Below are 57671 nucleotides of genomic sequence, written 5' to 3' on the forward strand. Positions count from 1 at the left end.
CACTTCCGCGGCAGCACGTCAGGGCGAGCTGTCGCGACCGTGCGGACCAGGGGGAGACGTTCGCGCAGCCGATCGCCCCAAGCTGGGTCAGGGACGAGCCGTCGCGACCGTGCGGAGCCGGGCTCCACCAGCCGGCCTCAGCAGAGCAGAGGTGCGCCCGGGCCACGGGAGACGTTCGCCAAGCCCAGCGCGGCCGACCGACCAGGGCGGGGTCAGCCGCCGGTCGACCGGAGCGGGACTTGACCAGCCCGGCCTGAGCTGCCGCGACCGTGCGTCAAGCCGGCCGATCCGAGCGGGGTCAGGGGCGAGCCGCCGCGCGGGCCGCCGCGGGGTCGGACGTTTCCAGGACCGCCGTCGCCAAGGCCTCGCATTCCGCCAGCGTTGCGCTTGCCAGGCTCGCGCCGACCGCACGGATCGCCGGCGCGTTCATCGAAAGGCTCGTCAGCCCCAGGCCCGCCAGGACCAGCGCCAGCCGGGGGTCCGCGGCCGCTTCGCCGCAGACGCCTGCCGGTTTGCCCGTGGCCTTGGCCGCGTCGCCGATCAGCTTCAGCAGGCGCAGCAGGCCCGGCTGCCACGGGTCGTTGAGCTGGGCTACCGCGCCCAGCTGGCGGTCGGCCGCGAACGTGTACTGCGCCAGGTCGTTCGTGCCGACCGAGACGAAGTCGACGACGTCCAGGATCTCGCGGGCACTCAGCGCCGCCGCCGGGATCTCGATCATCACGCCCGCCCTGGCGATGCCCGCCGCGCGGACGCGGGCGGCGAACCAGGCCGCTTCCTCGACCGTCGCGACCATCGGAGCCATCACCGAGACCTCGGCCCCTGAATCGGCCGCCGCGCCCGCGATGGCTTCGAGCTGGCGGTCCAGCACCTCGGGCCGGTCGAACGCCACGCGCAGCCCGCGGACACCCAGCGCCGGGTTCGGCTCGGCCTCCGGCGAGAGAAAGGCGAGCGGCTTGTCGGCGCCCGCGTCCAGCGTCCGCACGATCACCGGCTTGCCGCGGAACGGCGAAAGCACCGCCGTGTACGCCGCGCGCTGGCCGGCGACCGACGGCTCGTCCGCGGCGTCGAGGTAGCAGAACTCGGTGCGGAACAGCCCGACGCCCTCGGCGCCCGCGTCGGCCGCCGCCCGGGCGTCGGCCGGGGAGCCGACGTTGCCGTAGACCTTGACGCGGTGGCCGTCGGCCGTCGCGCCCGTGCCGTTCCACTCCGCGAGCTGGGCGACCGTCGCCGTGACGACCGGGGCCGCCGGGTCCGCGACCTCGACCGTGCCCGTGTCGCCGTCCACCGCAAGCGCTTGCGCGTCCAGGGCCAGCAGGCCGCGGACCGCGACGACGGCCGGGATGCCGAGCGCGCGGGCCAGGATCGCGGTGTGGCTGGTCGGGCCGCCCTCCTCGGTGACGAGGGCGAGGACCTTGGCGGGGTCGAGGCCCGCGGTGTCGGCCGGGGCGAGGTCGCGGGCGACCAGCACGCTCGGCGACGCCAGCTCGGGGACCCCCGGCGGCGCGATGCCGAGCAGCTCGGCGATCAGCCGGTCGCGCACGTCCCGGACGTCGCGGACGCGTTCGGCCATGTAACCACCCGCCGCGGCCAGTGCTTCGGCGAAGCCCTCGGCGGCCTGGTAGACGGCACGCGCGGCAGGCAGCCCCTGCGTCTTGACCAGCTGCTCGGCCTGCGAGGCGAGCGCCGGGTCGGCAGCCATCGCGGCGGTCGTGATCAGGATCGTCGCCGCCTCGCCGGTCGCGGTCTCGGCCTGTTTCTCCAGCCGGCCGGCGACGATCGCGGCCGCGGGCGCGATCCGGGCGGCTTCGGCGGCGGGATCGGCCGGGGCGGGAGTCGCGGCGGGCTCGCCCAGCGGCTCGGCAACGCGGACGACGGGACCACTCGCGCGGCCGGGGCTGACGGCGACCCCGGACAGTGACGACTCAGACATGGTCTAGACCATAGCTCAGATAGGCCTGGATATCTCGTGGTGGCGGGCACAAACCGCGTTGCCGTACCTGTTCGAGCACCGGCCGGACCTCCTCGTGCCACCAGGCTTCGGCCAGCTCGTCACGGCTGCGCACCGGCCGTCCGGCCAGCATACGGCGGAATCCCCAGGCCTCGGCCGAGTCGGCGAGCCGGAACCAGTCGGCGGGATCGTCGAGCCACAGCCCGAGGCGGACGTCGTCCGGCAGCGGGACGCGCTCCAGGAACATCCGCTCGGCGGTCTTGGACGGCAGGTCGGCCAGCGTGAGGCAGCGCAGCGCGCAGGCGACCGTGCTGATCCAGCGCACCCGCGCGCGGATGACCCGGGCCCCGCGGGCGCGGGCGATGCCGACGCGGTGATGGCCGTCCTCGACGAAGAACATGTCGGACAGGCGCACGAGCCGCACCGGCGGCAGGTCCGCCGACGTCCGTGTCAGGGACTCCCAGCGCTCGCGCAGCGCCCGGTTGCGCGGCCGGAACTCGCGGTCGAAGTCCCCGGCGCGGGCCACCGTGCCGACGATGCCCTCCACCGGCACGTCGTAGACGCCTTCGTCGACCTCGGTCTGCTTGCCCAGCGCCTGGAGCGTGTCGTCGAGCGGCATGATCGCGAGGTGGTCGGGGCGCCGCGCCTCGGCGATCGCCCGCAGCTGGGCGGCGTAGCCGCGCCACCAGGCCGAACCGAACGAATCGCCCATGTGACGGGCAACACGCGCGGCCCGGTGATCATTCCCCGAGGTCGGCGGCGGTCGGGTAGGACGGCTGGGCCCCGGGCCGCGTCACGCTGAAGGCCGCGACGCGCACGGCCCGCTTCGCGGCGGTGACCAGGTCGGCGCCGTCGGCGAGCGAAGCGGCGAGCGCGCCCGCGAAGGCGTCCCCGGCCCCGGTGGTGTCCACGGCGTCGACCTTCGGCGACGCGACCTCGGTGCTGCCCCCGGCCTCGACGACGACCGCCCCGGCGGCGCCCAGCGTGACGACGGCCGCGCGCGGCCCCAGGTCGAGCAGCTTCCGGAAGTCCGCGCCGGGCCCGGTGAGCCAGGCGGCCTCGTGCTCGTTGACCAGCAGGACGTCGATCCTGCCCAGCGTTTCCGGCGACAGCTTCGCGGCAGGCGAGAGGTTCAGCAGCACCTTGACGCCGTTTTCGGCCGCCCGCGCGACGGCGTGCTCGACGGTCGGCAGCGGCACCTCGAGCGAGACGACCATGACCTCGACGCCGTCGAAGACGGCCTCGACGTCGGCGGGTTCCAGGCTGGAGTTGGCGCCGGGGGAGACGAGGATGGCGTTCTCGCCGTCCGGGGTGACGGTGATGTAGGCGATTCCGGTCGGCCGGTCGCTGGTGCGCACGAGCCCGGTGTCGACCCCGGCGGCACGCAGGGAGTCGAGCAGCAGCCGTCCGTAGGGATCGTCGCCGACGGCGCCGAGCAGCGCGACGTCCGCGCCGAGCCGTCCGGCCGCCACGGCCGTGTTGGCCCCCTTCCCGCCGGGCGAGAGGACGGTGTCACCACCCAGCACCGTCTCCCCGCCACCCGGCCGCCGGTCCACCGCGACGACGAGGTCGGCGTTGGCCGATCCCACAACGAGCACGTCAGAGTTCATGCCCGAACTGTGTCACGAACGGGCTTGGACCAGGTCAGCGAGGATGGGCAAGGGGAAAGTGAAGGTTTTTGTAACTTATCCGGTGCCGGGTGCGACAATCATGCGTGCAGCGGCTACCCGTCACTCGATCGGGGGATGTCCGTCCCCCGGCCGTCACTTCGTGACCCCGGTCCCGCTCTCCAGGTGCGTCATCACGCCGGTCGTGATGACGTTGCCCCATCCGGCGCGAGCCGGGCAGGGCATCGGGTCGCCGGCGCCGATCACGTAGCCCCCCGAGTGATCGACGCCGGCGGCGCCCCTGCGGTTTTCCCCACCCGGCCTTACGGACAACCGGCTGTCCGAGCCGCTCGGCGGCTCCTAGCGTCGGGTTCATGAGCATTTCCGACTGGAAAAGGACGTTGTACGCGGTTCTCGCGCTGCCCGCGTACCTCGCGGGGCCGGGCGCGAGACGGTGGCTGGCGCGACGCTGCCTGGACGCGGAACCGCGAGGCGGGAAGGCGTTTTTCGCGTGCCTCGCCGGCTTCCCGCTCGGGCTGCTGATCTGGTACCTCGTCGGCCGGATCACGACCTTCGGGTTCTTCTGGACGGAGGAGGGCGCGGCCGGGTCGTGGGGCGGTCCCTCGCTGATCGGCGCGTGGACCGTGCACTTCTTCGGCGCGCTCGGCATGGCCGTGGTGTGCATGTGGGTGCTGCGGCCGCTGACGCGCCGGCAGGTGCGAACGGCTGACCTGGGCCGATTCCGCACACGGCCGGTGAGCGATGAGGTATCGTCCGTGACGGAGGGGTGATCGAACGCGAGGGGAGCGCGGTTCGGTGGGGTTGTTCGGAGACATGCTCGACGCTGCGAAGCACGTCGGGTCGGAGATCGCACACGCAGTCGAGTCGGGTGGCGAGGGGATCGGCAAGGTCCTCGGCGGCGCGGGCGTCGGCTTGCTCGCGGGCGGGCCTCTCGGCGCGGTCGCCGGCGCGTATGTCGGATCGCAGACCGGGACCGGGGCGAACAATCCGCAGGCGGCCGGGTTGTCCCCGGCGCAGCTGGTCCAGGCCGTCCTGAGCGGGCCGGGCACCGAGTCGCTGCAGCACGTGCACCGCGCGGGCCTGGAGCAGGCGGAATACCAGCGCCGGCTGGAGCAGGGCACGCGCGAGCTGACCGCCGGCCTGGAGTCGGCGTGGACCGGCAGTGCTTCGGACGCGGCCAGGGAGCGTCTCAAGCCGTTGACGGCGTCGGCGACCTCGGCGTCGGCGACCCTGGAGCGGAACTCGACGCTGTCGCAGGCGCAGATCGACCAGTTCCACCAGATGAAGAACTCGCTGCACCCCGACGTCACCGGCCGGCCGCCGACGCGCAGCGCCTGGGACGTCGTGACGCCGTGGGACACCGACACCGAAGACCAGATCAACCAGTACAACCGGAAGGCCGCCGAGAACGTCGAGCGGTACAACGCCTACGCGCAGCAGTCCAGCTCGAACACCGCGGCGCGGACAATCGACTACGGCCAGCTCCGCGAGTACACCGGCGGCGACTTCCAGGTGAAGGACCCGGCCGAGCGGCCGAAGCAGCGGTCGCGTTCGGACGTCGGCAGGGATGACCGGCCGATCGGATCGCAGGTGCAGCCGCCACCGGCGGTTCACCCTGCGGTGCATCCGCCCGTTCAGCCGCCGCCTCCTGGGCAGGTCGTGCCGCCGGGTTCGCACACCGGGACACCAGGAGTGGACGACAGTGTGCGGGCGCAGGGGTACGTCCCGCCGTCCCCTGGCTATCGGCCGGACGTGCCGTCGCCGTACTTGCCCGGCGGATCCGGACCCGGCTTCGGCCCGGACGGCGGGTTCGGCCCAGGTGGCGGGTTCGGCCCCGGCTCGGGTCCTGGTTCGCGTTTCGGCTCGGGTTCCGGCTCGGGTTCCGGTTCCGGGGCGTCCGCGGGTACCGGCCCGGGTGGCCGGGCGACCGGAGCCCTGCCCGGAGGCGGCCGGGGCAGCGGAGCAGGAATGCCCGGCGAAGGCCGTCCCGGTGCGGTCCGCGGCGGTGGTGCCGCCGGGAAGCCGGGCGCGCCGGGCATGGGTGCCATGGGCGCCGGGGCAGGCAAGGGCAAGCAGGAGGACGAGGAGCACCAGCGGGCGTCGTACCTGGTGGAACCGGATCCGGAGAGCGTCTTCGGCGGGTCCGACGAGCGGACGGTGCCCCCGGTGATCGGGCTGTGAACACGCTCTTCTTGCCGAAGACGGCGTTGCTGACGGCCTGGGAGTGGGAACGCCACGGCCCACCGCCCGCGGTCCTCGGCCCGGACAACCTGTGGCTCGGCGACGAGACCCGAAAGAGGCTCGAGGAGAAGGTGCTGGACGTCCTCGCCTCGCTCCGGCTCGCCACGGGCGGCACGCTGACGCGCGAATTCCGTGACGTCCTGCGTGTCCTGGCGAGGGGCCCCCGCCGGTTGACGGCGTGGCTGGGCGACATCGAGGCGGACGAGTCGGGCACGGTCCTGGTGGCGGCGGACGGCCCGGACGCGCTGCGGCTGATCCGGAAGGACGACACGGTCCGGATCGACGCCGTGGACCGGATCGCGGAATCCCTGGTGGACGTGCTGCCCCCGGTCCCGCCGGCCCGCATCGAAGCGGTGTCGATCCCGCAAGCACGGTTCTCGGCAAGCGCGGCAGAGGAGTCGTACGACCTCGAAGACCCAACAACCGACGACGGCGGCCACGACCCACTGCCCTGGGCCCGCCGGCTGATGTCGGCCCGGCGGACGGGCCTCCACCAGTGCTACGCGGTGAGCCACGGATCTCGCAGCGCCCCGATCACGGCCGTGGACATCGCCGGAACCGGCCGGGTACTGACGTACGTGCAGCCCGGGCGGCTGGTGAGGTTCGAGCCGGGGACTCGCGCTGCGCTGGCCGAAGTGCTGTACGCAACGCTGGACGGGCTCGGCGGAGGAGCACGATGACGGAACCGAGAAGCGCGATCTTCAGCGGGGTCGGGTTTTGGGCCACCGACGCGCCGGGCGCTTCGCGACCGGCTGGTGGACAGGGGTTCGCGATGAGCTCCGAGGAGATGCGGGCGATGCTCGAGAAGGCCAAGACTCAACGCGAAGCACTCGTCCAGCAAATGCGAGCGGCCGATCACTTGTCGCAGGCGAGGCCACCGGCCGAAGAACCGGTCAGTCAAGCCGCAGTGAACGGGCCGAACGGAATCAATGAGGCCGGCGCGTACTACCAGGGTCATCTCCGGTACCAGTTCAGCTACTTCACGGAGCTGATCCGCAGGTTGCAGCAGGCCCTCGGCATCACGGAGGCCGCGGACCAGCAAGCAGCAGACTCGACCAAGACGATCAAGGGGTCGCTCCAATGAGCCGTCAAGTTCTCCTGGCCGCTGTCGCAGTCACGTTGGGAGCGGCTTTGTTGACGTCATGCACCGGCAAGAAGCCGACGAACGGCACAGCCGTCCCCGTGCCGACCAATACCGCGGCACTGCCGAACAGCGGCGCCCCGAAAGTCGACAACCCTCTCCCGGCGGCGGCTTTGGCCGGCAGTCCCTGTGATTCCGCTCTGACAGCCGAACAACTCATGGGCTACCTCGGGCCAACCACCACGCCGAAGGCGAGCGACACCGAACTGGGACCCACGTGCGACTGGGCCAGCGCCTCCGGAACGGCAGCTGGAATCCTGGTCGGATACGACACCAAGACAGGGCAAGGGCTGAGCCTCACCTACAAGAACGAGAAGCCGAAAGCCAAACGGTGGGTCGACACACTGGAGCCGATCCAGGGCTATCCGGCGGTCGGTTATGTGGACACCGGAACCACCGACAACCGCACCTGCGTGATCGTTGTCGGAGTCTCGGACGAGCTGGCCTATTCCGTCTCGCTGAGCATCGGTGACTCCGCGGTCCAGGCCGGCAAGGACGCCTGCCAGCTCGGACGCGGCGTCGCCGATACGGTCATGACCAACCTCAAGGCCCGGGCCTGAGCGGATTCGAATGAACAGGCGAGGAATCACTGCTGTCACCGTCGCCGCCGCTTGCGCGATCTTGCTCGCGGGCTGCGCGGGCAAGCGGGGCACGGCCAGTCCAGCTCCCTCGACAGCCGAATCCACTGCCGCGACTCTTCCGCACACCGGAGCACCCACGGTCGACTCGCCGCTCTCGCCGGCGGTACTCGACGGCAGCCCGTGCGACAGCGCCCTCACCAGCAGCCAAGTCGATCACCTCCTCGGGCAGCCCACCCCGGCCAAACCCAGTGACACACAGCTCGGCCCGATGTGTCAGTGGAGCAGCGCTTCCGGCTCAGGAGCAGGCATCACCGTCGCCTACCAGACCAAGTCCGACCAGGGAATCAGCCTGGCCTACCAGAACGTGCAGCCGACAGCCGCGCGATGGAAGTCGCTCGCACCGATCCGGGGATTCCCCGCCGTGGCCTACACCAACTCCGCCGACAAGCGCGCCTGCGTCATCGTCGTCGGAGTGACCGACAAGCTGGCGTTTTCGACGGGGTTGACGCTCGGCGACAAGGCCGCGGGCGAAGGCAAAGACTGCTTCGACCTCGCTCCCGAAGTGGCCGGCACCGTGCTGACCAACCTCAAGGCGCGGGCCTGAGCTGCACCTTTCGTTACGGCCGACATCGCGTTAATGCGAAAATTGTCGTAGTAAGCACCTAGACTGTCCGGATGAGCCACCCCACCCGGAGGGGTCGCGCGCGTGCGGCTACCGAACAGGACATCCGGCGGACCGCCCGGAAGCTGCTGGTCGAGCAGGGGCCCGAGGCGGTCACGCTGCGGGCCATCGCTCGGGAGCTGGGGATCACCGCGCCCGCGCTCTACCGGTACTACGAGTCTCGGGATGACCTCGTCGAGAACCTGCGGCTGGACGTCTGTGCCGATCTGGCGGACGAACTCGCCGAGGAGATCGCCGAGCTGCCCGACGACGGGATGCTGCAGCTCTTCGCCATCTGCAAGGGCTTCCGGCGGTGGGCGCTCACCCACACGAAGGAATTCACGCTGGTCTTCGCGTCGCCGACCGGGGGTGTGGGCTCGGCGGCCGGAAGTGCGCTGAGCCGGGTGGATGAGCCTTTCGGGCGGATCTTCCTCGCCGCCGCGGGGCGGGTTCTCGCGCGCCACGACATCGTGCTGCCCTCGGCCAGCGGGGTGCCCGACGAGCTGCGGGACGACCTGCAGACCTTCCAGGAATCGCTGGTCGCCGTGCTCGTCGAGTCCGACCAGGACGTGCCCGTGGAGAAGATCGACCTCGGCGTGACGTACCTGATGATCCAGTTCTGGGCCCGGCTCTACGGGCACGTCACGCTCGAGGTCTTCGGCAACTACCCGATCCCCATGTCCAAACCGGACGTCCTGTTCGAGGCCATGCTCATCGACCTCGCCCGGGAGATCGGGCTCTACTCCGGCTAGGCCGCGTGGCCGCCGTCCACGGCCAGCACCGTTCCCGTCACGTAGCCGGCGCCCGGCGAGGCCAGGTAGGCGACCGCGGCCGCCACCTCGGCCGGTGAGCCGTAGCGGTCGAACGCCGTCATGGCCGCCTGGTCCGCCGCGTACGGGCCGTCGGCCGGGTTCATGTCCGTGTCCGTCGGGCCCGGGTGGACCAGGTTGACCGTGATGCCGCGCGGCCCCAGCTCGCGGGCCAGTGCCTTGGTCAGGCCGAGCATCGCCGCCTTGCTCGTCGCGTACAGGGCCATGCCCGGGCCCGGCACGCGGTCGGTCACGCAGCTGCCGATCGTGATGATGCGGCCGCCTTCGCCCAGGACTCCGGCCGCGGCCTGGGTGGCCGCGAACACGCCGCGGACGTTCACCGCCAGCACGCGGTCGACGTCGTCGAGGGACGTCTCGGCCAGCGGTGCGACGAAGCCGACGCCCGCGTTGTTCACCAGCACGTCCAGGCGGCCGAACTCCGCCACCGCGGCCGAAACGGCGGCCGAAACCGCGGCAGCGTCCGCCGAGTCCGCCTGGATCGCCAGCGCGCGGCGGCCGAGGTTCTTGATCTGCTCGACCACCTCGGCCGCCTGCGCGGCGTTGTGCACGTACGTCAGTGCGACGTCCGCGCCGTCCTCGGCGAGCCGCAGTGCCGTGGCCGCGCCGATGCCTCGGCTGCCGCCGGTCACCAGCGCCACCTTGCCGTCGAGGGTCATGCCCGGTTCTCCTTCGATCGAACGTGTTTCCTTGACCGCTCAATCAAATCGGGAACGCGGCGACGGCACCGGCGTATTTCCGACAGGGCGCTACAGCACGATGTTGACCAGCCGGCCCGGGACCACGATCACCTTGCGCGGCGAGCCGTCGCCGACCATCGCCGCGACCTTCTCGTCCGCCAGCGCCGCCGCCTGGACCTCGTCCTGGGACGCCGAAGCCGCGACCGTCACCCGGGAGCGGACCTTGCCGTTGACCTGGATCGGGTACTCGACGGAGTCCTCGACCAGGTACTTCTCGTCCACCACCGGGAACGGGCCCTGCACCAGCGAGTCCGCGTGGCCCAGCCGGTGCCACAGCTCCTCGGCCATGTGCGGGGCCAGCGGCGCCAGCATCAGCACCAGCGGCTCGGCCAGCTCGCGCGGCGTCGCCGCCGCCCCGCCGTAGACCTTGGTGACGTGGTTGTTCAGCTCGATCAGCTTCGCGCCCGCCGTGTTGAACCGCATCTCCGCGTAGTCCTCGCGGACGCCGGCGATGGTCTTGTGCAGCACCTTGCGGTCCGCCTCGGAAGCGTCCTCATTGGACACCCGCAGCTCGCCGGTCTCCTCGTCGACGACCAGCCGCCACAGCCGCTGCAGGAACCGGTGCGCGCCCACGACGTCCTTCGTCGCCCAGGGACGCGACATCGCCAGCGGGCCCATCGCCATCTCGTAGAACCGGAACGTGTCGGCGCCGTAGTTCTCGGCCATCTCGTCCGGCGTGACGACGTTCTTCAGGCTCTTGCCCATCTTGCCGTACTCCTGGGTGACTTCCTCACCGTCGTAGAAGTACTTGCCGTCGCGCTCCTCGACCTGCTCGGCCGGGACGTAGACGCCGCGCGAGTCCGTGTACGCGTACGCCTCGATGTAGCCCTGGTTGAACAGCTTCCGGTACGGCTCCTTGGAGCTCACGTGGCCCAGGTCGTACAGCACCTTGTGCCAGAACCGCGAGTACAGCAGGTGCAGCACGGCGTGCTCGACGCCGCCGACGTACAGGTCGACACCGCCGGTGTCGTCCGCGCCGTACTCGCCGGGGCGGGGGCCCATCCAGTACTGCTCGTTCTCCGGCGCGCAGAACGCCTCGGAGTTCGTCGGGTCCAGGTAGCGCAGCTGGTACCAGCAGGAACCCGCCCAGTTCGGCATCGTGTTGATGTCGCGGCGGTACTTCTTCGGGCCGTCGCCCAGGTCCAGCTCGACCTCGACCCAGTCGGTCGCGCGGGCCAGCGGCGACGACGGCGTCGACTCGCGGTCCTCCGGGTCGAACGTCACCGGCGAGTAGTCGGCGACCTCGGGCAGCTCGACCGGCAGCATCGACTCGGGCAGGGCGTGGACCTCGCCGTTCTCGTCGTAGACCACCGGGAACGGCTCGCCCCAGTAGCGCTGGCGCGAGAACAGCCAGTCACGCAGCTTGTACTGGACGGTCCCGGTGCCGGCACCGTTCTCGGTCAGCCAGGCGATGATCGTCTTCTTGGCCTCGGCGACGTCCATGCCGTCCAGGAAGCCCGAGTTGATCGCCGGGCCGTCACCGGTGTACGCCTTGCCGTCGAAGCCCTCGGACGGCTGCACGGTCCGGATGATGTCCAGGCCGAACTTCTCGGCGAACTCCCAGTCGCGGACGTCCTGGCCGGGGACGGCCATGATCGCGCCGGTGCCGTAGCCCATCAGCACGTAGTCGGCGACGAAGACCGGGATCTGCTTGCCGTTGACCGGGTTCGTCGCGTACGCGCCGGTGAAGACGCCGGTCTTCTCCTTGTTCTCCTGCCGGTCCAGCTCGGACTTCCGCGACGCCGCGACGCGGTACTCCTTGATCGCTTCGGCGGGCGTCGCCGCGCCGCCGGTCCAGCGCTCGTCGACCTCCGGCGGCCACGCGGCGGCGACCAGCTTGTCGACCAGCGGGTGTTCCGGCGCCAGCACCATGTAGGTGGCGCCGAACAGGGTGTCCGGCCGGGTCGTGAAGATCTCGATCGCCTCGTCACCGCAGGGGAAGGTGACGCGGGCGCCGTGCGAGCGGCCGATCCAGTTCCGCTGCATGGACTTGACCTTCTCCGGCCAGTCCAGCAGGTCCAGGTCGTCGACCAGGCGGTCGGCGTAGGCGGTGATCCGCATCATCCACTGGCGCAGGTTGCGCCGGAAGACCGGGAAGTTGCCGCGCTCGCTGCGGCCCTCGGCGGTGACCTCCTCGTTCGACAGCACCGTCCCCAGGCCGGGGCACCAGTTGACCGGCGCTTCGGAGATGTACACCAGCCGGTGGTCGTCGATCACCTTCTTCCGCTCGGCCGCGCTCAGCGCCGCCCACTCGCGGCCGTCCGGCGTCGGGCGGGAGCCGTCGGCGAACGCGGCCTCCAGCTCGGCGATCGGCCGGGCCTTGCCCGCCTCGGTGTCGTACCAGGAGTTGAAGATCTGCAGGAAGATCCACTGTGTCCAGCGGTAGTACCCGGGGTCGATCGTGGAGATGCGACGACGTTCGTCGTGGCCCAGGCCCAGGCGCCGGATCTGGCGCAGGTAGGTCCGGATGTTCTCCTCGGTCGTCTTCCGCGGGTGCTGCCCGGTCTGGACGGCGTACTGCTCGGCGGGCAGGCCGAACGCGTCGAAGCCCATCGTGTGCAGCACGTTGCGCCCGATCATCCGGTGGTACCGGGCGAAGACGTCGGTGCTGATGAAGCCCAGCGGGTGCCCGACGTGCAGGCCGGAGCCCGACGGGTACGGGAACATGTCCTGGACGAACAGCTTGTCGCTGGGCACCTGCTGCCCCTCGACGGCGAGCGGCCCGACGGGGTTGGGCGCGTGGAAGGTCCCCTGGTCGGCCCAGTGGTCCTGCCAGCGCTGCTCGATCTGCCCCGCCAGCGCCGCCGTGTAGCGGTGCGCCGGGACGTCGGTCCCTGTCGCCTCAGTCATGACGTCGTCCTTCGTTTCAAGCTCGAGGCACTCTTTCCCGCCGAGAGCTCATCGATACAGCCGCTCCAGAAACAACTCGACCCCCCAGCCACCAGGGCATGAGGGGTCGCCGCGCCGGCCGGGCCGGGCCCGGTCAACGCGGCAGGCTAAGGAGCAGCCGAGCCGTGTTCACCCCTTCATCGTAACTTGCTGGTCAAAGCCGTTCGGAGGGGACCGCCAGTGCGACGAACTGGGTGACCTGGGTCGCGGAGAAGTTGTTGTCGCTGACCAAGATCAAGCTGCGCTCCCCGTTGGGCAGCTTCGGCCCCCACGTCATGCCCTCCAGGTTGTCCACAGTGGACAAGCCGAGGTCGGCGGCGTCGAAGAGCAGCCGCTTCTTCACCGGCTTGACGTGCTTCGCGTCAGCGAGAGACTTCACGTTCAGGACGTTCGTGGCGCCCTTCGTGTCGATCTCGTAGACGCGCACCTTGTTGCCGACGCCGGTGCTGAACGAGCGCTCCATCATGAGGAACTTCGTCGGGTCGGCCTGGTCGACGGCCAGCATCGAGGACACGCCGGTGGTGGCGAACGCCGTCGGCGGCACCGGCGCGGCGAACAGCGGCTCCTGCGGGTAGGCGTACTGCGCCAGTACCGGCCCGAACCGCGACTGCAGGGTGATCCGCGACAGCGCGCCGGACGTCGTCGTCGGCTCCGGGCCGTCCTGCAGCAGCGGGCCCTCGACCTCGCTGGCCAGCAGCGAGCCGAACCCGGTGAACGTGATGCCCTCGAGCACGAGGTTCTGCCGCGGGCCCGCCGTCGGCGTCATCTTCTCGTTCGCGGGAATCGGCAGGTCACGGACGTATTCGCCGGTGCGGCGGGCTTCGCGGATCGACGGGTCGATCAACGTCGTCGCGGTCCGCTCGCCCTCCTGCGACCAGTAGTAGTCACCGGTCCACGGGTCGACGCGCAGCTCTTCGGGGTCGATCGTCTGCTCGTTCTGCGGCAGCGACGGGTCGTTCTTGGCCAGCGGCGGGTACGGCGTGCCGTCCGGGCGCAGCAGCGGCTTCGTGCCGGTGAAGGTGACGTCGCCGACACCGTCCGCGGACACCGGGAACGTCGCGGTGTAGAACCGGGCGGGGTTGATCGCCGAGCGGTCGTCGCAGATCAGCGCGTAGCCGCCGGTGCGGGGGTCGTAGTCGATGCTGGACAGGCCGCCGACCGTCGTGCCCTGGAACGGCAGGGCGTTGGGGACGATCTTTTCGCCGAGCAGCCGGATCGGCCGCTGATGACTCTCGGTGGCATCCGCCGGCGCGGCGGCGAGGAGTCCCCCGATCAGGGCAGTGGCCAGGACGGTGGGGAGTACACGCGGTGACATGGCCTGTAGCACAGTCGATCAGGGTATCCGGCAGGTTGCCGGGACGTCACGCTTATCCTTGACCTCGTGTTCGCTATCGCGCTGGTTCCGATCGTGCTGGGTCTGTTCGTCGGCTTTGGTGGGTTCCTCGGTTTCCGCGAGCGCTTGACGCGCGAAGGCGGGACCGGCGTGCGCACGCAGGCCGCGCTGCGCAGCGAAGAAGCGTTCAAGCTGGCCAACCGCGTCGCCGGGCTGCCGACCATGGCGGGTGGCGCGATCGCCGTGCTGTCCGGGCTGGCCGGGCTCGCGATGCCGACGACCGGCGGGCTGGTCTCCGCCGCGCTCGCCGGTGTCCTGGCGATGCTCCTGCTGGTCATGGGTGGCGGCGTGCTCGGCAACCGGGCCGCGCTGACCGTCCCGGCGCCGGCTCCGGCGGCCCCGGCCGGGTGCAGCGGCTGCGCGTGCGGCGGCTGCGGCGTCTTCAAGAAGGACGACGCCTAATTCCGCTGGAGGTCACCCGGGTGGGTGGCCAGCAGCGCCATCGGGATGCCCTGGCGGCGCAGCACCTGGCTCCACAGGTCGCCGTTCGGTGACGCCAGGATGTCGCTCGGCAGCGCGGGCACGATGAGCCAGTCGTCGCGCTCGATCTCGCCCGCCAGCTGCCCGGAGTCCCACCCGGCGTAGCCGGCGAAGACGCGCACGCCGCGGACCTTCGGCACCAGCACCTCGGGGTCGGTGTCCAGGTCGACCAGCGCGACCGGGCCGCGGACCGCGATCACGCCCGGCACGCTCGCCGCCGTCTCGCCGGTCCGCAGCGCGGCCAGGCACAACGCCGTCTTCTTCTCGACCGGCCCGCCGACGAACACCGCCTGCGGCTCGGCGACGTGCCCGCCCCAGTTGGGCAGCACGTCGTGCACGGCGACGTCGCTCGGCCGGTTCAGGACCACGCCCAGCGTGCCCTCCTCGCGGTGGTCGATGACGAACACCACGGTCCGGCGGAAGTTGGGGTCGACCATCGTGGGGGCGGCGACCAGGAGCGTTCCCGGTTCAACCTCGGCGTCCGCTGGCACGCGACCCATGATCCCACCCCTGGCCCGGCGAATTACTTCGGCTCGGGAACAATCGTCCCATCAGCCTCGTTCGAAACATGTGGCCGGCGCACTCCGTGTCCCCCGGGCTCACTGAAGAACCGCCTTTGTGGAATACCGTCCGGCTGGAGCCACACTGCGCATAGCCGCCGAGAGGCGACCTTAGTGCGTCGGCCACCCTTTACTCTGGCATCGTGACGATCAGCGCCCAGTCGGCAACAGCGCGAAGAGGCCCTCGGGAGCTGCTCAAGGACCCGGACTTCCGGCGTCTGCTGTTCACGCGCTTCGCGGCGAGCTGGGGCGACGGCGTCTTCCGCGCCGGGCTCGCCGGCGCCGTGCTGTTCAACCCCGAACGCGGCGCCGATCCGCTGGCCATCGCGGGCGGGTTCGCCGCGCTGCTGCTGCCGTACTCCGTCGTCGGGCCCTTCGCCGGTGCGCTGCTGGACCGGTGGGACCGCCGCCGGGTGCTCGTCTTCGCGAACCTCCTGCGCGGCCTCGCGATCGTCGCCGCGGCCGCCGCCGTCGGCTTCGGCTTCGGCGGGTTCGGGCTGTTTTCGCTGGCACTGGCCGCGGAAGGGATCACGCGCTTCATCGGCTCCGGACTCTCGGCGTCGCTGCCGCACGTCGTCGAGGAAGAAAGCGTCGTGACGGCGAACGCGTTCGCCACCACGCTCGGCTCGGTGGTCGCCGTCCTGGGCGGCGGCTGCGCGATCGGCCTGCGGGCGCTGTTCGGCAGCGGTGACGTCGGCTCGGCGGAGACCACGGCGTTCGCCGTGCTCGGCACGCTGGTCTCGGCGTTCCTCGCGCGCGGGTTCGCGCGTGGCCTGCTCGGGCCGTCGGTGGTCGACGAGCCGCCGAACCCGGTGCTGGCGGTCGCGCGCGGGCTCGCCGACGGCGCCCGCCACGCCTGGCGCGCCCCCAGTGTCACGGCCGGGTTCGTCGCGCTGTTCGCGCACCGGGCGTCGTTCGGGGTGTCGCTGCTGGTCACCGTGCTGCTGATGCGCAACCACTTCACCGACAACGGCGTCTTCCGCGCCGGCCTGCCCGGGCTCGGGCAGATGGCCGCGCTCGGCGGTGCCGGGCTGCTGCTGGCCGGCCTGCTGACCGCGCGGCTGGTCCGCGTCTTCGGACGGCTCCGCGCGGTGCTCGGCGCGCTGGTGCTGGCCGCGGCCGCCCAGGCGGCGCTGGGCCTGCCGATGGTGCTGCCACTGGCGCTGCTGGCGGCGTTCCTCATCACCGGCGCCGGGCAGGTGCTGAAGCTCTGTGTCGATTCGTCGATCCAGCTCGACGTCGCCGACGAAGCCCGCGGCCGGGTGTTCGCGCTGTACGACACGCTCTTCAACATCACGCAGGTGGCGGCGGTTTCGCTGGCCGCGCTGGTCGTCCCGGCCGACGGCCGCTCGCCGGGCCTGCTCATCGCCGCGACGGTCTGCTACCTCGTCGGCGGGGCCGGGTACCTGCTCGCCCGGCGGCGCACGATTCGCTGAGGCAAACACCCGAACCGGTCACCGGGACTGCTCCATTGGCATTAGGGTGCCCCTTAGTCATTAGTAGGTTCGAGGGACACCGGGGGCACCTGTGACCACCGCCGGCGACGACCGTGCGCAGCTCGAAGCACGCAATGCCGCGATGAAGGACCGGATGGACACCCTCCTGGAGAACTTCGAGCGGCAGACCGCGCAGCTGCGCGACGCCCAGGCCGCGGCCGCCGCGACGACGGCGGAGGTGACGTCCCCCGACGGGCTCGTCCGCGCAACCATCGACGCCGGCGGCAGCCTCGCGAAGCTCGAGTTCGCGCCGAGCACGTTCGAGCGCACGACGCCCGCGCAGCTCGCGAACACCGTCCAGACCCTGGTGCGGCAGGGATCGCTGCAGGTCAAGCAGAAGATCGCGGACCTGATGGCGCCGATCACCGAAGGCCTGCCCGACCTCGCCGACCTGGTCGAGGGCGCGCCGTCGCTGGCCGGGCTGGTGCCGCCGATCCCGGACTTCGCCGAGGAAGAGCCGCCCCCGCCACCGCGCCCGGAGTCGTTCGAAGACGGCGGCTCGATCCTGCGCAACGAACAGGCACCGCCTCCGCCACCGATGCCTGCGCCCAAGCCCGCGCCCAAGCGCGTCCGCCCACCTCGTGACGACGAAGAGGAAGAACCGCCGTCGTCCTGGATGACGAGGGGTAACTGATGCCGGCGGGGGGAGCCGGTTTCACCGCGGAGCCGGACGCGGTGCTGCGCGCGTCGAACGGCCTGATCACGGCCGCGGACGGGCTCGACAACGCGGTCAAGGCACTGCAGGGCGCGCTCGCCGCACAGGGCGAATGCTGGGGCGGCGACGAGTCCGGCAAGGAGTTCGCCAAGGACTACGTGCCGGGGGCGCAGGGCGCCGTCGAAGGGTTCACCAACCTCGTGCAGGGGTTGCGGGGGATGCAGCAGAACGTCGCCAAGTCGATGAAGGCCCTGTCGGGCGCCGACGAGGACGTGACGTCCCAGCTGAGCAAGGGGCAATGACGCGTGGGGGTGGAGATGCCCGACGCGGTCAAGTGGCTGCTGCCGATCGTCGTCGGCGAAAGCTGGCCGGAGGGCGACGAGACCAAGCTGCGCGCGCTGCGGGACGCGTGGCACACGGCGTCGGCGGCGATCGCACCGGCGTCGGAAGCGGGCAACAAGGCCGCGCAGGGCATCCGCGACAACTGGACCGGCGACGGCGCCGACGCGTTCGCGGAGCAGTGGAAGAAGTTCGTCGAAGGCGACGAGGCGTACTTCAAGCAGCTGGCCGACGCGGCCAAGGCCCTCGGCGACTCGTGCGACCAGACGGCACTGGACGTCGAGTACACGAAGTACATGATCATCATCTCGCTGATCGTGCTGGCGGCCCAGATCGCGGCGATGATCGCGGCGGCAGCGGTGACGTTCGGCGGCTCGACGGCAGGCATCGCGCCCGCCCAGATCGCCACCCGGATGACCGTGCAGATGCTGTTCCGGCAGCTGCTCGAGAAGCTGGCGCAGCAGGGGTTCAAGCAGGTCGCGAAGGAGCTGCTGGAGAAACTGCTCAAGCAGGGCCTCAAGAAGATCGGCATGGAGGTCCTCAAGAACGAGGCGATCAACCTCGGCATGGACGCGGGCATCCAGGGCCTCCAGATGGCCAAGGGCGACCGCAAGAACTGGGACTGGTCGAAGACCTCGGACGCGGCAATCTCCGGAGCGGTCGGCGGAGTCGTGGGAGCGGCCTCGGGTTCGATCGGCCGCGGCGCGACCGAAGGGCTTTCGCACAGTGCCGCCGGGCAGGTTGCGGACGCGGCGATGCGCGCGGGAGCCCGGGGAGCGGTCGAGGGGGTCGCGCAGACGGTCGGGCAGGCGGCGGTCACCGGGGATCTGGGGTCGTTGACGCCGGAGCAGCTGCTGATGGGCGCGTCCAGCGGGGCGGTCGGGGGTGCTGTCGGGGGCGCCAAGGAGCAGATGCACTCGGTGCACGAGGCGAACATTCCGCGGGCTGATGGGGAGTCGGGGTCTTCCGGGAGTTCCGAGTCTTCTTCGGCTTCCGAGTCTTCGGAGTCTTCCGAGTCGCGGCGGGAGTCCTCTTCGGAGGGTTCTTCGGAGCCCGAGTCGCGGGAGTCTTCTTCGGAGCGCGAGTCCGCCGGCGAGCCGGAGTCGCGACGGGAAGCGTCGTCGGAGCCGGAGTCGCGCGGCGAAGAGGCGCGGCGGGAAGAGCCACGGTCTGCGGCGGAACCCGAGCGGCGCGAAGTGGCGTCGGAGCCGGAGTCGCGACGCGAGTCGTCCTCGGAGCCCGAACCACGGCGAGAAACGCCGTCCGAGCCTGAACCGCGACGGGAGGCGCCTTCCGAGCCCGAGCTGCGGCGAGAGGCGCCAGCCGAGCCCGAGCCGCGGCGAGAAACGCCGTCGGAGCCGGAGGCGCGACGAGAGGCGCCAGCCGAGCCGGAACCGCGGCGAGAAACGCCGTCTGAGCCTGAGCCGCGGCGGGAGGCGTCGGCGGCGGAGACGAGGGCGGCGTCCGAGCCGGAGGTTCGCCGGGAGGCCGAAACTCAGCAGCGCGCGGAGAGCACGCCGAGCCAGGAGCCCCCGGCCCCGGAGCGGCAGTCCGCCGAGCCGTCGCACCCGGGCGAGACGGAACGTCCGGCTTCCCCGCAACCCGAATCGCATCGGGCGGAGGCCACGGGCGGCGGTTCCCCGAGCGGGACGTCCCAGGGCGGCTACGGCATGGCCCCACCCCCGGGCCACGGCCCGGAACCGGCGCGTCCGAGCGTCGGACGTCCCCAGGACAACGTGGGAGCGGCCGGCTTCACCGGCGGCCAGAGCCAGCCGTTCGCGGCGGAGGCCGGTGGGCAGTTCCAGAACGGACCGTCGCCGCAGCAGGCACCGGGCGGGTTCACGCCCCCACCCCCGCCACCGGCCGGACAGCACCAGCCCCCGATGTCACCGCAGGCCGGGGGACCGCGGCCGCCGGACCCCCGGCGGATGTTCCAGCAGCAGCCGCCGGGTGGCGCGCAGGCACCGTCGCAGGGTCGACGGCCGGCGCCGCGCCCGAACGGCCAGCCAACGCCGGGCGGACACCCGCAGGCAGGACCACGTCACCCGGCCCAGAGTGGCCGGCCACAGCCGGGCGGCCAGCCGCCCATGGGCCCGAACGGGCAACCACACCCGGTCAGCCACCCGCAGACTGGGCCAGTCAGGGGCAGCCAACCACCGGTCGGGCAACCACATCCGGGCGGACACCCGCAGACAGGCCCGGTCCAGGGGCAAGCACCGATCGGCCACCCGCATCCGGTCAGCCAGCCGCAGGCAGGCCCCGCCCAGGGCCAAGCACCAATCAGCCAGCCGCATCCGGGCGGACACCCGCAGGCTGGCCCGGTCCAGGGGCAAGCACCAATCAGCCAGCCGCATCCGGTCAGCCAGCCGCAGGCAGGCCCCGCCCAGGGCCAAGCACCAATCAGCCAGCCGCAGACCGGACCAGTGCGGGGCGGCCAACCACCGATCGGACCGAACGGCCAACCGCACCTGGGCGGACACCCGCAGCCCGGACCGGTCCAAGGCCAATCACCGATCGGCCCGAACGGCCGGCCACCGGCCGGACCAGCCCAGGGCGGTCAACCACACCCGAGCAATCACCCACCGACCGGACCGGTTCAGGGCGGCCAGCCGCCGATGAATGGTCCGGGCGCGCCACCCCGGCAGCCGGGTGGGCCGAACTGGCAGTCGCCGCCGCGGGGTGGGCAGCCTGCGGGACCGCAGCCGTCCGGGGGACAGCCTGGGATGCCTGCGCAGGATCCGCGACGGATGCCGCCGCAGGGTGGGCAGCGGCCCGCGGGGTACCCGAGCCAGCCTCGGGGACCGCAGGGTCCGGGCCCCGCCGGCGGCGGACGGCCGCCGATGCCGCCTCCGCCGGGTGGCCGCCCGCCGGTGCCGCCGCAGGAGCTGCGGCTGGGACCGGTCCGTCCGGCTGGGACGCCGCAGGTTCCGCAGCCGCGGTTCGAGCAGCCGCGGCCGATGGAGCGTGCGCCGGAACAGCCGCGGCCGGTCGAGCCCGCGGCCGGGCAGGTGCCGGAAGGGCCGACCCATCACGTGCCCGCGGAACAGCACCTCGCCGAGCAGGACACGCTGGCGGGCGAGCGGTCTGCCGAACACGCAACCCCAGCCCGCGAGCAGCAGCCCGCCGAGCAGGGGCCGCGTGCGGACGAGCACGCCGCCGAGCAGCACACCCCGGCCGAGGACACGGCACGCACAGCCGAGCCCGAAACCCCGACCGGCGAACAGCGCCCCGCCGAGCACGAACCAGCCGCGGGAGAGCACACACCCACCGAGGCGCCCACAACCGAGCACGAAACCCCAACCAGCGAACAGCCGGCCGCCGAGCACCAACCCGCCACGGCCGAGCACACCTCGCCTGAGGAACCGGCGCGCACAGCCGAGCCCGCGACTCCGGCCCACGAACAGCGCCCCGCCGAGCACCAATCAGCCACGGCCGAGCACACCCCCACCGAGCCGCGCACAGCCGAACACGAGACCCCCACCAGCGAACAGCGGCCCGCCGAACACGAACCAGCCGCGGCCGAGCACACCCCCACCGAGGCGCCCACAACCGAGCACGAAACTCCGACCGGCGAACAGCGGCCCACCGAACACGAAACCCCGGCCAACGAACAGCAGCCTGCTCCCGCTGACGAACCCGGGCCCACGCCCGAACACAGGCACACCGGCCCAGACGAGCCCTACCTCACCGATGAGCACTTCCGCACTGACGATCCCGAAGGGATCCGGCGGATCGAAGACACCTTCATCGACTCCGCGAAGACGAGTCACCAGGACGGTGAGTGGCGGCACGAACAGGTCCACCGCGAAGCGCTCGAAAAGCGTGACCGGTGGCATCCCGGCATGTCCGACGCCGGGGCCGTGGCCGTGCATGCCTACACGCGGACCGAGATGGTCGGGCCGCTCAACCACGCTCTGCGGACAGGCAGTCCCGAACTCGCCCACCTCGCTCCTCAGGCGGCCGCGCTCGTCTCGGGGCTGAACGAGCTGCCGCCGCATGAAGGGCTTGTCTCGCGGCGGGTCGACTTCAAGGGTGATCTTTCGCGGCTTCAGGCCTTCCTGGCTCGGTTCCACGACGGTGCGCACATCACCGAACCGTCGTTCCTCAGCTCGTCGAAGGTCGATGCCGAGCATCCGCGCAGCACCTTCCCCGGTGAAGTCGAGATGCGGATCCAGTCGAAGACCGGCCGGGACGTCGAAGCGCTGGCCAGTCTCGGGCACGAGCGGGAAGTCCTCTTCAAGGCCGGGACGCAGTTCAAGATCACCGGCATCGAAGAGGGACCCGGGCATCCCAACCACAAGCCGAAGCCCGTGCGGGGTGAACCGCACTACGTCGTGCATGCCGAGGAAATCCCGCCAGGGGATCCGCGGCACCTCGGGGAGGCCGACGCGCGGCGGGCGATCGACGAGCGGCGGGCCGGGGAGCAGGCCGACGAAGCGCGGTTCCAGCGGGAAGCCGACGCCAAGCTCGAGAAGTTCTACCAGGAGAACCCCCAGCACCGGCCGAGCAACGACCTGGCGTCGAAGATCAACCCCTTCGACGAGCCGGGTGCTCCGCCGCTGCCCGAACGGCCTCCGCCCGCCACCGGGGAGCCCGCGGGTGGCTGGTCGCAGCTCGCCGAGCCGCTCGCGCCGGGCGGCACGCCCGTCGTGCATGCCGGGTCCGTCGAGACTCCGCAGCAGCATGCGCGGTTCGTGCGGGATGCCGTTCCGGAACTGGGGGCGGTCAACACCCGCAACCACTACAGCCCGGACGGTCTCGCCAACGGCTACCGCACCAACGCCGCCGAGTCGATGGTCGCCTTCGAGCGGCGGATGAACGGCGAGGACGTCGTGGCCGGGCCGTCGCAGCAGCGGGGGCTCGCGCACGTCAGCGAGCAGCTCGGCGGCCAGTGGAGCAGCCGGGACAGCTTCGACCGGGTGGCCGGTGAGCTGGGCGAACGTCCCGTCGGTGCCCGCGCGGCCGTCGCCTTCGAACACGCCGGGGAGTCGCGGCTGGTCGCCGCCGTGCACACCGAGCACGGGATCGCGTTCGTCGATCCCGTCACCGGACGGCTGGCGGAGCTGCCGCCCGGCGCCTCGAACATCCACACGCTGCCGCTCGGGGGCGGGGAAGCCCCGGTCCACCACGAGACCTCGGCCATCGACGACCGGCTCAACCCGGCGCCCGAGCGGGTCGTGCACGACGAGGGCTACCTCTTCGACGACGACCACCGCGGGACGCCCGCCGACCACGAGAGCATCCGCCGCGCGGTCGGCAACGACGACCTCTACCAGGAGATCCACGACCACGCGCTGGCCAAGCGCGACGCCGCGGAGAACCTGGCGCACCTGACCGACGAAGGCGCCGTCGCGCTGCACGGCTACACGCGCGGCGAGTACGCCTACGACGTCAACGAGGCCCTGCGCCGCGGTCCCGAGCATCCCGGGTTCGACCTCGCGCAGCAGAACGCCCGCGCGATCATGGACGGCCTCAACCAGGTCGCACGCGAGTCCGGGGAAGCCGTCCGCGCCTTCGACGTCCGCGGCGACGCGCACCTGGCCGACCTGGTCGCCAAGCCGTACGAACCGGGCTCGGTGGTCGTCGAGCCCGCGTTCTCCAGCGCGTCGATCAAGACCGGCGAGTTCTCGACGTCGAAGTTCGGCGACGACGTCGAGCTGCACATCCGGTCGGACAACCTGCGCGACATCTCGAAGCTCGCCGAGAACCCCGGCGAGCGCGAGACGCTGTCGCCACCCGGCACCCAGCTGCTCATCCACGAGAAGCGGCTGGAGATCGTCGACGGCCGCCGCAAGTGGGTCATCGTGGCCGAGGAGATCGGCCCCGGCCACCCGCGGTACCTCGACCCCGAGACCGCGAAGCAGAAGATGGCCGAGCGGCGCGCCGAGAACGAGCACAACGCGCCCGAGTTCGAACGGCGCAAGCAGGCCGCGATCATGGAACGGCTGCTGGGCGGCACCGAGCCGGAGCACGTCGCGGCGCCGCCGGAACAGCCGAAGGTCCACGACACCGTCCAGGACGTTGCGCCCGAGCCGCCGACGGCGCCCTCGCCGGTGCACGACTACTCGCGGCTGGCGCGGGCGACGAACCCGCCGGCGGAACGGGCCATCCACGCCGCCGGGACGACGGAGAGCGAGCGCGCGGCCTTCGTCCAGGACCGGCTCCCGCACCTGCGCGACGTCAACCCGGGCTTCCGCGAGCCGGGTGCCTTCGAAAACGGCTACATGACGAACTGCACGCGCGGCCCCGAGCCCTACATGGACCGGCTGCGCGGCGGTGACATGACGGCCGAGCCGATCCTGCCGCACGAGATGGGCACCCGCGGCACGCTCGAACACCTCGAAGGCCGCTTCGGCGAGACGTTCTCCGCGCGGGACGGCTACGACGACGTCATCCGCGAGATGCGGGAGAAGGCCCACGATCACCACGCCGTGATCGCGGTGAAGTACGAGGGCCCGAACGGCGTCGTGTACGGACACGTCGCGATGGTCGTGCACACGCCGGACGGGGTCGCGTTCATCGACCCGCAGTCCGGGGACCTCATGCACCTGCCGCAGCCGCCGAAGAGCATCAAGCTGATGCACCTCGGCACGCCGGACGAGGTGCACGTCCAGCCCGAGCACGGCACGGGAACCGCGGACCACGGCGGCTTCGGCTCGGCCCAGCCGCACGAGGCGTTCCTGGCCCGCGACGACGTCGCCGCGGCGCTCGACGGGCACGCCTCGGCCGGGTACATCCGCGAGCACCTCGGGCAGCATCCCGAGCTGGTCCGGATCGTGAGCGAGCCGGGCAACGACTACCTGACGCGCTCGCTGCTGGACAACCCGAAGACCATCGAGAGCCTGCTCAAGCACCCCGAGGCCATCCCGATCCTCGAGGACGCCGTCCGGGAGGTGGACCAGCGCGGTTACCCCGTGATCGACGACGTCCACCAGGACGGCGTCGAGCCGTTCGAACCGACGCCGGAGCAGGCCGCGATCGTCGGCGACGTGGCGGAAACGGTCGCCGGGACCGACCGGGACGACATGGTCCAGGGCAGCTTCGACCGCGAACGCCGTGGCGACGAGGCCTACTGCCGTCAGTGGCTGGCCGAGGAACGCGCGAGGTGGCGCGACAACCAGGACACCCTGAACGCCATCGCCGAGCGCGCCGCGGGAGAGGACGGCGACGTCAAGGGCAGGCTGGAGCCCAAGGAAGACGAGCGGGCGATGGCGAAGATCCGCAAGTACGGCTTCGACGGCGCGAACCTGACCGACCTCGTCGGCGCCCGGATCCAGTTCGCGCGGGTGGCCGACCTCTACCGCGCGCTCGACCAGCTGCGCCAGGACCCCGGGGTGCAGATCGTCGAGTTCGCGGACCGGATCGCCGACCCGAAACCGAGTGGCTACCGCGACCTGCAGATGTCGGTGCGGCTGGGCAACGGGCACGTCGCCGAGCTGCGGCTGCACCTGAAGGACATCGACGACGTCGCCGACTACGAGCACGCGCTGTACGAAGTGCGACGCGACTTCGAGACACTCAGCCGCAAGGAAGGCCGCGAAGGCCTGTTGTCCCCCGAGGAGGCGGCCCTCGACGCGGCGATCGTGGAGCAGGTGCGCGGGCGGTTCGAGGAAGCGCTGCGGCGAGGACTGATCACTGAGGAGGACGGCTGATGGCCTTCCGGACCCCGATGTTCTTCAAGTACTACGCCCAGACCTACCGGATCGACTCGACGCCCGACGGCGGCCTCACGGGCACGATCCTCGATCTGGACACCGGGTTCTTCCGGGAGGACAACAGCCACATCCGCGAAGTCGTCTGGTCGACCACCGAGTCCGACATCCGCGGCCCGTTCGACGAAGAGCGGTTCGTCCAGGAGACCGAGCGGGAACGGGACTACCACCTGACCGGGGACGGGCCGATCTTCGCGCTCTACGAGACGGTGGCCGGCCTCTACGAACAAGCCCGCAAGCGGGAAAGCCGTCGCCTGGAACCCCAGGAAGCCGCGCTGATCCGGTCGATATACCAGCGCACCTTCAAGATGTGGGAGGACGAGGCCGCCCGGCGGGCCGCGGGGGAGCCGCCGTCGTTCGAAGCGCGGCGCAGGTATCCGGTCCGCCGCGCGGAGCAATGATTCACGTGGAACATTCGCCCGAAGCGCAGCGCGCTCTCCTGGTCCGGCTGGGCAGGCTCGTCCGCGAGCACCGGTCCGACGCCGCCCGGCCCGCGGTCGCCGACTTCCGCCAGGTCGGCAAGCACGCCGAGCTGGTCGGCCACAACACGGCGACCCCGGACGAACTCGCCGTCCTCTTCACCGAACTGCGGGCCGCGATGTACGCCGAGGGCCGCGGCACCTGGCTGCAGGCGCGGTTCACGCTGCACCCGGACGGCACCTTCGACTTCGACTTCGCGCTCGACGACGATCCACTGTGGACGGACGCGCCGGGTGCCGCCGCCTACCCCGAAGAGCTGGCCACGTTCCCGCGCGCCGACGAGCACATCCCCGACTGGTGGCGGCTGCGCGCCGGGCTGCCGCTGGGCGTCGTCTTCCGGCACGCCGAGATCGGCGGGCCGGACGTCGAACGGCCGCCGCTGACCGACACCGAGGCGCCGCTGGTCCTGCAGTACCTCGAACGCGAAGCCGTCGTGCACGAAGTCGACGGCGAGCGCTTCCACACCGACGGCACGTGGATCTGGTCCTCGGCGGTGCCGGACCTCCTCGCCGAGCACGGCGTGCCGCCCGAGCCGGACCTGGTCGCGCACATCCGCCGCCACCACTTCCAGCCGCCGTACGTCGAGCCGCTGGTGCGCCGGACCGCCGAGGCGGACCTGCTGGGCAAGCCGCGGCCGAAGCCGGGCCGCGCCGACGTGAAGAAGACCGCCGGGGACGTCGCCGCCGAGCTGGAGACCACGCCGGATCCGAAGCTCGCCGACGACGAGCTGCTGACCGTGCTGGTGCAGCGGCTGGGCGAGCACGGCGTGTGGCCCGAGGCCTACCGCGTCGGGGACCGGGCGGACGGCACCTGGTGCCTCAACTACACGCCCGACGGCTGGGAAGTCGCCGCGTACGCCGGCGGCGAACCACGCGAGCCGAAGTACTTCGCCCGGCTCGAAGACGCCGCGCAGCAGCTGCTGGGCGCGTTGCTGCTGCACCCCGCCCGGATGACCGCCGGGCACGAAACACCGCTGGAGACCGCGAAGGAGCTGGACGACTGGCCGGTGCACCCGGCACCGGGTGAGCCTCCCCTCACCCTGCTCCGCAACAAGCGCATCACCAGGCTGGTGGCGGGTACGGTCGTCCTGCGCTTCGGCGAGGAACCCGGCAACCTCGTCCACCACGGGGAGGTACGGTTCGCCACGACGTCGCTGCCGCTCGAACGGGAGCGGGTGCGGCGGAGCTACCGGTTGAGACGCCCCCTGCACGTGATCACCGGCATCACGGTCCCGTGGGCGAACCTGCCGGGTGGTGCGGTGGCCTTCGTGCTGCCGAAGACGATCGCCGAGCACGAGTCCGACGGAAGCCTGGAGAGGATCGAGTAGGTGGAAGCGGCGGAAGCGATTGCCAAGGTCGGCCAGTGGCTGCGTGCGGTGCACGGCCCGGACGTCTCCGGTCCCGCGGGCCTGCGGGTGGACACCGAGAAGGTGCTGCGCATCCCCGAGGGCTGGTCGGTGCCCTACAACACCATCGCGTTCCTCGACGAGGGCCGTCCGGAGAAGGAGATCTTCCCGCCGCCGTCGGTCGTCGTCCGCGAGCCGGACGGCGAGCTGCGCCAGGCGCACCCGCATCCCGGCGGGCTGTCGGTGCCGGTGGCGTTCCCCGGCCAGGAGAACTGGCGCGAGGTCGTCGACCCCGAGTACGTCAAGGCCGGGCTGGGCGAGCTGGGCGTGCCGCTGCAGGCCGTCGCGGGCTGGGTGAAGGTCGACGCCGACGGCAACCAGACCGGCGAAGAGCGCGAGAACCCCGAGTACAAGGCCGGGCCGATCCGCCGCGGCTACCCGAAGCCGGAGAACACCCTCGAGACGCTGCTGTCGTTCGCCAGCGTCGGCTGGCTGACCCGCGAGCTGCTGCTCATCGGGCTGATCCGCTGCGAGGTGTACGTCCCGCTCGACCTGGAGACCGGCAAGACCGACCGCTTCTACTTCGCCGAGGAGCGCAACGAACTCAAGGTGTTCAGCTCGACGCGGCACCTGCCCGCGCGCGAGCACGGCTGGTGGAAGGTCGACGTCGCGACGCTGGCCGAGTTCGAGCACCCGCCGAACCTGGTGATCAACGGCGGCCCGACGACCATCGAGGACGTCTCCAGCGGCGAGCTGGCCGAAATCGTCAAGCGGTTCCCGCGGCACGAGCCGCGCATCGACCTCCACGGCCGCTGCCCGGAGGCCGAGGAGGACCTGATCCGCGTCGCGGCCGAGACCGCGGCCCGGATGGGCCTGCCGGAGCCGGTCAAGCCGCCGCTGCTGGCGGCCGAAAAGGCCCGCAAGCGCGGCTTCGAGCTGACCGCCGAGGAGTGCGCGAAGACCATCCTCGGCGAGTCGTGGCTGCGGCGCATGAACATGCCGGAACCGCCGCGCAGCAAGCCCAACGACCTGCGCGCGAACGGCCTGGCCCCGGCCTACGACAACACCGGGCGGACCGTCCCGCGGCTGGACACCTTCGGCAAGTACTTCGAGCGGGACCTCGACGGCTTCCGCTACGGCTGGCAGCGCGTCACGGGCGCTTACGTCGGCTTCGCGCTCGGCGAGGCCCTCGGCGCGGCCGTCGACCGGATGCCGCTGCACGACATCCACGCGAAGTACGGCATCGACGGCGTCACCGACCTGCTGCCGGCGTTCGACCAGCCCGGCCGGATCGGCTCGCTGACGCAGCGGCTGCTGTTCTACACCGAGGCCGTGATCCGCAGCCCGCACCGCGAGCAGCCGGAGTCCCGCGAAGCCGAGCAGCTCTTCCCCGGCGTCGTCCGCGGGGCGCTGCAGCGCTGGCTGCGCACCCAGGGCGCGCCGATGGACGCCCCGGACGGCTGGCTCGTGCAGGTCCCGGACCTGCACGCCCGGCGCGACATCGACGACGCCGAGCTGAACGGCTACCACCAGCTGGCGACCGGGACCGCGGGCGCGCCGATGACCGGCCCGGCCGCGCTGATCCCGGCGTTGCCCGCCGCGCTGACCATGGCCGGGCCCGGCAGCGGCTTCAGCGGCGGCGCCCGGCAGGCGGTGCGCGAGCTGGCCGGCGTCACCCACCCCGGCGAGCAGGACCTCGCCGCCGCGACCTACCTGACCTGGCTGTTCGAGCAGGCGCTGACCAAGGACGCGTTCAGCTTCCCGATCTGGAACCTCAGCCGCGAGATCCTCAACCCGGACAGCCAGTACCAGCAGGGTCCGGAGTGGACGGCGATCGGGGAGATGGTCGCCGAGTCGGTGCCGTTCTTCGGCGAGCACGGGCTGCCCGACCTGCGGATGCCCGAGCTGATCGGCGACGGCAAGACGACGCTGTCGGTGCTCGGCCGCGCGTTCGCCGCGTTGTCGGGCTTCGAGAACTACCCGGAACAGGCGCTGCTGCGCGCGGTCAACCACTCCGGCCGCAGCGCGCTGACCGGCGCGATCGCCGGCGCCCTGCTCGGCGCGCGCACCGGGATTCCCGGGCTGCCGCAGAAGTGGGTCGACCAGCTGGAGCTGCGCTACCTGGTGGAGAACGTCGCTTCGGACGTCTACTGGCACTTCGACCGGCATTCGGCGTTGAGCGCGCTCGGCGACGCGTGGATCGAGCGGTACCCGCGGCACTAGCGCGAGGATGGGGAGAATGGAAGAACAGGAAGCCGTCGCGCGCGTGCAGGAGTGGTTGCGCACGCAGCCCGGCGGCGACCGGCTGCGGATCCGGCCGGAGTTCACCGCGCGCCGCGACGGCGGCTGGGCGTTCACGGTCAACGCGGCCGGGTACCTGGACGGCACCGACATCGGCGCGGGACTGTTCCCCAGCCCGGTGGTGCTCGTGCCGGACGACGGCGAGATCGGCTACGACCTGACGGCGATGGCAGGCACGCCCGCCGAAGCGCAGTGGCGGCCGGACGTCGATCCGGAGTTCGACGAGAAGGCGTTCCCCCAGCTGGACCTCCCGGTGCGGGCGGTCCGCGGCTGGACCGGTGCCACCGGCGAATACCGCGTCAACGAGCAGTACACGCCCGGCCCGGTGTGGCGTGGCTACCCGAAGCCGTCGACCGACGCCGAGAAGCTGCTGAACTACTTCGCGGTCAACTGGATCAGCCGCGCCGAGTTCGTCCGTGCCCTGCTCGACTGCGAAGTCCTCGTGCCGTTGCCCGACGGGGAGCCGCTGCTGCGGCCGGTGCCCGGCAAGGCTGAACGGGAGGTCATCGCCTACAGCTCGTCGGCGAAGGTGCCCGGCCGGTACCCGCGGCGGTGGCGGGCCACGGTCCGGGAGCTGCCGTCGTCGTCCGGGCTGACCCTCGACCCCGGCACCGGGCTGGTCCGCAGCCTCTCCGCCGCCGAGCTGGCCGAATTCCGGGGTGCGCCCGAGCCGCGTCCGCGGGTCGAGGAGCCCGCGCCGGAAGCCGGGCCCGAGGTCGCCGAGGCGCTGCCCGCGCTGGTCGCGGAGTTCGGCGTCGAACCACCCGACCTGCTGCGCCGCCACCTGCGGTACGCGGTCGACCACGCCCGCGACCAGCACTTCGAGCTGACGCCGGCCGAGTGCCTGCGGTACCTGCGCGGGTTCGCGTGGCAGTACCGCAACGGCGTCCGGCGCCGGGCCGGGCAGGCTCCCGAATGGCCCGCCGACCTGGCCGCGAACGGGCTGATCGCGCACGTCGGCGAGGACGCGCAGCCGCGGCCGGTGCCGTGGACGTTCGGGAAGTTCTTCGCCGGCGGGACCCCGGCCGGGCGCTTCGCGTGGCACCGGATCGTCGGCGCGTACGTCGGCTTCGCGATCGGGGACGCGCTGGGCGGCGGTGCCGACCCGGCGGGTCCGCTGCCGCTGGGCGGGCTGACGCGGCACCTGCTGTTCCACACCTCCGCCGTGCTGCGCGGCCTGCCGCCGGTGCCGACCGGCGAGGTGCCGGCCACGCTGCCCGGGCCGGACCCGGACGGCTGGCTCGCGGTCGCGACGCGGCACGCGGGCCCGGCGCCCGCCGAGTTCTCCGCGCTGCTGGCCACGGCACTGGCCGCGACCCCGGCGAGCGCGGTCGCCATGGCGAACGTCGACCCCGAGCAGTACGCGAAGGACATCGCCCGCGAGCTGACCGGCAGCGCGGCCGGAGCCGAGGTCACCGAAGGCGTCGAGCTGCTGGTGGCGTTGTTCCAGGCCCTGCTCACCGAGGAGACCTTCGCGCTGCCGGTGCACATCCGCCTGCACGAGGTCGGCGGCGACCTGGCCGAGTCGACGCTGGCGCTGCGCCGGGACCGCCACGCCGACGACGTCACCCAGCTGGAGAGCATCGGCGACGGCCGGAGCGTGCGGTCGGTCCTCGGCCGGGCGCTGTTCGCCGCGGCCAAGCGCGGCCACGACCCGGAAGCGGCGATCACGCTCGCCGCGCGGTCGGGCCCGGTGGCGGGCGCGATCGCGGGCGCACTGGCCGGCGCCCGGCTCGGCGTGCCGGGCCTGCCCGCCGCGTGGGTCGCCGCGCTGCCCGACCTCGGCCTGCTCGACGACGTCGCCGGCGACGTCTTCTGGTACTTCAACCGCGCCGGCCTGCAGACCGAGGCCGCGGAACACCCGCGGTGGGAGCGCCGGTACCCGAGCGGCCGCTTCACGCCCGAACCGAAGGGACCTTCCTTGCGATCGCGACTGCGGGGCAGCCTGCTGGCCGGGGCGATCGGCGACGCGCTGGGCGCCAAGACGGAGTTCGACTCGATCGACCGCATCCGCGAGATCGCCGGGCCGGACGGCATCACCGACTTCATCCCCGCGTACGGCGGCGTCGGCCGGATCACCGACGACACGCAGATGACGCTCTTCACGCTCGAAGCGCTGATCCGGGCACACGCCCAGCAGCGGCGGACCGGGGCGGCCGACGTCGTGCACTCGCTGCAGATGGCCTACCAGCGCTGGCTGCACACCCAGGGCGTCCCGTGGGACCGTGCCCGCGGGCCGCAGTCGGAGGTCGAAGCCCCGGACGGCTGGCTGATCACCCACCAGGAGCTGTTCAGCCGGCGCGCACCCGGCCTGACCTGCTTCGGCGAGCTGGAGGCGTACGGCCGCTCGGGGGTGCGGGGCACGCTCGACCGGCCGGTGAACAACTCGAAGGGCTGCGGTGGCGTGATGCGCGCGGCCCCGGTCGCGCTGTGGTCGGACGACCTCGCCGAAGTGTTCCGGCTCGGCGCGGAGAGCGCGGCGCTGACCCACGGTCACCCGAGCGGGTATTTGTCCTCGGGCTGCTTCGCGGTGATCGTCCACGAGCTGCTGCACGGCAGGCCGCTGCCCGACGCGGTCGCGGCGGGACGCGCGGAGCTGGTGAAGCACGCCGGGCACGAGGAGCAGAGCGCGGCTCTCGACGCGGCACTGGCGCTGGCGGAACTGGGGCCGCCGACGCCGGAGAAGCTGGAGTCGCTCGGGCAGGGCAACGTCGGCGAGACGGCGTTGTCGATGTCCGTGTACGTCGCGCTGACCACCGCCGACGCCGACACGGCGTTGCTCGCGGCGGTCAACCACAGCGGGGACAGCGATTCGACCGGCTCGGTCTGCGGCAACCTCGTCGGCGCGATGTACGGCGAGGAAGCCCTGCGGAAAAGCTGGCTCGACCGGCTGGAACTCCGGGACGTCATCATCGGCCTCGCGGACGACGCACTCGCCGAGTTCGGCCCGGATGCGCCGGGCGACGACCGGTGGTTCGCTCGGTACCCGGTCGACTAAGTTTCCCGGTGTCACTGGGGACGGGGAGGACAAACGTGCGTTACCGGGTAGAAGTGGCCGAACGCCCGGACGGCCTGTATGCGACGTGGGGTGAGGGGACCTTCCGCGCGCAGCGGTCGACCACCGACGGCACCGTGCTGCTGTCGGTCCTGCCGGAGGAAGAGGCACCCGAGGGGTTCGACAAGGAGTACGACGGCCGTCCGGCGCGGGTCGTGCCGGCGAGCGAGGTGCCCGCGACGTTCACGCTGCGCACCTTCGCCGAGTACGACGGCGAGATCTTCGAGATCGCGCCGGGCGACCGGCCGGAGCTGACGCTGCGCTGGGTGCACGACGACGCCGCCCGCGCCGCGCAGCTCGGCCTGACCGACTTCTCGGTCACCGTGCCTGCCAAGCAGGTCACGGCGTTGTGGCAGCAGCGGCTGGACTTCGCCGAGACGCCGGAAGCGCGGCCGCAGCCGGGCACCGGCGACCAGAACGCGCTGCTGCGCGCCATCGGCCGGACGCTGCTGCACACCGTGCCCGGTGGCTGGGCGCGGGTCGGGGCCCAGTTCCGGCAGGTCGGCGACTACGCCGAGATCGAGGTTCGCGCGGTCGGGGACGAGGACGGCCCGGTGTCGGTGTCGCTGCCCGCGGCGCCGCGGCTCGGCGGGCTGTTCGCGCGGCTGCGGGCCGCGATGTACGACCCGGAGGGCGGCACCTGGTTCCAGGGCACCTTCACCCTCGACGCGCAGTCGCAGTTCGACTTCGACTTCGACGCCGAGCGGGAGCCGGACTGGCGGGTGCCGCCGAACGACGGCGGCCGCCCGTCGACCGCCGCCTACGAGCTGGAGCTGGCGACCTTCCCGCGGGCGCCGAAGCAGCTGCCCGCGTGGCTGACCGCGAAGGCCGGGCTGCCGCTGGACGTCGTGTTCCGGCACGCGCGACCCGCCGACTCGCACGCCGAGGGCGAGCGCCCGGTGGTCAACCGGCCGCCGGTGCCGCCGGACCAGGTCCGCGGCGTGCTCGACTACCTGTTCCGGTCGCCGGTGGCACTGCACCGGCCCGCCCCGCTGCCGGACATCTTCGGCGGGCCGGGCGCGAAGCCGGACGTGCCGAACGCGTTCCACACCGACGGCACCTGGATCTGGCCCGCGGCCGTGCCGCACTACCTGCGCAAGTACGGCGTGCCGCCGGAGCCGGAGCTGGTCGAGCACATCCGGGCGGCCGGGTTCCGGCCGCCGTTCGTCGGCGAGCTCGTCCGCGCGACGGCGGAGGCGGAGCTGCTCGGCCGTCCCCGGCCGCCGCAGACCCCCGCCGACCTGCCGGACGACCGGCCGCTGACCCGCGTCGCGCGGGGTGAGCCGGTGCGGAACCTGCGGGGCGCCGAGACGCTGGAGCTGCTCCAGCAGCGGCTCGCCGAGCACGGCGTGCCGCCCGCGGCGTACCGGATCGGCGCGAACGAGATGCCCGCCGAGGGCGTCTGGACGCTTCGCCGCGCCGAGAACGGCTGGGAGGTGTCGCGGCCGCCGTCCGACGAGCCGGTGGCGTTCGGCTCGCTCGGCGACGCGGCCCGGTTCCTGCTCGGCGTGCTGCTGATGCTGCCGCCGCGACCGGCGGAGGAGTCCGACCTGCCCGCCGACTGGCCGATCCTGCCGCTGCGCGGCGAACCGCCGCTGAACTTCTACCGGGGCAAGCGGCTGGTCGTGCTCGCGCCGGGCACGACGGTCGTCCGGTTCGGCAACGAGACCGGCAACCTGGTGCACGCGGAGGGGACGCGGTTCGTCGAGACGGCGCTGGCGTTCGACCGCGAGCGCGACCGGCGGCTGTACCGGGTGCAGCGCGCGGTGCGGGTGCTGACCGGCGTGACCGAGCCGTGGAGCGGGCTGCCCGGCGGCGGCGTCGCCTACCTGCTGCCGCGCCCGCTCGCCCAGCACCTCGAGACGGGCTCGCTCAGCAGGCAGTGATCAGGACGGCGGGCGACCACCAGTAGCCGGCGAGCGGTTCGACGCCGACCTCGGTGAAGCCCGCCGTCTTCAGCTGCGCCACCCAGACCTCGGCCGGGTGCTCCCAGTTCGTCCGCCGCTGCCCGGAGACGATGCCGAGCAGGACCGGCAGCAGGAAGCCCTGGGCGACCAGCGAGGCGTCGGCGCCGTACTCGGCGACACCCCGCTCGTAGCGCGCGGCCAGCGACCGGAGGTGCTCCGGCGAGCCTTCAGCGTACTCGGGGACGTCGAACTCGGCGAGCACCAGCGTCCCGGTCCGCGGCTGCAGCGTGCGCAGCACCTCGGCGCGCTGCTCCGGCTCGATGGACTGCAGGGCGAACGTCGACTGCGCGAAGTCCCAGCCCAGGTCGTCCCGAGCCAGGAACTCCTGAGCGGTCGCCTGCCAGCACTGTGCTGCGGGTACGCGCTCGCGGACGTCGTCGAGCAGCGCGCCCGACGGCTCGACCAGATCGATCCGCGCCGGGGTGTGCGCCGCCCGCTCCAGCGCGGGCACGACGGCGAGGCCGTCCCCGCAGCCCAGGTCGAGCAATGACTCCGGCTTCGCGGCGTCGTAGCGGGCGGCCAGCTCGTCGCTCAGCCGCCGGTAAAGCTCGACGTTGCCGCCGCCGCGGATGAACGCGGTGAACGCGCTTGGCTGGTCGTACACCGGCGCCGCGCTGTCGCCGGCGAGGAAGATCCGCAGCTCGTCCGCCAGCGGCGACCCGGCACGGCGGGCGAGTTCGGCGGCCCGGTCGCGGTCACCGGCGGCGTAGGCGGCGAGGGCGTCGGCGAGCAGCTCGGTGGAAGTCATGATCCGGGCATATCAGAAGGGCACCCACAACGTCACCCGCGTGCCGCCGCCAGGCAGGCCCGACTCGACCTTGGACGTCCCGCCGACCTCGGCCAGCCGGGCGGTGATCGACTCGCTGATGCCGAACCCGGCGGGCCGCTCGGCCTTGTCGAAGCCGCTGCCGTGGTCGCGGGTGATCACCGCGATGCCGCCGTCGCGCTCCTCGACGCGGACCACGACCCGGTCGGTGCCGGAGTGCTTCATCGTGTTCCGCAGGGCTTCGCGCACGGCGTCGCGGATGGCGATCTGCCGGACCTCCGAGAGCGTGTCGTCGTCCAGCTCCGCGACCACGAGCTGGGCCCGCAGCCCGTCGCGGGCCATCTCGGCGGCCAGCGCGGCGAGCTTCTCGCCCAGCGGGCGGGCACCCGCTTCGGCCCGCTCGGCCTTCGCCGACTCGATCGTCTGCCGGATCTGCATGGCCTGCGCCCGCGCGAGCCGCTGGATCTCGACCAGCCGCTCCTCGGCGTTGGCCGTGCTGGTCAGCGCCATCGCCTCCAGCGTCTGCAGCACGGTGTCGTGCAGCATCCGGTGCTGGCGGGCACGCTCGGCGAGCCGTCCGTTGCGGGTGCCGTAGGCCAGGGCCAGCCGCGTGCCCAGCCCGGTCAGCACCAGCGCGGCGGTGGCCAGGAACAGCTCCGCGAGCAGCACCGAGTACGTCGAGAACGCCTCGGCGACGTGGAACTCGCCGGTGTTGAGCCGGTTGGCCAGCATCCGCAGCGGGAAGCTGAGCAGCCCGAACACCAGGCCGCTGGGAACGCCGAGGGCGAGCGTCAGCAGCCCGGCCTCGCCGAAGAGGTGGACGCTGCTGACCGCGAGCGCGTCGAAGTACCCCTCCGCGGGCACGGTCAGCGCCAGGACCAGCGGCGACAGCACGGTGAAGGCCAGGTCGACGGCCAGCAGCCGTCCGGCGTTGCGCCCGCGGTAGGGCGCCGAGCGGAACATCCAGCGGAAGCCGATGACGTTCAGCGCCACCGACAGCAGCGTGAACACCCCGACCGGCAGCAGCCCGGTCGTGCCCTGCTCGAAGACGTAGACGCCGAACTGGCCGGGCACCGCGAGCAGCCGGTAGGCCAGCGGGATGAGCACGACGTACCGGGTGGCGCGCAGCAGCAGGCCGTCGCGCTCGGCCGGGTCGATCGGCCCGGACATCCGCGCGATCCGCCGGAGCGCGTGCATCGGCGCCGGGTCGGCGATCTCGTCGGGCAGCTCACTGGTGGCGGTGGCGATCGCGGGGGCGCCGCGCTTCAGCAGCGCCACCAGGAAGCTGCCCCCGCCGGCCACGCCTCACGCGTTCCCGACGCCGTTTTCCGCGGCCCACTTCTTCAGCTCGGCCACGGCCTCGTCGTGCTCCAGCGGGCCGCGGTCCAGCCGCAGCTCCTTGAGGAACTTCCACGCCTTGCCGACGTCCGGCCCCGGCTTCAGGCCGAGCAGCTCCATGATCTGCTCGCCGTTGAGGTCCGGCCGCACGCGGTCGAGGTCCTCCTTGGCCTTGAGCGCGGCGATCCGGGCTTCGAGGTCGTCGTAGGTCGCCTGCAGCGCGGCCGCCTTCCGGCGGTTGCGGGTGGTGCAGTCGGCCCGGACCAGCTTGTGCAGCCGGGTCAGCAGGTGGCCGGCGTCGGTGACGTACCGGCGGACCGCCGAGTCCGTCCACTCGCCCTTGCCGTAGCCGTGGAACCGCAGGTGGAGGAACACGAGCTGGGAGACGTCGTCGACGATCTCCTTGGAGAACTTCAGCGCCCGCAAACGTTTGCGGGCCATCCGCGCGCCGACCACCTCGTGGTGGTGGAAGCTCACGCCGCCGCCGGGCTGGAACTCCCGGGTCGCCGGCTTGCCGACGTCGTGCAGCAGCGCCGCCAGCCGCAGGATCAGGTCCGGCTCCGACGTCGGCTCGTGCGTCTTCTCCAGCTCGATCGCCTGCGCCAGCACGGTCAGGGAGTGCTGGTAGACGTCCTTGTGCTGGTGGTGCTCGTCGATCGCCAGCCGCATGCCGGGCACCTCGGGCAGCACCCGGTCGGCCAGCCCGGTGTCGACCAGCAGCTCCAGGCCCGGCCGCGGGTCGTCGGCGAGCAGCAGCTTGGCCAGCTCGGCCTGGACGCGCTCGGCGGTGATCCGGTCGATCTCCTCCGCCATCGACGTCATCGCGTCGACCACCCGCGGCGCGGCGGCGAAGCCGAGCTGAGCGGCGAACCGGGCGGCACGCAGCATCCGCAGCGGGTCGTCGGCGAACGACTCCTGCGGCGTCGCCGGCGTGTCCAGGACCTTCTCGCGCAGCGCGGTCAGCCCGTCGTGCGGGTCGATGAACGTCTTCGACGCCAGCTCGACGGCCATCGCGTTCACCGTGAAGTCGCGGCGCAGCAGGTCGCCCTCGATGCTGTCGCCGAAGGTGACCTCGGGGTTGCGGCCGACGCGGTCGTAGGTGTCGGCGCGGAACGTCGTGATCTCGAGCTGCATGCCCTTCTTCGTCACGCCGACCGTGCCGAACGCGATCCCGACGTCCCAGACGGCGTCGCCCCACTCGCTGACGATCTTCAGCACCCGGTCCGGCCGCGCGTCGGTGGTGAAGTCGAGGTCGCCGGAGCGCCGGCCGAGCAGCGCGTCACGCACGCTGCCGCCCACCAGGTAGAGGCGGTGGCCCGCCCTGGCGAACCGTTCCGCCAGCTCTTCCGCCAGCGGCGAGAGCCGCATCAGCTCCACGACCTGCGCGTCGACCACGTCGTTCACGAAAATCCCACTACGTTCCAGGTGCGATTACCTCGGGCACCGCCGGACACGGACACGGAGAGCCAGCCTACCGGGGCAACCGTTTGCTCTAGCATCGCAGCATGTCTGGATCAGCCGGCCGCCCCGGCGCCTCGAAGCCGCGCAGGCGGCGCAGGCGGCAGCGCGGCAGGCGCCTGACCACGGTCGACGAGACGTCGGCCGGCGGCCTCGTGGTGGACGCCGAGCGCGAACAGGCGGTGCTGATCGGCCGGCTCGACCGGCACGGCAGACTGCTGTGGTCGCTGCCCAAGGGCCACATCGAGGACGGTGAGACGGTGGAACAGACGGCCGTGCGCGAGGTGAAGGAGGAGACCGGCATCTCCGCGCGCGTGCTGCAGCCGCTGGGCACCATCGACTACTGGTTCGTGGCCGAGAAGCGGCGCATCCACAAGACCGTGCACCACTTCGTGCTCGAAGCGTTCGGCGGTGAGCTGTCCGACGAAGACGTCGAGGTCACCGAGGTGGCCTGGATCCCGCTGGCCGAGCTGGAGACCAAACTCGCCTACTCCGACGAGCGCAAGCTCGTCCGGAAGGCCAAGGAACTTTTCGCGCGCCCGGACGTCCACGGACGAGACGAGCACGCCCCCGAGGGAGCCCCCGAGTGAAGCGGTTCGCCGCAGCCTTCCTTTCCGTCCTCTTCCTGGGCGTCCCCGCCCTCACCGGCGCCCCGGCCGCCCACGCCGAAGCGGGTGCCCGCCTGCGCGTCGACCTGGCGGAACTCGCGCCGCGGGTGATCACCGGCGCGACGACGACGCTGACCGTCGCGGGCACGGTGACCAACATCGGCGACCGCAAGGTCACCCGGCCGCAGGTGCGGCTGCAGGTCGGCGACCGCGCGACGAGCGAACGCGGGATCAACGACGTCCTGTCCGGCGCGGTCGTCAAGGACACTCCGCTGACCGAGTTCACCTCGATCGCGGACGCGCTCGCGCCAGGGCAGAGCGCGCCGCTGAACGTGACGGTGAACCTGACCGGCCCCCGCGCGGACCGGTTCGCCCGCCCCGGCGTCTACCCGCTGCTGGTGAACGTCAACGGCACGCCGGAGTTCGGCGGGCCCGCCCGGCTCGGCGCGGTGAGCATGCTGATGCCGGTGCTGACCCCGCCCGGCAAGCAGTCCACCAGCCGCGGCGGCGCGCCGAGCATGACCCTGCTGTGGCCGCTGACCAGCAACGTCCCGCACGTCTACGCCGCGCCGTACGGCAGCCCGCTGGTGCTGGCCGACGACCGGATGGCTGCCGAGATCAGCGGCGACGGACGGCTGAACGCGCTGGTCACCGCGGCCGCGTCGGCCGTGCGGAGCAACTCCGACCTCGCCAGGTCGATGTGCTTCGCGCTCGACCCGGACCTGCTCGCCACGGTCGACGCGATGAGCCGCGGCTACCTCGTCCACACCGACGCGGGGAACATCGACGGCAAGGGCGCCGAGGCGGCGAAGACGTGGCTGGCTTCGCTGCGTTCCCTGGTCGGCGGCCGGTGCGTGGTGGCGCTGCCGTTCGCCGACGCCGATCTCGACGCGCTCACCCGCGTCCACCCCGGCGACCAGGGCCTGCTCACCCGGGCGGTCACCGGCGGCGCGGTCATCCAGCAGCTGGCAGGCGTGACCCCGCAGACGGGCGTGCTGTGGCCGGACGGCGCACCGAGCGCAACGGTGCTGGCGGCACTCGCCGACGCCGGCGTCCGCACCGTCGTCACCGACGCGGGCAAGATCGCGCCGGCGGCGGCCGGCGGCGGCGTCACCGTGCAGGGCAGCAGCGTCCGCCTCCAGCCGACCGACTCGCTGATCTCGGCGGCGCTGACCGGCGTCCCGACCGTGCCGGACTCGGTCACGGTGCCCGCCTCGACCGAGCGGGCGGTCGCCGGCCAGAACGGTCTCGGCGCGCTGGCCTTCCGCGCCGGGCTCGGCCAGACGGCCGGGCAGCAGCGGCCGGACCACCTCCTGGTGGCGCCGCCGCGGCGCTGGGACGCCTCGCCCGCCGAGCTGACCACGTACCTGAGCCAGGTCGGCACCTTCCTGAGCACGGGCCTGGTCACCCCGACCGGGCTGCCGGCGCTGCTGGCCGCCGACCCGGCGGGCCCCACCGTGGTCGACGACGGCGGCCAGGACCCGGCGGGCATCGACGAGAACGTCGTCGCGACGCTGTCCGGCGTCGACGACCAGGCCACCGACCTGGCCTCGGCCATGCAGCTCGACCCGACCAAGCGGGTGAAGCCGGACACCGTCGTCGAGCCGGTCCGGCTGGCGGAGCTGCGGGGCGCGTCGACGGCGTGGCGGGGCCTGCCCGCGGACGCGGCGACCACGAACGCCCAAGCGGAGCTGGCGGCGATCAGCGGGCGGGTGACCGTTTCGCAGCCGAAGCAGACGATCGCGCTGGCGTCCGGCAACTCGCCGCTGCCGGTGTACGTGAGCAACGACCTCCCGGTCGGCATCAACGCCCGGTTCGTCCTGAACAACAACACGGGCCTGCGCCCGGAGGAGGCGAAGGACTGGTTCCTGCCCGCCAGCGGCGGCAAGAACTACCTCCTGCCGGTGGAGGCGCTGCGGGCGGGCCGGTTCAGCGTCGATGTGTCCTTGAGCACCCCAGCCGGTACCCCGCTCGGGTCATCCGCCCGCTTCGAGCTGACGTCCACCGAGTACGGCGCGATCACCATCATCGCGACCGTCGCCGCAGGTGTGGCGCTTCTTCTGCTCGCCTCGCGGCGCATCTACCGGCGGCTGCAGGAGGCCCGCGCGGGCCGCGACGTCGTGGACTGATCTCCCGGCCTTCGGGTGTTCCGGGCGGTTCGCGATTACCCTTGGTCCGCACGTGCGCGGCACCGGGCCGCGGCACCGGAACGAGCACCGAGGATTGGGCACGCGTTGGAGAGAGAGCCGGGCTTACCACCCGAGCGTGCGAGTCGTCCTCGGCGCGAAGGCGCCCCGCCCCCGAAACGGGGTGACGGGCGAGCCGCGCAGCCGGTCCGCCGCCAGCCGCCCCCGCAGCAGCAGCCACCCCCGGTCCCCCCGGAGCGCGGCCGCCGCCAGCCACCCCGCAACGGCCACCCGCGCCAGATGCCGCCCCCGGACGACGCGACGGTCCGCGACCAGCGCCCGGTCCGCCCACCCGCGGACGACCGCCAGCGCCGTTCGCGGGATGACGCTCCTGCCCGAGGCCCGCGCCCCGCACGGGACGACGCCCCGCCCCGCGACGGTCGGGCTCCCCGTGGCGATCGCCCGGCGCGGGACGACGTGCCACCGCGCGACGACCGCGCGCCCCGAGGCGACTGGCCGCACGACGAGCGGCCCCGCGACGACCGCGCCCTCCGAAGCGACCGGCCCCGCGACGACCGGGTCCCGCACGACGAGCGCCCCCGGGACGACCGTGCCCGTGGCGACCGGCCACGCGACTGGCCCCGCGACGACCGGGCTCCGCACGACGACCGTGCCCCCCATGGCGACCGGCCCCGCGACGACCGCGCTCTCCGCGAGGAACGGCCGCCGGGTCGCGTCCCGCCGCCCGGTCTTCCGCCGCAGCAGCCCCCGCCTCGGGGCGGGCAGCCGCCGCGCGCCGCCGGTGGTCCGGCACCCACCCGCGTCCAGCCCGTGCCACCCGTGCCGCCGCCCAGTGGCCCGCAGCCGCTGCCGCCGCAGGGCGGCCCGCAGCCGGGCCCGGTTCCGCACACGGGGCGGCTCCCGCAGCCCAGCCCGCCGGTGACCCCGCCGCCGGGCACGCCCGCACCCCCCGGTACTCCGCCGCCCGGCACTCCCGTGCCTCCTCGCGGCCGGGGCGCGCGCCGCCCGGCGCCGATCCGGCCGTGGCAGGAGGAGGCTCAGCGGCCGCCGGATCCCGAAGCCACCCGCTTCATCCCGCGGACCGCCGGTGTGCCGATGAACTCGCGGTGGCCGGTCGCCGACCCGGATGTCATGCGGCCGTACGACGCGCTGGCCACCCAGGTCATGCCGGCGCTCAAGGGGCCGCTGGTCAAGCCGCGCCCCGACGGGGAGGTCACCGAGGCCCCGGCCAAGGCGCCGTCGCTGGCGAAGGCGTCCGGGCGGATGGCGATCGCGTCGCTGATCAGCCGGATCACCGGCTTCCTGTGGAAGCTGCTGCTGGTCGGCGCGATCGGCCAGGGCATCGCGAACGACTCGTTCAACGTCGCCAACACGATGCCGAACATCATCTTCGAGCTGCTGATGGGTGGCGTCCTCGCCAGCGTGGTGGTGCCGCTGCTGGTCCGCTCGCAGGACGACCCCGACGGCGGGACGGCCTACACGCAGCGGCTCATCACGGTGGCGTTCACGCTGCTGCTGGTCGGCACGGTGGTGGCGGTGATCGCCGCGCCGGCGTTCACGAGTCTCTATGTCGACTCGTCCGGCAAGGCGAGCCCGGCGCTGACCACGGCGTTCGCCTACCTGCTGCTGCCGGAGATCTTCTTCTACGGCGTGTTCGCGCTGCTCTCGGCGGTGCTCAACGCCAAGCAGATCTTCGGGCCGACCGCGTGGGCGCCGGTGATCAACAACCTGGTCGTCATCTTCACGATCCTGGTCGTCTGGATCATGCCGGGGGACATCGACACCCAGAACGTGTCGATCACCGACCCGAAGGTGCTGACGCTGGGCATCGGCGTCAGCGGTGGCATCGTCGCCCAGGCGCTGCTGCTGGTGCCGCCGCTGCTGCGGTCGGGCTTCCGGTTCAAGTGGCGCTGGGGCATCGACAAGCAGATGAAGGAGTTCGGCGGCCTCGCGCTGTGGATCCTCGGCTACGTCGCGGTGTCCCAGATCGGCTACACGATCAACACGCGCGTGCTGACCAGCGGCTCGCCCGGTGGCGTGACCGCGTACAGCAACGCCTGGCTGCTCTTCCAGCTGCCGTACGGCGTCATCGGCGTCTCGCTGCTGACGGCGATCATGCCGCGGATGAGCCGCGCGGCCGCCGACGGCGACCACAAGAAGCTGATCGGCGACCTGTCGTACGCGTCCCGGATCTCGACGGTGATGCTCGTCCCGATCTCCGCGGTGATGACCGTGGTCGGCGGCTCGATCGGGATCGCGCTGTTCACCTTCGGCAAGGGCACGATCGAGACGGCCGAGCGGCTCGGCGACGCGCTGGCCATCTCGGCGTTCGCGCTGCTGCCGTACGCGCTGGTGATGCTGCAGATGCGCGTGTTCTACGCGATGAAGGACGCGCGGACGCCGACGCTGATCATGATCGTGATGACGCTGGTCAAGGTGCCGCTGCTGTACCTGTGCCCGGTGCTGCTGGCGCCGGACAACGTCGTGCTCGGCGTCATGATGGTCAACGCGCTGACGTTCGTGGTCGGCGCGATCCTCGGCCAGGTGTGGCTCTGGGTGACGCTGGGCAACCTGCGGAGCAAGCGGGTGATCGGCGTGATTCTCTTCACGGTCGTCGCGAGCGTCCTCGGGGTCGGGGCCGCGTGGGTGGCGGGCAAGATCGTGCCGGACTCGTTCGGGCCGACTTTGGGGGCATGGGCGAAGCTTCTCCTGCAGAGCGTGGTCGGGATCGTCGTCTCGTTCGGCGTGCTCATGGCGCTGAAGGTGGAAGAGCTGAAGCCGGCCACGTCCAGGTTCACCCGGTTGATCAAGCGCGGGTAACGATTCCGGTACGGAAGGCGACGACTCCCGCGTCGTATTCTGGGTACCCTCGGTGCGGGGAGCTAACGGGAGAGTGCGGGTGGACACGAGGCGGAGCGAACAGGCGGGGGGTGCGAACCACGTGGGCAAGGCCCAGGTCGGATCGCTGGCCCCCGGGCGCGTGGTCGGCGACGGCCGCTACCGCCTCCTCGCGCAGTTCGGCGTCGACGAGCGGGGCGACGCGCACCTCTGGCGCGCCCGCGACGGGCAGCTGAAGCGGGACGTCGCCCTGACCCTGCTGGTCGGCGACCCGGCCGACCCGGAAGCCGCGCGCCTGGCCCGCCGCACCCTCGAACGCGCGACGCACGCGTCGAAGTTCGGCCACGGCGGCGTCGCCCGCGTGCTCGACGTCCTCAGCCTCGGCAGCGGCGTGACGTCCAGTGAGGGACTGCTCGGCGTCGTCGTCGCGGAGTGGACCAAGGGCAGCGACCTGGTCGACCTCGTCGCGCAGCGGCCGGTGGCCCCCGCCGCGGCCGCGCGGATGGTGCAGGCGCTGGCCGAAGCCGTCGAGCAGGCGCACCAGAACGGGCTCGTGCTCGGCCTCGACCACCCCCAGCGCCTGCGGCTGACCCCGAACGGCGCGCTCAAGCTCGCGTTCCCCGGCCCGCTGCCGGAGGCGACGCTGCGTGACGACGTCAAGGCGCTCGGCGCGGTCCTGTACCTGCTGCTGACCGGCCGCTGGGCGCTGCCCGGCGGCCCGCCCGCGATCCCGGCCGCGCCGACGACACCGCAGGGCCGGATCGTCCCGCCGCGCCAGCTGGTGCCGAGCGTCCCGGCCGACCTGTCGTCGCTGGCCGTGCGCACGATCGAGGACGGCGGCAACGGCGGCATCCGCACCAGCGCGGCCATCCTCCGCGTGCTCGACCAGGTGGCCGAGGCGGAGGAGCGCACCCAGCTGATCAAGGCCGTCGGCGGCGACCCCGCGGAGCCCGACGGCGCGGTCTGGACGACGAAGAAGCCGGTCAAGGACGTCGCCCGGCGGCGCAAGCTCGCGCTGGGCGTCACCGTGCTGGTGGTCGCCACCGTCGTCATCCTCGCCTGGGGCGGGCTGATGCTGATCAACGTCGTCCAGGGCGACTCCAAGGCGAGCGGGCCGACCATCAACGTCGCCGCGCCGCCGGCGTCGAGCCAGGCCGCCAGTTCGGCGCCGCCTTCGTCGCCGGCCGCGCCGCCGCCGTCGTCGCCTGCCGTGGGTGCCCCGGTGGCCCCGCAGTCGGTGGCCGTCTACAACCCCGAGGGCAAGGGCGACAACACCGGGCGGGCGAAGTACGCGATCGACGGGAACCCGGGCACGGTCTGGCGGACCGAGAAGTACCGGCAGCAGTTCCCGACCATCAAGCCGGGCGTCGGGCTGGTCGTCACCTTCCCGGACCCGATCACGCTCAGCCAGGTGAAGGTCGTCGGCGGCACGGCGGGCACGAAGGTGGAGATCCGCTCGGCCACCGAGAAGAACCCGGACCTGGCCGACACGAAGGTGGTCGGCAACGGCGACCTGACGAACGGCGAGACGACGATCCCGCTGGCCCAGCCGACGCAGGGTGAGTACTTCATCATCTGGATCACCCAGCTGAGCGAGGCGGACGGGCAGTACATGACCGAAATCGGTGACCTGTCCTTCCTGCCTGCGGGGTGACGCACCCGACAGGGTCAGTAGGCTCTGCCGGGTGACAGCTGCAGCTCCCACGGATGCGGATCTGATAGCGGCTCACGCCGCGGGGGACCCTCATGCGTTCAGCGAACTCGTCCAGCGCCATCGCGACCGGATGTGGGCGGTGGCCCTGCGCACGGTCCGCGACCCGGAGGAGGCCGCCGACGCGTTGCAGGACGCGTTCATCTCGGCGTTCCGCGCGGCCGGGAACTTCAGAGCGGAGTCGCAGGTCACGACGTGGCTGCACCGGATCGTGGTGAACGCCTGCCTCGACCGGATCCGCCGCCGCCAGGCGCGCCCGACCGTGCCGCTGCCGGAGACGGGCTTCAACGAGCCGGCGACCCCGCGCGACTCGATGGCCGAGCGGGAGACCAGCCTGCTCGTGCGCGAGGCGCTCGACCAGCTGCCCGAGGAGCAGCGTGCCCCGATCGTGCTGGTCGACGTCGAGGGATACTCCGTCGCGGAGACGGCGAAGCTGCTCGGCATCGCCGAAGGCACGGTGAAGAGCCGGTGCGCGCGGGGCCGCGGAAAACTCGCGAAGGTTCTCGGGCACCTGCGGAACCCCGATGCGATTGCGAACGTCCCAACTCACGAAAGCAAACGCACCGGGCGCCTGCCGGGTAACGGGGAGGGACGATGACGGACGAAAGCCGGGGGATCGGGGGGACCGTCGGTCCGCCCTGGTCTGTCGACGTGCTCGCCGACCTCCACGCCGGCGTCCTGGACGACGCGCAGGCGGCCGAGCTGTGGCCGCTGGTCAACGCCGATCCGGAGGCCAGGGCGATCCTGGACGCCCTGGACGCGACGCAGGCCGACCTGGCCTCGCTCGCCGACGTGCCCGCCCCGCCGATGCCCGCCGAGTACGCGGCCCGGCTGGACGCGGCGCTGGCCGCCGAAGCAGCGGCCCGCTTTCCGGCCGCGCAACAGGCCGCTGCGGCACCACCGGACGCCCCGGTGGTGGACCTCGCGGCGGCCCGGCGCCGCCGGAACAAGCGGCTCGGCTGGGCCGCCGGCGTCCTGACCGCGGCCGCGGCGGCGGTCGTCGCGGTGACGGTCGCGATCCCGGACACCTCCCAGCAGAGCGGCACCCCGAACGTCGCCGCGCCGGCGCCTTCGGGCCCGACCGTCGGCAGCGACGGCAGCGGCGCGCAGGCCCTGGTCGGCAAGGCGATCGGCGTCCGCGACTTCGGCCCGCTGCAGAACGAGGACCGCCTGGACGCATGCATCGCGGCCGCCGGACTGGACCCGAAGGTGCGGCCGGAGGGCATCCGCCCGGTGAACGTCGGCGGCAAGGCCGGGGTGATGATCATCCTGACCACCGGCAAGCTCGCCCAGTTCCGGCTGGTGGCCTTCGGCGCGGACTGCGGACCAGGCAACCCTGCTGTGTTGTTCGACAAGGTCGTCGGGGAGAAGTAGCGGCTGTCACGAGCGGGAACATGGCCACCTACGATCGTGTTGAGCCTGGTACACGGGTCACTACGAGCGGAGGTCACGGGTGGCTGCCGAGGAAATCAGGAACCTGATCATCGTCGGGTCGGGTCCTGCCGGATACACCGCTGCCGTCTACGCGGCGCGGGCCCAGCTTGAACCGCTGGTGTTCGAGGGCACGCAGTTCGGCGGCGCGCTGATGACGACGACCGAGGTCGAGAACTTCCCCGGGTTCCGCGACGGGATCATGGGTCCGGACCTGATGGAGGAGATGCGCAAGCAGGCCGAGCGCTTCGGCGCCGAGCTGCGTGCGGAGGACGTCGAGTCGCTGGAGCTGACCGGGGACGTCAAGTACGTCCACGCGAACGGCAAGCGCTACGCCGCCCGCGCGGTGATCCTCGCCATGGGTGCGGCGGCGCGGTACCTGAACGTGCCGGGCGAGCAGGAGCTGCTCGGCCGCGGTGTGTCGGCCTGTGCGACCTGTGACGGCTTCTTCTTCCGCGACCACGACATCGTGGTCGCCGGCGGTGGCGACTCGGCGATGGAGGAGGCGACCTTCCTGACGAAGTTCGCGAAGTCCGTCACGATCGTCCACCGGCGCGACGAGTTCCGCGCCTCGAAGATCATGCTCGAGCGCGCCCGCGCCAACGAGAAGATCAAGTGGCAGCTGAACTCGCAGATCACCGAGGTGCTCGGCGACGGCAAGGTCGAGGGCCTGCGGCTGAAGGACACCAAGGACGGCTCCGAGTCGACCCTGGACGTGTCCGGCTTCTTCGTGGCGATCGGCCACGACCCGCGCAGCCAGCTGGTGAAGGGGCAGGTCGACCTGGACGAGGACGGCTACGTCATCACCAAGGGCAAGACGTCGTACACGAACCTCGACGGCGTCTTCGCGGCGGGCGACCTGGTCGACCGCACCTACCGGCAGGCGATCACCGCCGCGGGTTCCGGGTGCAGCGCGGCGATCGACGCGGAACGATGGCTGGCCGAGCACGGCGAGTCCGAGGCGCACGAAGCGGCCGAGCTGGTCGGCGGCGGCTACGGCGCGGGCACCAACTGACTTTCCGGCGTACAACCACCTGAAGGAGAAACCATGTCCAACACCGTGAAGGTGACCGACGCGACGTTCGTCGACGAGGTCCTGACCAGCGAGAAGCCGGTTCTCGTCGACTTCTGGGCCACCTGGTGCGGCCCGTGCAAGATGGTCGCCCCGGTGCTCGAGGAGATCGCGGCGGAGAAGGGGGACAAGCTGACGATCGCCAAGATCGACATCGACGAGAACCCGAACACGCCGCGTGACTACCAGGTGATGTCCATCCCGACCCTGATCCTGTTCCAGGGTGGCAAGCCGGTGAAGCAGATCGTCGGCGCCAAGCCGAAGGCCGCGCTGCTGTCGGACCTCGCCGACGTCCTCTGAGCCGATCGAGCCTGACGAACCCGGGGCCTGCGGGAATCCTCCCGTGGGCCCCGGGTTCTTTGCTCGTTCGGGCGATTCTGCCCCGCGTGGGTGAATCGAGCGTGACGACAGCCACCGTGGGTACTCCACCAACGGGTCCTTGACTGACCAACCGGGCCTGCGCTGTCACCGAGAGTTGGCAGGGCACAATAGAGGACCTGGGCTCGCCCAGCGAAGGTTTTCCCGAAGTCCTGCCACGCACCGAACCCCCGAATCGGTGCCTTAGGAAGAGCGAGGAGTGCATGCGGGTACTCCGCCGCGGTGACGCCGGTCCGGACGTCGCCGAGATCAGGTCCATCCTGGCCGGGATGGACCTGCTCCCGCCGGTCACCGGTACCGACGACTACGGCACGTTCGACGTCGCCGTCGAGCACGCCGTCCGTGCCTTCCAGCAGCGCCGTGGGCTGATCACCGACGGCGTCGTGGGTCCGGCCACGTTCCAGGCGCTCAAGGGCGCCAGCTACCACCTGGGCAGCCGCCCGCTGTCCTACCTGATCTCCTCGCCGGTGCACGGCGACGACGTCTTCACGCTCCAGGAGCGGCTCACCGAGCTCGGCTTCGACGCCGGCCGCCCCGACGGTTACTTCGGCCCGCAGACCGAGCGCGCCCTCAAGACGTTCCAGCGCGACATGCGCCTGACGCCGGACGGCGTGTGCGGCCCGGCGACCATCCGCGAGCTGCACCGCCTGTCCTCGCCGCGGGCCCGCGGCGGCCGTCCCGTCTTCCTGCGCGAGCAGGAGCAGGTGCGCCAGGCGGGGCCGCGGCTGCGGGGCAAGCGCATCGTGATCGACCCCGGCCACGGCGGCGACGACCTCGGCGTGGTCGCCGGCGGGCTGCGTGAGGCCGACATCGCGTGGGACCTCGCGCGCCGCCTCGAAGGCCGGATGAAGGCCACCGGCATGGAGGCCCTGATCTCCCGCGGCCCGAACCACAGCCCGACCGAGCTGGAGCGCGCGAAGTTCGCCAACGACGCGGGGGCGGACCTGTTCCTGTCCCTGCACAGCGACGGCAACCGCTCGCCGCGGGCCCAGGGCATCGCGAGCTTCCACTTCGGCACCGGCAACGGCACGACGTCGACGGTCGGTGAGCTGCTGGCCGGCTTCATCCAGCGCGAGGTCGCGGCCCGCACGGGCATGCTGGACTGCCGCACGCACTACAAGACGTGGGAGATCTTCACCCGCACCCGCTGCCCCGCGGTCCGGGTCGAGATCGGCTACCTGACAAACCCGGACGACGCCCGCAAGCTCGCCGACCCGGCGTTCCGCGACATCGTCGCCGAGGGCATCCTGATCGCCGTCAAGCGCCTGTACCTGCTCGGCGAGGGCGACCAGCCGACGGGCACGTTCACGTTCGCCGACGTCCTCGCGCACGAGCTCGCGAAGGCCGAATAGGGCCGACCACAACCCCTAGCGGCTCACCTTCACCTGACCCACCATCCCTGGGGACGCGATCGCCGCGTCCCCAGGTTTGCGGGCAGTCATCCACAGGTTTTCCACCGCTCCTATCAGCGCTCTGTGGATAACTCGGCACTTCTTCCACAGTTGTGCACACCTGTGTCCGGCGTGCCGGAACACAGGTCGCAAACGTTTGCGGAGAGGGTCAGGCGCGGCCGAGGCTCGGCTCGGCCGTGGTGATCGTCACCTGGCCGAGCAGCCGCTCCAGCGCCGCCTCGACGTCTTCCTTCCAGGTGATCGCCGAGCGCAGCTCCAGCCGCAGCCGCGGCCACTTCTGGTGCGGGCGGACGGTCTTGAACCCGACGCTCTGCAGGAACGCCGCGGGCAGCACGCAGCTGTGCCCGCCGTCGGGGTCCGGCTCGTCGGGCCGGGCGTCGCCGAACGCCTCGATCGCGCGCACCCCGCGTTTGGTGAGGTCCTTGGCGACGGCCTGCACCAGCATCCGGCCGAGCCCGCCACCGCGGAACTCGGGCAGCACCTGGAACGCGGTCAGCAGGACGGCGTCGGCGCTCGGCGGCGACGTCGGGAAGGCCAGCGCGCGCGGGACGGCGTTCGGCGGGGCGTAGAGCACGAACCCGACCGGCAGCGTGTCGCTGTAGACGATGCGGCCGCAGGAACCCCACTCGAGCAGCACGCTCGACACCCAGGCTTCCTTCTCGACCTCGGTCGCGCCGAACTCCTCGGCCTGGTTCTTCAGGTGCGGGGCGAGCTCCCAGTACACGCACCGGCGACAGCTCTTGGGCAGATGTTCGAGGTTGTCCAGTGTGACGCCCACGACGCGACGCGACACCCGTGACCTCCCTGACCTGCTGCTCCCGACCGGCCGCCCGGTCGTCAAGCCGCGCGAAACCGCAGCACGAACACGGGAGCCACGGTCGAGGATAGGCCGATGTGACAAGCACCGGAAGGCCAGGGGGTCCCGATGGGTGCACGGTTACACTCGAAGGAATCTGTCAACCGAGCACTGGGTGATCGTCGATGACCGAAAACCGCCCCAGCAAGCCGCACAGCGGCCGCCAGAATCTCGACCCGCACCTCGAGCGGTACGCCGCGCGCACCGCGGGGATGACCGCCTCCGAGATCCGGGCGCTGTTCGCGGTGGCCAGCCGGCCGGAGGTGGTTTCGCTCGCCGGCGGCATGCCGAACCTGGCGGCGCTCCCGCTCGACACGCTGTCGGCGCAGGTCGCGGAGATCATCGCCGAAGACGGCCTGGTGGCCCTGCAGTACGGCTCGGCGCACGGCGTCCCCGTGCTGCGCGAGCAGATCTGCGAAATCATGGCGCTGGAGGGCATCAAGGCGCACCCGGACGACGTCGTGGTGACCGTCGGCTCCCAGATGGGCCTGGACATGGTCACGCGGCTGTTCTGCGACCCGGGTGACGTGGTGATCGCCGAAGGGCCCTCCTACGTCGGCGCGCTGGGCTCGTTCGCCGCGTACCAGGCGCAGGTCGTGCACGTGGCGATGGACGACAACGGCCTGGTGCCGGAGCTGCTGCGCGAAGCGCTCGACCGGACCGAGAAGGCCGGCCGCCGGGTCAAGTTCCTCTACACGATCCCGAACTTCCACAACCCGGCCGGCGTCACGCTGGCCGTCGAGCGCCGCGCGGAGATCCTCGAGATCTGCCGCGAGCACGGCGTCCTGGTCGTCGAAGACAACCCGTACGGGTTGCTCGGCTTCGACGGCCAGACGTACCCGGCGCTGCGGTCGACCGACCCGGACAACGTCGTGTACCTCGGCTCGTTCTCCAAGACGTTCGCCTCCGGCCTGCGCGTCGGCTGGGTGCTGGCGCCGCACGCGGTGCGCGAGAAGCTCGTCCTGGCCGCGGAGTCGGCGACGCTGTGCCCGCCGACGTTCAACCAGCTGATCGTGTCGCGCTACCTGGCCACCCACGACTGGAAGGGCCAGATCAAGAAGTTCCGCGAGAACTACCGCGACCGGCGCGACGCGATCCTGTCCGCGCTCGACCAGTACCTGCCCCCCGGCTGCTCGTGGACCAAGCCGGACGGCGGCTTCTACGTCTGGGTGACGGTGCCGGAGGGCGTCGACACGAAGGCGATGCTGCCGCGCGCGGTGACCGCCCGCGTGGCGTACGCGTCCGGAACGGGTTTCTACGCCGACGGTTTCGGCAGCCGCCAGATGCGGCTGTCCTACTGCTACCCGACGCCGGAGCGGATCCGCGAGGGCGTCCGGCGGCTGGCGGCCGTGCTGGAGTCCGAGATGGACCTCGCCCGCACCTTCGGTAACGTGAGCGCGCGCCAGATCCAGGGGCCGCAGACGCCGTCCCCGGACACGGTCTAGTTCTTCTTTCCCCTAAGGAGTTTCCACGGTGGTCGACCGTACCGTTGCCGTGCTCGCCGGCGGTCTCTCGCACGAACGTGACGTCTCGCTGAGGTCGGGGCGGCGGCTGTCCGCGGCGCTGAAGTCCGAAGGCTTCGGCATCGAGGAGTGGGACACCGACGCGGGCCTGCTGGAGCGGCTGCGCACGCAGCGCCCGGACGCGGTGGTCGTCGCGCTGCACGGCGGCGAGGGCGAGAACGGCTCGGTGCAGACCGTGCTGGAGATGCTGGACGTGCCGTTCGTCGGCACCGGCTCGCAGGGCTGCCGCCGCGCGTGGGACAAGCCGACCGCGAAGGCGCTGCTGCAGAACGCCGGCTTCTCGACGCCGGGCTGGGTCGTCCTGCCGCACAGCACGTTCCGCGAGCTGGGCGCCCAGGCGGTGCTCGACGCGATGGTGGAGCGCCTCGGCCTCCCGCTGATCCTCAAGCCCGACCAGGGTGGCTCGGCGCTGGGCACCCAGGTGGTCCGCGAGGCGAGCGAACTGCCGGCGGCGATGGTCGGCTGCTTCGCCTACGGCGACACGGTGCTGGCCGAGCGGTTCGTGGACGGCGTCGAGGTGGCCGTGACGGTCGTCGAGGGCGAGGACGGGCCCGAGGCCCTCCCGGCGGTCGAGATCGTCCCGGAGAGCGGCGTGTACGACTACACGGCCCGCTACACGGCCGGCCTGACGGACTTCTTCACCCCGGCCCGGCTCGACGACAACGCGGCCAAGGCGGTGGCCGAGCTGGCCGTCGCGGTCCACCGCGTCCTCGGGCTGCGGGACATCTCCCGCACCGACGCGGTCGTGACGGCGGACGGCACGGTGTACTTCCTCGAAGTGAACCCGTCGCCGGGGCTCACCGAGACGTCGACGGTCCCGATGGCGATCGAAGCGGCGGGCCGCTCGCTCGGCACCGTGTTCGCCGACCTGATCGCGCGCGCGATTTCCCGCTGACTCTTCCCAGTCGAAAGGCCGCCTCGGAGCTTCCGTGGCGGCCTTTTCGCATGATCACCATCTGTGTGTCCGGCGGCTCCGATGCGCAATCATCACCGTGACGAAACACCCTGGGGTGATCCCTAATCGGATTCCTGTGTCCGATTTGCCGTGTTCGCGTCGATGATCGACACGATCCGCTCGAGGTCGTCGACCGAGCCGAACTCGAGGACGATCCGGCCCTTGCGGCGGCCGAGATCGACCTTCACGCGGGTGTCGAACGTGTCCGAAAGCCGGTTCGCGAGTTCCTGCAACCCGGGTGCCTGGATCGGCTTGCGGGGAGCGGGCTTCGGCTTGGCCGGCTTCTCGCTCTTCTTGAGCGTGACGGCTTCCTCGGTCGCCCGGACCGACATGCCTTCCGCGACGATGCGGGCGGCCAGCTCCTCCTGGCTCTCGGCGTCCTCCAGCGACAGCAACGCGCGCGCGTGCCCGGCGGACAGGACGCCCGCGGCGACCCGGCGCTGCACCGGCAGGGGGAGCTTGAGGAGCCGGATCGTGTTGGTGATGACCGGGCGGCTGCGGCCGATGCGGCTCGCCAGTTCCTCGTGGGTGACGGCGAACTCGTCGAGCAGCTGCTGGTAGGCCGCCGCCTCTTCGAGCGGATTCAGCTGGACGCGGTGGATGTTCTCCAGGAGCGCGTCGCGCAGCATGGACTCGTCGGCGGTCTGCCGGACGATCGCCGGGATCGCTTCGAGCTCCGCCTGCTGCGACGCCCGCAGCCGCCGCTCGCCCATGACGAGCTCGTACTCGTCGTTGCCGAGTTCGCGGACCACGATGGGCTGCATGAGCCCGAACTCGCGGATCGAGTGCTCGAGTTCGGCGAGCGCGTCCTCGTCGAAGACCTGGCGCGGCTGCTTCGGGTTGGGCTTGATCGAGCTGACCGGGATCTCGCGGTAGACGGCGCCGGCGACCTCGCCGCTGTGCGACTTCGCCGCGCCGTTGGCCGCGAACCAGCCCTTGTCGTCGGCCGCCTTCTTGTCGGCCGCCGCGTCGCCGGGCGCGGGCAGGGGACCGCCACCGGCGGGTCCGGTCGGGATCAACGCGGCGAGGCCGCGCCCCAGCCCTCCTCGACGCTCGGTCATGGCGTACTACCCCTCTCCAGCTGTGCGCCGCGCTCGGCGATCTCCTTGGCCGCGTCGACGTAGCTCATCGCGCCCCGCGAACCGGGATCGTAGGCGAGCACGGTCTGGCCGTACCCGGGCGCCTCGGACACCTTCACGCTGCGCGGGATGACGGTCTTGAGGACGGTGTCGCCGAAGTGGTTGCGGACCTCGTTCGTCACCTGGTCGGCCAGCTTGGTGCGGCCGTCGTACATGGTGAGGAGGATCGTCGAGACGTGGAGTTCGCGGTTGAGGTGCTGCTGCACGAGCTCGATGTTGCTCAGCAGCTGCCCGAGACCTTCGAGCGCGTAGTACTCGCACTGGATGGGGATGAGCACCTCCTGCGCGGCGACCATCGCGTTGACCGTGAGGAGGCCGAGCGACGGCGGGCAGTCGATGAAGACGTAGTCGACGCCGATCTCGTTGAGGATCTCCGAGGAGATCGCCTCCTTGAGCCGGGACTCGCGCGAGGCCATCGAGACGAGTTCGATCTCGGCACCGGCGAGGTCGATCGTCGCCGGGACGCAGAAGAGGTTGGGCGACTGCTCGGTCGGCTGGGCGGCGTCCGCGAGCGTCACCTCGCCGATGAGGACCTCGTAGATGGACGGCGTCCCGGAGCGGTGGTCGACGTCGAGCGCGGTGCTGGCGTTGCCCTGCGGGTCGAGGTCGACGACGAGCGTCTTGAGCCCGTGGAGCGCGAGCGCGGCGGCGAGGTTGACCGTGCTGGTGGTCTTGCCGACGCCGCCCTTCTGGTTGGCGACGGTCAGCACGCGGCGGCGGCCGGGGCGGGGGAGTTCCCCCTCCTTGGGGTGCAGCAGACGCGCGGCGCGGGCGGCTTCTTCGGCGATCGGGGTCCAGCCCACGTCGGGGGTGGTCTCCGTGGAGTCGGACGGCGGGGGATTCACCGGTCTCGACACCTCCTCCATGTAGACGTCTGGTCGGTGGTCGAGTCGCTTTGTTTCACGTGGAACATCGCGACCCGCTAGCGCTTCCTGCTCCGTGCCTTCGGCTTGCCCGGCACCGTCTTCGACGGCAGGCGACGGATCTTCACAACCGTGCTGGGGACCTCCAGGACCGCGGCACCACACTCGACGATGAGCGGATCGGCCCCGCCTGCCTTGCGGATGGCGGCGCCGTCCCGCTCGATCTCGTCCGCCGCGCTGGCGCCCTTGAGGGCGACCAGGAAGCCGTCGGGACGGACCAACGGCAGGCACCAGTCCGCGAGCCGGGCGAGCGGGGCGACCGCGCGAGCGGTGACGATGTCGGCGCCACCGAGCTGCTCACGCACAGGCCGCTCCTCCGCGCGTCCACGGACGATGGTGATCGGGAGTTCCAGCTTCTCGGCCACCTCGGCCAGCCAGTCCACCCGGCGGGCCATCGGTTCGAGCAAGACGATATCGAGGTCCGGCCGCGCGATCGCCAGCGGTACACCCGGAAGCCCCGCCCCCGACCCGACATCGACGACGCGGGCACCTTCCGGCATCTGCTCCCCGATGACGGCCGAGTTGAGGACGTGCCGCTCCCACAGCCGCTCGACTTCCCGCGGCCCGATCAACCCGCGCTCGACGCCGTGACGCTCCAGGAGTTCGACGTACCCGGCCGCTTGGTCGACGTGCTCACCGAACACTCGCGCCGCCGCCTGCTCCAAGCTCACTCCGTCTACTCCTCATCCGCCGGTTTCACGTGAAACCGTGCTCGCTCGATTGTCCCCGATGACGGAGAGAAAACGAGCCGACAGTCCGCAGATGTGGACAACTCCACTCGGACGACCGCCGCCGTGGATGGTTCCACGTGAAACATCACGCGTGTAATTCGCGCGGCCGCGCGTTCCGCAGCCGGATGCCGCTGAAGCCGAGCGTGCTGTTCGCCGCCGTTCCTGCCCGTGCGGGTGAGCAGATCACCGACCGGCTCCGGCGCGCCCAGCGGCTCGACCGGCTCCGTCGCCACAACAGCATGACCGTGTTCGCCGAAGGAGCGGAACGACGACGCCGGGAACCGGTACGCGGACAGCCGGACGGTGTGCATCGCTGTGAGCCAGCTGTACTCGATCGCGTGCATGCGCGGGGTGCCCAGGAGCACGCGGTCCACCTCGGACGTCTCCGGCGTCACCCACGCCAGCGCCCGCGGGCACTGGCGCGCGAACCAGTAGTCCGGCATCCGGGCCGAGCCGACCGCCCAGACGTGGGCCTCCGACCGCTACGCCCGAGGACCTCACCGGGCCGCGGTCGCATGCCCACAAGAAAGCGGCCCCACCCGACCGAGTCAAGTGGGGCCGCTGCGTGCGTGAAGCTCAGGACTCCGGGAAGATCACCACACGGCGCTTCGGGTCCTCGCCCTCGCTCTCGCTCGTCACGCCGGCGACCGCCGCCACCGCGTCGTGGACGACCTTGCGCTCGAACGGGCTCATCGGCTGCAGCCGCACGCGCTCGCCGCTCTTCAGGACCGACTCCGCCGTCGAGCGGCCGAGCTCCTTCAGCTCCTCGCGGCGGTCCGCGCGCCAGCCCGCGATGTCCAGCATCAGGCGGCTCCGCGAGCCCGTCTCCTGCTGGACCGCCAGGCGGGTCAGCTCCTGCAGCGCTTCGAGCACCGTGCCGCGGGGACCGACCAGCTTCTCCAGGTCCTCGCCGCCGTCGATGCTCACGATCGCGCGGCCGGCTTCCACGTCCAGGTCGATGTCACCGTCGTAGTCGAGCAGGTCCAGCAGGCGCTCGAGGTAGTCACCGGCGATGTCGCCCTCCCGCACGAGGATGTCGTCGTCGGCACCTCCCGCCTTCTGCTCGGCGGCGTCGGCGGTCTCGCCTGCCGGGGTCACGTCGTCCTGATCGGCGTCGATCGTGTCGATCGTCTCCGACATCATTCGTCTCCTCTCCGAACCGGTCGCGCCTCAGCGGCGCTTCCGGCCCGACTTCCTGGTCGAGTCCTTGAGAAGGCCCGGCACCCCCGTGCCGTTGTCCTTCGAACCGTTCGGGCCGCTCGCGTCGGCCGGGGTGGTCTGCGCGAAGCCGTGCGGCGAACCGGCCTTCGTGACCTTCTTCGCCGAGCCGCCCTGGGTGGCCGGGTTCTTCTTCTGCTGGACCGGCTTCTGGCCGACCTTCGGCGCGGCCGGCTTCTGGCCCGGCTTCGGGCCGAGCGACGCGCGCTTCTCCGCGGCCTCCGCCTTGCGGGCCGCCTCTTCCTTGTCGATCTTCGTGTAGACGAGGCGCTGCTGCATCAGCGTCCAGCCGTTGTTCGCCAGCCAGTAGAAGAGCAGGCCGATCGGGAACAGCGCACCGAAGACGAGCACACCGAGCGGGAAGACGTACATCGTCAGCTTGTTCATGATCGCGGTCTGCGGAGTGGCCGACGCGGCGTTCTGCCGGGCCACCGAGTGCCGCGCGGTGAGGTGCGTGGCGATCGACGCGACGATCATCAGCGGCAGCGCCACCGGCAGCACGTTCCAGTGCCAGCCGGACGCGCCCGTGCCGCCGATCGCGGTGATGCTGTTGTGGATGGCGTCGCCGAGGTTGACGCCGAACAGCTTCGCGTTGACGTAGGACTCGACGTCGTGCTTGCTGAAGAAGTAGTTCTCGTTCTTCTGCTCGAGCGGCTTGTTCGTGAACGCGCGGAGGACCCAGTTCAGGCCGATGAACACCGGGATCTGCAGCAGCATCGGCAGGCAGC

Annotated in this window: 46 protein-coding genes (1 of these 46 running past the window's edge); 28 read left to right on the top strand and 18 right to left on the bottom strand. The window is 71.9% G+C overall.

Features of this window, described 5'->3' with window-relative positions:
* Window positions 1–298: 298 nt before the first annotated feature.
* The 3 genes from ptsP to ABJI51_RS19320 are packed head-to-tail and all read right to left on the bottom strand — an operon-like array spanning window position 299 to window position 3558.
* Window positions 299–1930 (bottom strand): phosphoenolpyruvate--protein phosphotransferase, encoded by a 1632-nt coding sequence (gene ptsP, locus ABJI51_RS19310; protein WP_348952442.1) that lies wholly within the window; start codon window positions 1928–1930, stop codon window positions 299–301.
* Complete coding sequence (locus tag ABJI51_RS19315; protein ID WP_348952443.1) at window positions 1923–2660, bottom strand: hypothetical protein; 738 nt, start codon at window positions 2658–2660, stop codon at window positions 1923–1925. Before ABJI51_RS19315 ends, ptsP begins: the two co-directional genes overlap by 8 nt.
* A 28-nt stretch (window positions 2661–2688) precedes the next feature.
* Window positions 2689–3558, bottom strand: coding sequence for a ribokinase (locus tag ABJI51_RS19320; RefSeq protein WP_348952444.1), 870 nt, complete (start codon window positions 3556–3558; stop codon window positions 2689–2691).
* 371 nt (window positions 3559–3929) lie between these two features.
* Between ABJI51_RS19320 and ABJI51_RS19325 the strand changes: the two genes are divergently transcribed.
* From ABJI51_RS19325 to ABJI51_RS19355, 7 genes are all read left to right on the top strand, one after another.
* Window positions 3930–4346, top strand: coding sequence for a hypothetical protein (locus ABJI51_RS19325; protein ID WP_348952445.1), 417 nt, complete (start codon window positions 3930–3932; stop codon window positions 4344–4346).
* A 43-nt stretch (window positions 4347–4389) separates the two neighbouring features.
* The gene (locus tag ABJI51_RS19330; protein WP_348952446.1) at window positions 4390–5757 is read left to right on the top strand and encodes a hypothetical protein; all 1368 of its coding nucleotides are present in this window, start codon (window positions 4390–4392) and stop codon (window positions 5755–5757) included.
* Window positions 5754–6497: an ESX secretion-associated protein EspG gene (locus ABJI51_RS19335; RefSeq protein WP_348952447.1), complete on the top strand. Its 744-nt coding sequence runs from the start codon at window positions 5754–5756 to the stop codon at window positions 6495–6497. The genes ABJI51_RS19330 and ABJI51_RS19335 overlap by 4 nt, the downstream gene beginning before the upstream one ends.
* Window positions 6494–6901 (top strand): hypothetical protein, encoded by a 408-nt coding sequence (locus ABJI51_RS19340; protein WP_348952448.1) that lies wholly within the window; start codon window positions 6494–6496, stop codon window positions 6899–6901. Before ABJI51_RS19335 ends, ABJI51_RS19340 begins: the two co-directional genes overlap by 4 nt.
* Complete coding sequence (locus tag ABJI51_RS19345) at window positions 6898–7518, top strand: DUF3558 domain-containing protein (RefSeq protein WP_348952449.1); 621 nt, start codon at window positions 6898–6900, stop codon at window positions 7516–7518. The genes ABJI51_RS19340 and ABJI51_RS19345 overlap by 4 nt, the downstream gene beginning before the upstream one ends.
* Before the next feature lie 10 nt (window positions 7519–7528).
* A complete protein-coding gene (locus ABJI51_RS19350; protein WP_348952450.1) occupies window positions 7529–8143 on the top strand; it encodes a DUF3558 domain-containing protein in 615 nt (204 codons plus the stop codon).
* Between the two features lie 71 nt (window positions 8144–8214).
* A complete protein-coding gene (locus ABJI51_RS19355) occupies window positions 8215–8952 on the top strand; it encodes a TetR/AcrR family transcriptional regulator (RefSeq protein ID WP_348952451.1) in 738 nt (245 codons plus the stop codon).
* On the opposite strand, the gene ABJI51_RS19360 is transcribed toward ABJI51_RS19355, so the two are convergent.
* The 3 genes from ABJI51_RS19360 to ABJI51_RS19370 form a co-directional block, all read right to left on the bottom strand.
* Complete coding sequence (locus ABJI51_RS19360; RefSeq protein WP_348952452.1) at window positions 8949–9686, bottom strand: 3-oxoacyl-ACP reductase family protein; 738 nt, start codon at window positions 9684–9686, stop codon at window positions 8949–8951. The genes ABJI51_RS19355 and ABJI51_RS19360 overlap by 4 nt on opposite strands.
* A gap of 90 nt (window positions 9687–9776) precedes the next feature.
* Window positions 9777–12617, bottom strand: a complete 2841-nt coding sequence (leuS, locus tag ABJI51_RS19365) for a leucine--tRNA ligase (RefSeq protein ID WP_348952453.1) — start codon at window positions 12615–12617, stop codon at window positions 9777–9779.
* 193 nt (window positions 12618–12810) lie between these two features.
* A complete protein-coding gene (locus ABJI51_RS19370; RefSeq protein WP_348952454.1) occupies window positions 12811–13971 on the bottom strand; it encodes an esterase-like activity of phytase family protein in 1161 nt (386 codons plus the stop codon).
* A 66-nt stretch (window positions 13972–14037) separates the two neighbouring features.
* Between ABJI51_RS19370 and ABJI51_RS19375 the strand changes: the two genes are divergently transcribed.
* Entirely contained in the window at window positions 14038–14451 is a 414-nt protein-coding gene (locus tag ABJI51_RS19375; RefSeq protein WP_348952455.1) for an SdpI family protein, read from the top strand.
* Here the strand turns inward: ABJI51_RS19375 and ABJI51_RS19380 are convergent.
* Entirely contained in the window at window positions 14448–15029 is a 582-nt protein-coding gene (locus tag ABJI51_RS19380) for a YqgE/AlgH family protein (RefSeq protein WP_348952456.1), read from the bottom strand. The genes ABJI51_RS19375 and ABJI51_RS19380 overlap by 4 nt on opposite strands.
* Window positions 15030–15232: 203 nt before the next feature.
* Between ABJI51_RS19380 and ABJI51_RS19385 the strand changes: the two genes are divergently transcribed.
* The 9 genes from ABJI51_RS19385 (at window position 15233) to ABJI51_RS19425 (ending at window position 34358) form a co-directional block, all read left to right on the top strand.
* Entirely contained in the window at window positions 15233–16525 is a 1293-nt protein-coding gene (locus ABJI51_RS19385) for an MFS transporter (RefSeq protein ID WP_348952457.1), read from the top strand.
* A gap of 91 nt (window positions 16526–16616) precedes the next feature.
* Window positions 16617–17219, top strand: a complete 603-nt coding sequence (locus ABJI51_RS19390; protein WP_348952458.1) for a YbaB/EbfC family nucleoid-associated protein — start codon at window positions 16617–16619, stop codon at window positions 17217–17219.
* Window positions 17219–17542, top strand: coding sequence for a WXG100 family type VII secretion target (locus tag ABJI51_RS19395; RefSeq protein ID WP_348952459.1), 324 nt, complete (start codon window positions 17219–17221; stop codon window positions 17540–17542). The genes ABJI51_RS19390 and ABJI51_RS19395 overlap by 1 nt, the downstream gene beginning before the upstream one ends.
* Before the next feature lie 15 nt (window positions 17543–17557).
* Entirely contained in the window at window positions 17558–25231 is a 7674-nt protein-coding gene (locus ABJI51_RS19400) for a WXG100-like domain-containing protein (RefSeq protein ID WP_348952460.1), read from the top strand.
* On the top strand, window positions 25231–25692 hold the full coding sequence (locus tag ABJI51_RS19405) for a hypothetical protein (RefSeq protein WP_348952461.1): 462 nt from the start codon (window positions 25231–25233) through the stop codon (window positions 25690–25692). The genes ABJI51_RS19400 and ABJI51_RS19405 overlap by 1 nt, the downstream gene beginning before the upstream one ends.
* Window positions 25689–27098, top strand: coding sequence for a TNT domain-containing protein (locus ABJI51_RS19410; protein ID WP_348952462.1), 1410 nt, complete (start codon window positions 25689–25691; stop codon window positions 27096–27098). Before ABJI51_RS19405 ends, ABJI51_RS19410 begins: the two co-directional genes overlap by 4 nt.
* Window positions 27099–29339 (top strand): ADP-ribosylglycohydrolase family protein, encoded by a 2241-nt coding sequence (locus tag ABJI51_RS19415; protein ID WP_348952463.1) that lies wholly within the window; start codon window positions 27099–27101, stop codon window positions 29337–29339.
* Window positions 29340–29355: 16 nt separating this feature from the next.
* Window positions 29356–32415, top strand: a complete 3060-nt coding sequence (locus tag ABJI51_RS19420; RefSeq protein WP_348952464.1) for an ADP-ribosylglycohydrolase family protein — start codon at window positions 29356–29358, stop codon at window positions 32413–32415.
* A 35-nt stretch (window positions 32416–32450) separates the two neighbouring features.
* Window positions 32451–34358 carry a TNT domain-containing protein gene (locus ABJI51_RS19425; RefSeq protein WP_348952465.1) on the top strand — a complete coding sequence of 636 codons (1908 nt, stop codon included), beginning with the start codon at window positions 32451–32453 and terminating at the stop codon, window positions 34356–34358.
* Here the strand turns inward: ABJI51_RS19425 and ABJI51_RS19430 are convergent.
* The 3 genes from ABJI51_RS19430 to ABJI51_RS19440 are packed head-to-tail and all read right to left on the bottom strand — an operon-like array spanning window position 34345 to window position 37947.
* Window positions 34345–35187 carry a class I SAM-dependent methyltransferase gene (locus ABJI51_RS19430; protein WP_348952466.1) on the bottom strand — a complete coding sequence of 281 codons (843 nt, stop codon included), beginning with the start codon at window positions 35185–35187 and terminating at the stop codon, window positions 34345–34347. The two genes, ABJI51_RS19425 and ABJI51_RS19430, sit on opposite strands and share 14 nt — an antisense overlap.
* Window positions 35188–35199: 12 nt before the next feature.
* Window positions 35200–36507 (bottom strand): sensor histidine kinase, encoded by a 1308-nt coding sequence (locus ABJI51_RS19435; protein WP_348952467.1) that lies wholly within the window; start codon window positions 36505–36507, stop codon window positions 35200–35202.
* Window positions 36508–36510: 3 nt separating this feature from the next.
* On the bottom strand, window positions 36511–37947 hold the full coding sequence (locus ABJI51_RS19440; protein ID WP_348952468.1) for a CCA tRNA nucleotidyltransferase: 1437 nt from the start codon (window positions 37945–37947) through the stop codon (window positions 36511–36513).
* A gap of 101 nt (window positions 37948–38048) precedes the next feature.
* On the opposite strand from ABJI51_RS19440, the gene ABJI51_RS19445 reads away from it, so the two are divergent.
* The gene (locus tag ABJI51_RS19445) at window positions 38049–38591 is read left to right on the top strand and encodes an NUDIX hydrolase (RefSeq protein ID WP_348952469.1); all 543 of its coding nucleotides are present in this window, start codon (window positions 38049–38051) and stop codon (window positions 38589–38591) included.
* Window positions 38588–40738, top strand: coding sequence for a DUF6049 family protein (locus tag ABJI51_RS19450; RefSeq protein WP_348952470.1), 2151 nt, complete (start codon window positions 38588–38590; stop codon window positions 40736–40738). The genes ABJI51_RS19445 and ABJI51_RS19450 overlap by 4 nt, the downstream gene beginning before the upstream one ends.
* Before the next feature lie 123 nt (window positions 40739–40861).
* On the opposite strand, the gene ABJI51_RS19455 is transcribed toward ABJI51_RS19450, so the two are convergent.
* Window positions 40862–41644 (bottom strand): hypothetical protein, encoded by a 783-nt coding sequence (locus ABJI51_RS19455; RefSeq protein WP_348952471.1) that lies wholly within the window; start codon window positions 41642–41644, stop codon window positions 40862–40864.
* Window positions 41645–41770: 126 nt separating this feature from the next.
* Between ABJI51_RS19455 and murJ the strand changes: the two genes are divergently transcribed.
* From murJ to ABJI51_RS19490, 7 genes are all read left to right on the top strand, one after another.
* Window positions 41771–43576 (top strand): murein biosynthesis integral membrane protein MurJ, encoded by a 1806-nt coding sequence (murJ, locus tag ABJI51_RS19460; RefSeq protein ID WP_431605646.1) that lies wholly within the window; start codon window positions 41771–41773, stop codon window positions 43574–43576.
* Between the two features lie 79 nt (window positions 43577–43655).
* A complete protein-coding gene (locus ABJI51_RS19465) occupies window positions 43656–45248 on the top strand; it encodes a protein kinase family protein (RefSeq protein ID WP_431605640.1) in 1593 nt (530 codons plus the stop codon).
* Between the two features lie 31 nt (window positions 45249–45279).
* Window positions 45280–45903 (top strand): RNA polymerase sigma factor SigM, encoded by a 624-nt coding sequence (sigM, locus tag ABJI51_RS19470; RefSeq protein ID WP_348952474.1) that lies wholly within the window; start codon window positions 45280–45282, stop codon window positions 45901–45903.
* A complete protein-coding gene (locus ABJI51_RS19475; protein ID WP_348952475.1) occupies window positions 45900–46679 on the top strand; it encodes a hypothetical protein in 780 nt (259 codons plus the stop codon). Before sigM ends, ABJI51_RS19475 begins: the two co-directional genes overlap by 4 nt.
* A gap of 79 nt (window positions 46680–46758) precedes the next feature.
* The gene (gene trxB / locus ABJI51_RS19480; RefSeq protein ID WP_348952476.1) at window positions 46759–47751 is read left to right on the top strand and encodes a thioredoxin-disulfide reductase; all 993 of its coding nucleotides are present in this window, start codon (window positions 46759–46761) and stop codon (window positions 47749–47751) included.
* A gap of 33 nt (window positions 47752–47784) precedes the next feature.
* The gene (gene trxA / locus ABJI51_RS19485; RefSeq protein WP_093945794.1) at window positions 47785–48108 is read left to right on the top strand and encodes a thioredoxin; all 324 of its coding nucleotides are present in this window, start codon (window positions 47785–47787) and stop codon (window positions 48106–48108) included.
* 281 nt (window positions 48109–48389) lie between these two features.
* Window positions 48390–49538, top strand: coding sequence for an N-acetylmuramoyl-L-alanine amidase (locus tag ABJI51_RS19490; RefSeq protein ID WP_348952477.1), 1149 nt, complete (start codon window positions 48390–48392; stop codon window positions 49536–49538).
* Between the two features lie 208 nt (window positions 49539–49746).
* Here ABJI51_RS19490 and ABJI51_RS19495 read toward each other — a convergent pair whose 3' ends face one another.
* Entirely contained in the window at window positions 49747–50391 is a 645-nt protein-coding gene (locus tag ABJI51_RS19495) for a GNAT family N-acetyltransferase (protein ID WP_348952478.1), read from the bottom strand.
* Window positions 50392–50579: 188 nt separating this feature from the next.
* Here ABJI51_RS19495 and ABJI51_RS19500 point away from each other — a divergent pair, with 188 nt between their 5' ends.
* Together ABJI51_RS19500 and ABJI51_RS19505 are read left to right on the top strand one after the other, a co-directional pair.
* Entirely contained in the window at window positions 50580–51899 is a 1320-nt protein-coding gene (locus ABJI51_RS19500) for an aminotransferase-like domain-containing protein (RefSeq protein WP_348952479.1), read from the top strand.
* A gap of 28 nt (window positions 51900–51927) precedes the next feature.
* Window positions 51928–52872: a D-alanine--D-alanine ligase family protein gene (locus ABJI51_RS19505; RefSeq protein ID WP_348952480.1), complete on the top strand. Its 945-nt coding sequence runs from the start codon at window positions 51928–51930 to the stop codon at window positions 52870–52872.
* Window positions 52873–52994: 122 nt separating this feature from the next.
* Here ABJI51_RS19505 and ABJI51_RS19510 read toward each other — a convergent pair whose 3' ends face one another.
* The 6 genes from ABJI51_RS19510 to yidC all read right to left on the bottom strand — a co-directional run.
* Entirely contained in the window at window positions 52995–53993 is a 999-nt protein-coding gene (locus ABJI51_RS19510; RefSeq protein WP_348952481.1) for a ParB/RepB/Spo0J family partition protein, read from the bottom strand.
* A complete protein-coding gene (locus ABJI51_RS19515; RefSeq protein ID WP_431605641.1) occupies window positions 53990–54916 on the bottom strand; it encodes a ParA family protein in 927 nt (308 codons plus the stop codon). The genes ABJI51_RS19510 and ABJI51_RS19515 overlap by 4 nt, the downstream gene beginning before the upstream one ends.
* Window positions 54917–54993: 77 nt before the next feature.
* Entirely contained in the window at window positions 54994–55665 is a 672-nt protein-coding gene (gene rsmG / locus ABJI51_RS19520; protein WP_348952483.1) for a 16S rRNA (guanine(527)-N(7))-methyltransferase RsmG, read from the bottom strand.
* A 5-nt stretch (window positions 55666–55670) separates the two neighbouring features.
* Window positions 55671–56168, bottom strand: a complete 498-nt coding sequence (locus ABJI51_RS19525; protein WP_348952484.1) for a DUF6886 family protein — start codon at window positions 56166–56168, stop codon at window positions 55671–55673.
* Between the two features lie 133 nt (window positions 56169–56301).
* Window positions 56302–56865 (bottom strand): Jag family protein, encoded by a 564-nt coding sequence (locus ABJI51_RS19530; RefSeq protein ID WP_348952485.1) that lies wholly within the window; start codon window positions 56863–56865, stop codon window positions 56302–56304.
* Window positions 56866–56895: 30 nt separating this feature from the next.
* A protein-coding gene (gene yidC, locus ABJI51_RS19535; RefSeq protein ID WP_348952486.1) for a membrane protein insertase YidC crosses the window boundary here: on the bottom strand, window positions 56896–57671 show its 3' portion. Its footprint extends 298 nt past the window's final position; 776 of the gene's 1074 nt are visible here — the last part of the coding sequence; its start codon lies off the right edge, out of view; it ends in the stop codon at window positions 56896–56898.

The sequence above is a fragment of the Amycolatopsis melonis genome, assembly GCF_040064235.1.
In the GTDB taxonomy this organism is placed as follows: Bacteria; Actinomycetota; Actinomycetes; order Mycobacteriales; family Pseudonocardiaceae; genus Amycolatopsis; species Amycolatopsis melonis.

What these genes read in the sequence shown, in the direction of transcription:
- ABJI51_RS19510 (WP_348952481.1), bottom strand. Translation starts at nt 53,993, where the DNA reads ATGACCGAGCGTCGAGGAGGGCTGGGGCGCGGCCTCGCCGCGTTGATC.
- ABJI51_RS19445 (WP_348952469.1), top strand. Translation starts at nt 38,049, where the DNA reads ATGTCTGGATCAGCCGGCCGCCCCGGCGCCTCGAAGCCGCGCAGGCGG.
- ABJI51_RS19370 (WP_348952454.1), bottom strand. Translation starts at nt 13,971, where the DNA reads ATGTCACCGCGTGTACTCCCCACCGTCCTGGCCACTGCCCTGATCGGG.
- ABJI51_RS19420 (WP_348952464.1), top strand. Translation starts at nt 29,356, where the DNA reads ATGGAAGAACAGGAAGCCGTCGCGCGCGTGCAGGAGTGGTTGCGCACG.
- ABJI51_RS19350 (WP_348952450.1), top strand. Translation starts at nt 7,529, where the DNA reads ATGAACAGGCGAGGAATCACTGCTGTCACCGTCGCCGCCGCTTGCGCG.
- trxA (WP_093945794.1), top strand. Translation starts at nt 47,785, where the DNA reads ATGTCCAACACCGTGAAGGTGACCGACGCGACGTTCGTCGACGAGGTC.
- ABJI51_RS19330 (WP_348952446.1), top strand. Translation starts at nt 4,390, where the DNA reads ATGCTCGACGCTGCGAAGCACGTCGGGTCGGAGATCGCACACGCAGTC.
- ABJI51_RS19410 (WP_348952462.1), top strand. Translation starts at nt 25,689, where the DNA reads ATGATTCACGTGGAACATTCGCCCGAAGCGCAGCGCGCTCTCCTGGTC.
- ABJI51_RS19345 (WP_348952449.1), top strand. Translation starts at nt 6,898, where the DNA reads ATGAGCCGTCAAGTTCTCCTGGCCGCTGTCGCAGTCACGTTGGGAGCG.
- ABJI51_RS19340 (WP_348952448.1), top strand. Translation starts at nt 6,494, where the DNA reads ATGACGGAACCGAGAAGCGCGATCTTCAGCGGGGTCGGGTTTTGGGCC.
- ABJI51_RS19475 (WP_348952475.1), top strand. Translation starts at nt 45,900, where the DNA reads ATGACGGACGAAAGCCGGGGGATCGGGGGGACCGTCGGTCCGCCCTGG.
- ABJI51_RS19380 (WP_348952456.1), bottom strand. Translation starts at nt 15,029, where the DNA reads ATGGGTCGCGTGCCAGCGGACGCCGAGGTTGAACCGGGAACGCTCCTG.
- ABJI51_RS19325 (WP_348952445.1), top strand. Translation starts at nt 3,930, where the DNA reads ATGAGCATTTCCGACTGGAAAAGGACGTTGTACGCGGTTCTCGCGCTG.
- ABJI51_RS19490 (WP_348952477.1), top strand. Translation starts at nt 48,390, where the DNA reads ATGCGGGTACTCCGCCGCGGTGACGCCGGTCCGGACGTCGCCGAGATC.
- ABJI51_RS19400 (WP_348952460.1), top strand. Translation starts at nt 17,558, where the DNA reads ATGCCCGACGCGGTCAAGTGGCTGCTGCCGATCGTCGTCGGCGAAAGC.
- ABJI51_RS19405 (WP_348952461.1), top strand. Translation starts at nt 25,231, where the DNA reads ATGGCCTTCCGGACCCCGATGTTCTTCAAGTACTACGCCCAGACCTAC.
- ABJI51_RS19430 (WP_348952466.1), bottom strand. Translation starts at nt 35,187, where the DNA reads ATGACTTCCACCGAGCTGCTCGCCGACGCCCTCGCCGCCTACGCCGCC.
- ABJI51_RS19315 (WP_348952443.1), bottom strand. Translation starts at nt 2,660, where the DNA reads ATGGGCGATTCGTTCGGTTCGGCCTGGTGGCGCGGCTACGCCGCCCAG.
- ABJI51_RS19355 (WP_348952451.1), top strand. Translation starts at nt 8,215, where the DNA reads ATGAGCCACCCCACCCGGAGGGGTCGCGCGCGTGCGGCTACCGAACAG.
- ptsP (WP_348952442.1), bottom strand. Translation starts at nt 1,930, where the DNA reads ATGTCTGAGTCGTCACTGTCCGGGGTCGCCGTCAGCCCCGGCCGCGCG.
- leuS (WP_348952453.1), bottom strand. Translation starts at nt 12,617, where the DNA reads ATGACTGAGGCGACAGGGACCGACGTCCCGGCGCACCGCTACACGGCG.
- ABJI51_RS19500 (WP_348952479.1), top strand. Translation starts at nt 50,580, where the DNA reads ATGACCGAAAACCGCCCCAGCAAGCCGCACAGCGGCCGCCAGAATCTC.
- ABJI51_RS19525 (WP_348952484.1), bottom strand. Translation starts at nt 56,168, where the DNA reads ATGCCGGACTACTGGTTCGCGCGCCAGTGCCCGCGGGCGCTGGCGTGG.
- ABJI51_RS19530 (WP_348952485.1), bottom strand. Translation starts at nt 56,865, where the DNA reads ATGTCGGAGACGATCGACACGATCGACGCCGATCAGGACGACGTGACC.
- ABJI51_RS19395 (WP_348952459.1), top strand. Translation starts at nt 17,219, where the DNA reads ATGCCGGCGGGGGGAGCCGGTTTCACCGCGGAGCCGGACGCGGTGCTG.
- ABJI51_RS19320 (WP_348952444.1), bottom strand. Translation starts at nt 3,558, where the DNA reads ATGAACTCTGACGTGCTCGTTGTGGGATCGGCCAACGCCGACCTCGTC.
- ABJI51_RS19360 (WP_348952452.1), bottom strand. Translation starts at nt 9,686, where the DNA reads ATGACCCTCGACGGCAAGGTGGCGCTGGTGACCGGCGGCAGCCGAGGC.